This window comes from Microbacterium sp. PRC9 (genome assembly GCF_031844125.1).
Classification (GTDB): domain Bacteria; phylum Actinomycetota; class Actinomycetes; order Actinomycetales; family Microbacteriaceae; genus Microbacterium.
The window spans coordinates 56,550-114,220 of sequence record NZ_JAUZUR010000010.1 but is presented as its reverse complement, the minus strand read 5'-3'; the positions used below and the strand labels follow the sequence as shown (position 1 = coordinate 114,220).

The window sequence follows — 57,671 nt, the reverse complement described above, 5'->3', positions numbered from 1 at the left end:
CCGCACCCGCGGACTGCCCGAAGAGAGTCACTTGGCCCGGGTCTCCGCCAAACTGCTCAACATTGGCCCTGACCCACGACAGCGCGGCGATGATGTCATGGACAGCGACGGCCCCGCTCTCGGCGAACCTCGCGTCTATGGCGCGATCAAGAGCCAGGAAGCCCAGCGCGCCCAGCCGGTAGTGGACCGAGATCACGACGAGACCCTCGGCCGCAAGTCGGGAACCATCCGTTACCGGGTCGGCGTGGGACCCATATTGGTTTGCCCCGCCGTGCACGAAGACGAGTACGGGCAACCCATCAGCTCGCGATCGGGGCCGCCAGATCGAGGCGTTGAGACATGATTCCTCCGCCATCGGGGCGGAGGAGCTGAGGAGCGTGACACCTTCGACTACAGGCTGAGGTGCTGCAGGGCCAGGACGAACGCGACGCCGAATCCCGTGCCACGTCGGCGCGGTTCGCGGCGGACGAAACCGGACAGGCACTCCGAAAGGGACGTCGAAGAACACTTCGACACCGGGGTGTCTGGCAGGCACTGATCCGATCTGCCCCTGGCGAAGTGCCACCACTCCGTCAGTCATCGTGCACCCCACTTCTGTGCCGTCGGCAACACGTCCATGCTGCCACCCCTGGTCCGTCGACAGGCTTATTGCGCAACGGGGACCCGGCGCCCTAGAAGCTGGAAGTGAATGCTCTCCGGATCATCGGATCGGATCTCCGCGCGAACGATTCGCCCATCGATAGCCCGAGCTAATTTCGAAGTCGCAAGCCAGCTGTTTTTGACGGTGTCAGGTTCTGGCGCTTCAGGCTGTGAGCCGCATTGCCCAGTTGCCGAATCAACGGCGACGCGCGCGCAGTCGTGGGTGCGCCGTCGTGATGGCACTCGAACTGAGCGGGTCAGATCAACGCGCTGATCTCGCCTTGCCGGCGACGGCGACGTGTACGAGCGCTCCGCTCGTGTGAGCCACAGCCGCGATTCCTCGCTTGAGATCGTCGTTGTCCCACCGTGCGGGTCAGAAGCTGGCACCCGAGCGACTTGCGCAATATTTGGCAAGCGTGAGTGAGCGGCCGCCCGTCCTGGGTAGCGTGGCGGCAGCAGAGTCCTGTCAGGCTGGAGCCACCCCATGACCGTCACGCCCTTCAACGATGATTGGACCGTCCGCCCGAAAATCAGCGGCTTCGTCAATCTGATGGGCGGATCGGAATCGACCGACGTCACGCTCCCGCACGACGCGATGATCACGCTCCCGCGCTCGGAGCACGCGTCGGGCGGCGCACCCTCGGCATTCTTCCCCGGAGGGGAGGTTGAATACTCGAAGCGGTTCTACGTGCCCACGGAGTGGCGGGCGAGGCGGGTGGCACTCCAGTTCGATGGCGTGTACCGCGATGCGATGGTCTACGTGAACGATGAGTTCGCCGGGCAGTGGCGGTACGGCTACAGCGTGTTCCGCCTCCCGGTGGATGCCCATCTGCGCTACGGCACGGTGAACACAGTCCGTGTCGAGGCGCGCGCTCACCGCGACTCCCGCTGGTACACGGGGCTCGGCATCTATCGGGACGTGCATCTGGTTGTCACGCCGCTCGCCCACATCATCGACAATGCCGTGCGGGTGACGACGCCCGACGTCGACGCCGAACGCGCTGTGGTCGAGTCGGCTGTGCAGGTAACGAACGAGGACGTCATCACCCGCCGGCTCACTCTTGCTGTCGAGATTCGCGATGCGTCGGGGGCGGTCGTCGCAGATGATCGGACCCCGGTCACTCTTCGCCCCGGCGCCGCCACCACGGTGAGGAGTCGGCTGTACGTAGACGAGCCTCATCGCTGGGGAGTGGATGACCCCTACCTCTACTCCTTCACCGCTCGCATGCTCGACGAGGAAGATCCGGCCACCGAACACGAACTGGTCGTGTCGTTCGGTGCGAGGACGCTTCGGATCGATCCACGGCGTGGGCTTCGCATCAATGACGAGACAGTCAAGCTCCGCGGCGCGTGCATCCATCACGACAACGGGCCGCTGGGGGCGGCCACGATCCGCCGCGCCGAGGAGCGGCGGATCGAGATTCTGAAGGAAGCCGGATTCAACGCGGTGCGCAGTTCGCACTATCCGATCAGCCCCGCGATGCTCGACGCGTGCGACCGGCTCGGCATGCTGGTGTTCGACGAAGCGTTCGACGCGTGGACCGAGATGAACCAGCCGTTCGACTACACGCTGGACTTTCCCGAGTGGTGGGAGCGCGACATCGACGCGATGGTGCGCAAGGACTTCAATCACCCCAGCGTCATCCTCTACAGCATCGGGAACGAGATCCACGAGTACGGATCAGGCGCCGGCGGCATCCTCTCGCGCGAGATTGCGGAGCGCATCCGTGCGAATGACGAGACTCGCTTCATCACGACGGCGGTCAGCAGCTTCTGGGCAGTCGCGGGTGAGGTCATCGGCGAACTCAAGGATCGGCTCGACACTGCCGTTGCCCGCGGCGTCAACGACGTGATGAACGAGATGACGGAGTTCTTCGATGCCGTCACCGTCTCGGACGTCGTAACGGTCCGCACAGCGGAGTCGCACGCGGCCGCCGACATCGCGGGACTCAACTACGCCGAGGCACGCTATGCCCCCGACGCCGCCCGATTCCCGAATCGCGTCGTGCTGGGGACGGAGACCAACCCTCGTGTGACCGCGATGTCCTGGCGGGAGACCTTGGCACACGACCATGTGATCGGCGGATTCACCTGGACCGGTTGGGACTATCTCGGCGAAGTGGGACTGGGCAGAACCGACTACACCGACGATCTCGAGGTCCGCGGCGGCGGGGACCCGGCGTTCCCGTGGCTCACGGCCTGGGCCGGTGACATCGACATCACCGGGATGCGTCGACCACAGTCCTTCTACCGCGAGATCGTGTACGGCCTCCGCCGAGACCCCTACATCGCAGTCCTCAGACCCGAGCACTACGGGCGACGGCGGCTGGAGATGCAATGGGCCTGGAGCGATGCGATCTCGAGCTGGACATGGGACGTTCCCGTCGGTTCGCGCGCCGAGATCGAGGTGTACTGCGATGCGGATGAGGTCGAACTCATCCTGAACGGCGAGTCACTGGGGCGACGGCCCGCAGGCGCGGACAACGACTTCACTGCTCGGTTCGACATCGAGTACCACCCGGGCGACCTGGTTGCGGTGGCGTACCGCGACCAGGTTGCCAGTGAGCGCAGCACCCTTACCACCGCGCAGGGTCGCGTGCTCACGGCTCATGCGGACCGCGAGCAGATCCGGAACGACTCCGGCGATCTGGCCTTCGTGACGATCGAGTTCGCGGACCCCGCGGGCGTGCCGAACCCGTCGCGCGACAGCTCGATCGAGGTGCGAGTAGATGGACCTGGCCGCCTGCAGGCACTCGGCACCGCTCGGCCGGCGACCGCTGAGCGCTTCGACGCGACGAGCTGCACCACATTCGATGGTCGCGCACTCGCGATCGTGCGGCCCACCGGGCCGGGAGAGATCATCGTCACGGTGGGCGCTGAAGGAGAGACGGTCAGGACCGCTATCACCGTTCTGGAGACGTGAGTCGGCCGCCCGCTGCGGTCGACTCACGATCGGTTCACTCTCCGGCGACCCCTGGGCGCTCCCCCCTCAGCTCGCCCAGAACGCTCGCGCACGTCCATCGATGACAGCATCCGTGTGCACGACGATGTCCGTGCGGAGCCGAATATCGGCTGAAGATGCGCCGACGAGGATCTCGACCTCGCCGGGCTCGATCCGCCATTGCATCAGCTCGTCGAGAAAGGCGAACTGGCTCGCAGCCAGACGGAACGTGACCATCGTGGATTCACCGGGATCCAGGCTCACTCGCCGGAACCCCGCGAGCTCTTGCGCAGGTCGAGTCATCGAGGCGTAGAGATCGCGGACGTAGAGCTGGACGACTTCGACGCCCGGCCTCTCCCCGACATTCGCGAGGGTGAAGGAGACCTGGAAGCCCTCACCGTCGATATCGTCGACTCGTTCCACACCCAGTTCGGAGTAGTCGAACTTGGTGTACGAGAGCCCGTGTCCGAACGGATACCGGGGGGTATGAGGATTGTCGACGTAGTCCGGGAACCCGATGCTTCCTCCCTGGTGCCAGTTCGATCCGTTGCTGTGGTTGTACGGCACCGGCACCTGCCCAGCGTTGCGCGCCACGCTGACCGGCAGCCGACCGGAGGGCCCTACTGCCCCGGTGAGGATGTCGACGATGGCCTCGGCTCCTGCCTCCGACGGGCTCCACGCCTCGATGATCGCGCTCAACGACCGATCTGCGGCGTCGCTCGAGATCGGACGACCATCGAGATGGACTCCGACGAGCGGAACTCCGAGTGCGCCCAGCTTGTCGATGAGCTCCTCCTGACACGCCGGCAGGTTGATGTCGGTGGCATCGATCCCCTCCCCCATCGAGGCGATCGACGACATGCCGTACTTTCCGCCCAGCGTGAGCAGCACGACGTCCGCGGTCTGAGCGAGCTCGATCGCCTCCGCGTGCCCCGATGTATCGTGTCCGGCGATGGGGTAGCCGCGCGTCCAGAGGACCTCGGTGTCCGGCATGCGCATTCGCACCTCTTCGAGCAGACTCCGAACACCTGGCTTCTGGTGCTGCAAGAGCAGCTCATACTCTTCGCCATCGGATGCTTCGATCTTGGTCCCAGGAATGGTGACGATGCCCGCGTCGCTCGGACCGGTGACGAGTCCGGCCATCGAGGAGCGAGTCGCAAGCTTGGCTTCCGCCATCGAGTAGTGCGTATACCCTCCGAAGAAGAAGCGAGCGCTCGCGGCGTGACAGCCGACGACCACGATCCGGCGCGGTCGCCCCAGGGGAAGCACACCGTCGTTGGTCAGAAGAACCAGCGATTCACGTGCCGACTGCAAGGTGGCCGCCCGATCCGCATCCGTTTCCAGCTCGGCGACAGCATCCGACGCGGCGTCTGCATACGGGGCCTCGAACAGGCCCATTCGGAACTTGGCCGCCAGGACGTTCAGCACCGCCCGATCCAGCACAGACACATCCGCACGACCGGTGGCGAACAGGTCGCGAAGTTCGGCGCCGAAGCCGGCCGGCCAGTGCTGCTCGACATCCATTCCCGCCCGCAGCGCAAGGAGACCGGCGAGCGCGTTGGAAGAAGCGACACGTTGCATCGAATGGAGGTTTGTGACCGCCCCGTAGTCCGACACCACGAGTCCGTCGAAGCCCATCTGCTCGCGCAGGACCGATGTGAGCAGCCAATGCGAAGCCGACACGGGCTGCCCACCTACGGAGTTGTACGCGGGCATGATTCCGCGTAGCCCGGCATGGGTGATCGCGGCCTGGAACGGCTTCGCGTACTGCTCCAGGATCAAACGGACCGGTGCATTCACATCCGTCCCGTGAATGCCGCCGTCGACGTGGTGCGACCCGACGAAATGTTTGGCGACAGCCTCGGAGCGCAGCGCACCTGTCGAACCGGATTGAATCCCCTGCGCGTAGGCGACTCCGAGTGCGCTGACCAATACCGGGTCCTCGCCGTAGCTCTCTCCGTGCCGCCCGAGGCGGGGATCGCGGGACACATCGAGCACCGGGGCGAAGGTGTGGGTAACGCCGACAGCTCGCTCCTGGCGCGCGACGATCTCACCGATCCGCCGTTCAAGAACGGGGTTCCAGCCGGCACCCCGTGCCAGGCCGCTCGGAAAACCGGTCGCCCCCGGGAGAAAGCCGCCGCAGATACCCTCCATATGGAAGATCGCCGGGATGCTGTGACCAGACCGGGACATCGCACTCCGCTGCACCCGGTTCTGGAACTCGATCACGTCGCGAAGCGTTTCGGCGGACCGCGTCTCGAGTGTGGACACGACACCGACGCCGTGCGGGTGCCGATTCACGAAGTCATCGGTCTCGGCGATGTCCTGGGGAAAGTAGCACGTGATCTGTGCCATCTTCTCGTCGATCGATAGTTCGGAGAGCAGGAGCGCTGCCCGCCCCATCGGGTCGAGCGCCGCGTCACGCCATGGGGCCTCGGGGTCCGTTGACGTCCGGGCGGACGGTTCGGTCGGGCGAGCTGATTCAGGGGACATACAAGTCCTCCTTTGCGATGGGTGAGGGAGGCGAGGATGTCGCCGCCCGGGGTGCGCGCGGCAGCGACAGCAGCAGAACAGAGATGCCGACGGCCGAGAGCAGCGCAGCAGCCCAGGGCAGAACGGCGAGATCCCACGCGCCGATGACGAGCCCTCCGACGACCGCCCCGCCGCCGATCGCGATGTTGAAGGCCGTGGTCTGGAGTGCGGCTGCGGTCGAGCGGCGTTCGTGCGGAGCGATCCGCATCATGCGTGTCTGGAGCAGGATCGGGGCGACGGCGAAGCCCATCGACTGCACGAGTGCGACCGCAACCAGCGGAAGAGTGCCCCACTCGGCCATGAGGGGGAATAGCGCCATCAGCGCGGCGAGCATCACGATGGCGACGACGAGCGCCGCGTTCGGCCATCGGTCGGCGGGTCGCCCGATCAGGGAGACCGCGACGAAGGCGGCGATCCCCGTCACCAGCATGAAGATAGGGATGGACGGCTCGGGCAGCCCGGCAACGTCGGTGAGCCAGACCACCCCGTATGTTCCGTAGGTGGTCTGACCTATGACGACCAGAAGGATGATCAGGCACACGAGGAGGATTCCGCTCAGCCCAGCTTGTGAGGAGACGGGCCGGGAGCCGGCGGAGTTCGGCGCACGGCGCGCCAGCTTCACAGGTGGAAGGAGCGTGGCGACGAGGATCGCGACACCGACCGCCACGATCGCGAAGACGCCGAATGCCGCACGCCACCCGAACAGCTGGCAGAGCGCGTTGCCGAGCGGGGCGCCGAGAATGCCGGCGACCGCGCCACCCGCGGCCGTGATCGCTGTTGCCCGGCCGAGCTGTGAGGAAGGGACGAGATCGGCAGCATAGGCGGCTGCGACCGACCAGAACAGCCCGTGCGCGATGCCGCCCGCCACGCGCGCGGCGAGGAGCAGCTCGAACGTCGGCGAGAGCGCCGCGAAGCCGGTCGCGGCCGCGATCCCGGTGAGCGCGATCAGCGCGAGCGGCTTGCGTGGCGCCCGTCGGGTCAGGATCGCGAGAGGGGTGGTGGTGACGATGACCGCCGCCGCGAACACGGTGACCAACTGGCCCGCATCTGTCACCGGGCGGTCGAACGCTTCGGCGATGTCGGGGAGTAGCCCGCCGGGGAGGAACTCGGTCGACATCGATACGAAGATCGCCGCCGCCAGCGCCAAGAGGCCGACTCGAGGGAACGGCGAGTCGCCGTCGCTGTGCCTCCGGCTGCGGGGGATGTGACGAAGGCGGAAGACTGATTGCGGCCGCGATGCACGGATGTCTCGCGACATGGGTGCGCTTTCTCATACCCTTGCGCATTGCCGGGGTGCCGGGCGCCAACGCCGCGAACGGTGGGGAACCCTCAGGATATGGAGCAGCGCGGTCCGCGAGCAAACCCCATCGCGCCATTTGCGCAATGGGCCCCCGCCTTCGTCGACGACGATCGGCTCGTCTCAGCGGCTGCGCCACCTGGCGAGGACCTCGCCATCTCACGTCCGCCGCCTTGAACGCAGCTAGTCCGTGAGCGGTCGATACGTCACGCGACGCACGATTCCCGCGGGAGACGGCGCCCCGAGCGCCAGCATGCGTCCGGTGAACCCAGCGGCGACCTCGGTCGAGAAGTAGCGACCGTCCAGGCGAGCGATCTCGATACTCGTGCCGTCGTCTGTCGCCACCGACAGGACGACGTCATCGGGACCCGCATAGCCGAAGGGCACGGGGGCCGTCTGAGGTGGTGTAGTCGCGATGCGCAGAGTCGCCGTCTTGGTCCCGAGTTCGACCACTCCGAGCTGCTGACCGATGTCGCCGATCTGCACCGACGCGCGAGCCTGCTCTTCCTCGAAGATGACGGCGCACCAGTGACGATCGTCGAGCCGTAGCCCGATGGCGCCGGATGTCTCGACCTCCGCCTCGGCTTCCCACATGAAGTCCTTCACGCGAGCGCACACGACGTCGGTCGCCTCACCCCAAGAGACGAATCGGAGACCGCCGTCAGCGACATGTTCGGTCACGGCGGCCGGCTCGTTGTCGGGAGCGACCCAGCGAGGGTCGAGGATCCCGGTCGAGAACTCGTCGACGAACCCCTCGTCATCAGGCGGTACCTCGAAGGCGCCCTCGACGAAGACCGGCCAGCCGTCGACCCAGTCGATGCCGGCAACGAAGGTCTCTCGGCCCAGGACGTGGAACCCGGGAGTCGACCCGCGCGGGCGTACGCCCAGGTAGACAGCGGCCCACTCGCCGAGGGGCGACTGGATCAAGTCGGCGTGTCCGACGTTCTGAACCGGATGCGGGGAACTGCGATGCGTGAACACCGGATTTTGTGGGCACGATTCGAACGGGCCTCGCGGACTACTCCCGCGAGCGATGGTGACGCAGTGGCCCCGCTCGGTGCCGCCTTCGGCGAGCATGAGGTACCAGAGGTCGCCGATCTTGTAGAGATGCGGCCCCTCGGCGGTCGGCAGCCCACTGCCCTGCCACACGGGGTAACCGGGCTCGAGCAGACGACCCGACTCCAGGTCGATGGGCGCCTGCCGGATGCCCTGGCCTCCGACAGTGAAGTCGAGCACGTGCCAGGTGAGGTAGCACGTCCCGTCGTCGTCCCAGCAGAGGTCGGGATCGATGCCGATCGCCTCTGGGACGAATACCGGCTCGGACCACGGCCCGGCCGGGTCAGTCGCGCAGACGATCACCTGACCCGCAGTGAAGTCACTGACGTTCGTCGTGGCGAACCAGAAACGGCCGTCGTGATGCCGCAGCGTCGAGCCGTAGATGCCAGTGGACGGTCCTGATGTGCCGGCGCGGAACTGCGAGCGTCGGTCGAGGATGTTTCCGATCTGGGTCCAGCGGACCAGGTCTCGGCTATGGAAGATGGGGGCGCCCGGGAAGTATTCGAAGCTCGAGTGTGCGAGGTAGTAGTCGTCCCCCACCCTGCAGATGGTCGGATCGGGGTGGAAGCCGGGGACGACCGGCTGGATCGCGGCGCTGATGGCCCGCGGGGCTGTCGCGAGATCAGCCATCGGTGCTCACTGCCGAGTCGGCCACGATCCTGATCGCCGTGTAGGGACGCCCCGGGAGGTCCACGCGAACCTTGCCCTCGTGTACGCCGGGAACCCGCTCGACGGTCATGTTCCACGCATCGATGACGTCGATGTGAGCGCGTACACCGTCGGGGACGGTCACGGTGCGGAACGCCGGCTGACCTGCTCCGAAGTAGATGAGCACGTACTCGCCGGCCACACCGGCGTACGCTGCATCGAAGTCCGATGGCAGTGGGTCGAGGCGCCCGGTTGGCGACGCGGCGATTATCGATCCCAGGAATGCGATTCTCGCGGGGCTCTCCCCACGCAGCGACCCGCCCTTCGCCCAGAAGATCGTGTCACCGGCGTCGTAATAGGTCTCGCCGTGGGTGCCGTATCCGCCCCCCATGGCGATCGACCACATGCGGTGCGTCTCCTCTTCGCCCGAGAGGAATCCCCACCCCTGGTCGATGTTGCCCTCGTAGCCGCACTCGTCGATGACAACGGGCTTGTTCCAGGCGCGGCGCCACTCGCGAACCTTTGAGCCGAGGAGCTCTCCGAACTGGATGCTCGCGTGGGACGCCCAGGGCGACGAGTAGTCCCAGATCGCGACCCAGTTATGGATCGACAGAGGATGGTTGTACGGGTCGTTCTCACGCACGACTCCGGCGATGCGATCCCAGTCCGCGTCATCCTTCGTGAGGAGGAGGTCGTACTCGTTCGCGAGCGACCACCAGACGTTGGGGTAGGCGGCGAGGCGGCGCGCGACGTAGGCGACATATCGGTCATCGGCGACGGCGCCCATCTTCGCGAAGCCCCAGTTGTCGTAGGGGTGAAACAAGATCAGGTCCGCCTGGATGCCGAGTTCGTCGAGCTGCACGATCCGCTCCTCGAGGCTTCGGAAGAATTCGAGGTCGAAGCGAGTCGTGTCGAAACCGTTTGCATCGCGCGGAAAGACGAAGCGCTCAGGCTCGTTCTCGTTGTAGAGGAAGTGCTTCGGGAACAAGCCCATGCGGAGCTTGTTGAACGAGGTCTTCCCGAGCGCGGCGAGCGTCGCTTCCTGAAGCTCCCGATCCTGGTGCGTCCAGGCGTATGCCGTAGTGCCCAGCGGAACGAAGGGCGTCCCGTCGTCGTACGAGAAATGCATCCCGTCAGCGTGGACCGCGCCGTGGGCGTCGCCATCGGCGATGTCGACGAGCCCGCCGATTCCGTCGAGTGATCGCGCGTTCGACGTCGTCAGGAACGACCATCTGCCCGCCCTCGGCGGCAGGAAACGGACCAGGTACCGACCGTCGCCATCGTAGAATCCGCCGACGCGGAGTTCCTGATCTTCCAAGGAGAAGATCGCCGTGAGATCGACGTCGACGAAGGGATTGCCGTGTCTCGGACCGGTGATCTCGATCTCTGCCATACGGCGCACCTGGGCGCTATCCGGCACCACGACCGGCGCACTTCCGCGCTGGACAGTGTCGGCCTCGTAGTCGGCAGGCGGCACGATCGGCTCACCGATCGGCAGGCGTGGGGCGCGGTCCTCGATCTTGCTGAGCGCATCGAGAAGCTGTTCGTTGCGCGGATCGCCCGGCGCGATCAACTCGAGCATCGCCGCGAGCGGGAATGAGGCGTCGGCGGTTGCGAGCGGGGAGGCGAGCACCTCCGGGAGAAATCCTCTGACCACCTCTCGTGCGTCATCCTGCGAGACGACGTCGGCGATGTTTGAACGGGCGTGGAATGTCGGCATGCTTGCTTCCTGTCAATCTGAAATCTTCGCGATGGCGGCCTTCGCCGTTGCGGACGGCCATATGCGTGTCCACACCGCCTCGCCCAGCTCAGCGGCCGGGTGGTCGTACATCGGCTCGAGGAGGCGCGCTATCCGAGCGTCGGAATCGATGACGCCCATCCGGGACGACACCTCCACGAGCCTCAGCCAGCGCGTCTCGTCATCGACGATGTCGCGAATGGTCTTGGGCGCGGTGCGCTCGGCTGTCGGCTCCACGACCCGCCACTCGTGGAGGCCGTGACCGACGGATGCCGACCCGCCCCAGGGCAACTGGACCTCGGCGGTGACGCCGACGGGAACCTCGACCTCCAGCATCCACTCGCCGCCTTCGCGGGACCATGCGACGCTGGCGATGCCGTACGGGGTGCGGTGGCTGGCCGCAGCGCGGGTGAGCCCCTTGGGCGGCACTGGGCGCACAGCGATGGTCCGATATCCGGCGCTGGAGGCGGCGAGTCCGGCGACACGACGGTGCAGCCAGTCGATCACGCTGCCGAGCGCGTAGTGATTGAACGATGTCATGCCACTGCCGTTGACGGTGCTGTCTGGCAGCATGCTGTCCCAGCGCTCCCAGATCGTGGTCGCCCCCATCGTCACGGGATAGAGCCACGACGGGACCTGGGTCTGCAGCAAGAGGCGGTGCGCGATGTCGGCGTAGCCGTTGTCGGTGAGCGCGTCGCAGACGATGGGGGTTCCGACGAACCCTGTTGCAATCCGGAATCCGGAAGATCGGACCAGATCTGCCAGCCGAGCCGCGGCCCGCGCGCGCAGGGCGGGATCTTCGATCAGGCCCCAATGGAGCGAGAGCGCGTAGACGGTCTGCGCGTCCGAGAAGACGAGACCGGAAGCGGTGACGAACTCGCGCACGAATGCTGCTCGGACGCTTGCGGCGAGTGTTGCATACTCCACCGCGAGAGACGAATCGCCCACGACGTCAGCCGCCCATGCGACGATCTGTGCCGAACGTGCGAAGTGAGCGGTCGCGATGACGTCCGGATCGGCTTTGGCCCGGGATGGGTCGTCCTCTGGGGCCGTCGGGTCGAGCCAATCTCCGTACTGCGATCCGCCACGCCAGACGAGGTCGTCGCTCGCCTCGATCCTGAGGCAGTCCACCCAGGCCTTCATGCTCGGCAGCTGGCGTTCGAGGATTCCCCGGTCGCCGGTGCGTTCCCACAGCGTCCAGGGCACGATGACCGCTGCGTCTCCCCATGCGGCGGCCGGGCTCGACGTGAGTTCGGTGCGAAGGATGTCGGGGATCACATGCGGCACACGCCCGCGTTCATCCTGCTCGGCGGCGAGATCGGCCAGCCATGACGTCAGTAAACCGGCCGAGTCGTAGAGGAAGTTCGCGGTCGGGGCGAAGATCTGGATGTCGCCCGTCCAGCCGAGGCGTTCGTCTCTCTGTGGGCAGTCGGTGGGTACGTCGACGAAGTTGCCGCGCATACCCCAGACGACGTTCTGATGGAACTGATCGAGCATCCCGTGGGACGAGCTGAACCATCCGATCCGTTCCAGGTCGCTTCCGATCACGACTGCCTCGACGTCTTCGACGCGGAGCTCGGCGAGTCCCGTCACGTCCATATAGCGGAAGCCGTGGAACGTGAATGACGGAGCCAAGTTCTCGGCGCGCGCACCGCTGAGGAAGTACGTGTCGGTGGCCCTGGCGCTTCGCAGCGGCTCGATCGCGAGCTCACCGCTCTCGAGCACCTCGGCGTGGCGGATCACGACCTCATCGCCGGCGCGCCCACCACGGGCAACCAGCCGCACCCAGCCGACCAGGTTCTGTCCGAAGTCGACGATGGTGCGACCGCTCGGCGATGTCGAGACCGACACCGCAGGGACGACCTCGGTGACACGCATCGGCGGGCCGTCTTCACCGATCAGGATCCCGAGATCCGCCTCGACCGTTTCGACGGGTCGATCGAACGGCGTATCCGCGGAGAAACGCAGATCGGTGGTCTGTCCGTCGTAGATATCGTCGGAAAGGATGCCGGTCGAACGCGCCCGCCACGTCTCGTCGGTTCCCAGAACGTGAACGGCACCGTCCGCGGTCGTCACCTCGAGCTGAGCGAGCGCTGCGAGGCGGTCTCCGTAGAGCGCGCGCTCACCGAGGAAGCCGAACCGCCCTCGCCACCAGCCGTTCCCGAGCGTGACGTCGAGCGTGTTCTCCCCCGAAAGGACAAGCTCGGTCACGTCGTAGACCCGCGTGCGCAATCGACTCTCATAGGCGGTCCAACCCGGGGCGAAGACTGTGTCGTCGACCGCTACACCGTTGATTCGGGCCGTATAGATGCCGTGCGCCGTTGCATACAGGCGAGCGTTGACCACCCGTGCATCTATCTGCAGCGTGCCTCGAACCTCGGGTGCCGCTTGCCGGAGCCCGCCGATCCCGACAGGGCTGATGAATCGGGCACTCCAATCCTCCGGCGCAAGTAGCCCCATCTCAACGATGCCCGGCTCGCTCCACGGGCTCCACCCGGTTCCACGTACGCGCACGCGCACGACGGCTACGTCACGGGAGGCGAGTGGGGCGTCTGGCCACGCGACCAGAATCTGCTCGGATGACTCGACCACCCAGCGACTGGTGGCCCCGCCGCGGGCGATCTCGACCTCGTATGCCGTCTGTACATAGCCCTCGGGGGCGCTGGCAACCGACCAGCTCAGGCGCGGAGAGGCTGTGGTGACCCCTCTTACCGGGCCCCGGTCGGTGCGGTGCTCGAATCGGGGCGCGGATGGTGCCGCGAGCTCAGCCATGAGAATCTCCTTCGAAGCGAGGCTTCGACACGCGAGCCTAGGCGGGCCCAGGATGCCTCGACAACGAGCTCGCCCCTTATTGCGCAACATCGAAGGCGCGGGCTTCTGCATTGCCGCTACTCTTCGTGCGAGGCTATTTGCGCAACAGTGGAGGGATCATGGTCGATCCGCAGACGAAACCCACAGTCACGCTGAAAGACGTCGCCGACGCCGCAGGGGTGTCGGTGGCGACGGCCTCCAGGGTGCTCGCCGGTCGTGGCGACCTTGCGCTCGCCACTAGGGAGCGGGTCGCCGAAGCGGCCGCAGCACTCGGCTACGAACGGGCGCCGGGAACGCGAGGTCGGCCTAGTACCCTCGACCCGAGGCTGATCGAATTCGTCCTGGGTGGCTTCGACGACGCCTGGACCGATGCGATGACGACCGGCGCACGCGAGGCGGCGTTCCGCCTCGGATTCGACCTCGTGCTCACCCTCGAACGCCCTGATCCACAGGACGACTGGCCGACCCGTGTCGCCACGCGGCGCCCGTCGGGGGTTGTCATCGGCATCATCAAGCCGACGGCCCGACAGCTCGACGAGATCCGCGGACTGCGCATACCGATCGTGCTGCTCGACCCGATATCGGACCCTGACGGCGTACTTCCGAGTGTGGGCACCACCGACTGGCAGGGGGGATATGACGCCGGGACGCATCTCGCGAGCTGCGGAGTGGACCGCTTCGCCGTGGTGTCGGGCGTTCCGCCCTTTCGATTCGGTCGAGCGCGCGAGGAGGGCTTCCGGCGCGCGATCGAAGAGAACCGCCCCGGGGCTCAAGTGGTTCGAATCGACTCGCGCTGGACGGATGCCCCGCTGACGGCCGAACTCATGAATCTCGTCGCCAGCGACAAGTCACCGGTCGGAGTGTTCGCCTGCAACGATGAGATGGCGCTCGCCGTGTATCGCGCGGCCTCGCGCGCCGGCAAACGCATCCCCGCCGACGTCAACGTTGTCGGCTTCAACGACGAGCCCCGGGCGGCCAAAGCGCACCCGCCCTTGACGAGCGTGCGTCAGCCGCTGCGAGAGATGGCGACTCGTGCGATCGAACTGATCACCGAGCTTCGTCAGCACGACCGGCCGAGCTACGAACGGATCGAGCTCCCGTCGACCCTCATCGTTCGTGGATCGACGAAACCACAGTCTCATCGCGAGTGAGAGGCGGCGCTCCCGGGTGAACGGAGCCAGGGACCAAGCGACCATCGCCGCGGTCTCGGAGTTTCGCACACCTCCGACGAGGTGCCCGACGCTGCCCTGAACCCCACGAGCCCTCTTGTGGTGGGGAGATCATGCCGACCGCCCGCGGCCAGACGAAGTCTGCCTCTTTCATAACGAGCGGGCGACGCCGGGACGTTTGCGCAATAAGATCGCCGGTCGTTGCGCAGGGTGAATCCCAGATCTAGTCTGGCCGAGCGCTCAAGCGAATCCGAAACAGCGTCCCAACTAATGGAACGCCTCGATGACGGAAGAGAAGTCAAAGGTGACCATCACTACACCACCGGTGCGTATCGCACCGCGCTCCACCCGGGACAGCCTGAGGGGACGTAGGCGAAGCCGGTCCAGCACCGTCGGTCGCGGATTGTGGTGGTTTGCACTGCCCGCCATCGCGGCCTACGCCTATGTCGTCGTTGTCCCCTCTGTGGTGGGCATGCTCTCTTCGTTCACCAACTGGTCGTTCCTCAACTCCCCCCCGGACTTCGTCGGGTTCGAGAACTTCGTCAAGGCGTTTCAGGGCGAGGCCGGGCCGGCTGCCGTTCGCACCCTCTTCATCGCGATCGTCGTCGTGATCGGCCAGAACGTTCTCGGATTGGGGCTGGCGCTCCTGCTCCATGGTGCGGTATTCGGGCGCAACGTCCTGCGTACGATCATCTTCGCGCCGATGGTGGTGTCGTCACTGGTGGTCGGCTACCTGTTCAAGTACATCTTCGGCCCGCCCGGCAGTGGCGCCGCCAACGCGCTCCTTGACGCCGTAGGTCTGCCGCAAGTCGACTTCCTCGGCAACCCGACATCGGCCCTGTGGATCATCATCGTCACGGTCATCTGGCAGTTCACCGGGTCGACGATGATCATCTATCTCGCCGGCCTGCAAGGCGTTCCCCAAGAACTCGATGAGGCAGCGGCGCTCGACGGCGCCGGCTATTGGAAGCGCTTCTGGTACGTCACGAGACCGCTCCTCGCACCAGCCATCACGATCAACCTGATGATCGGCCTGATCGGCGGGCTCAAGATCTTCGATCAGATCATCTCGCTGACCAACGGCGGACCCGGCAACCAGACACAGACCATCTCGACGCTGATCTATCAGATCTTCTCCAACTTCGGTGAATACGGCCGGTCTGCGGCGCTCGCGGTCGTGTTGAGCGTCGGTGTGGCCATCCTCTCCATCATCCAGTTCCGCGTTCTGCGGAGGCAGGAGCGCAGCGCATCATGAAGACGCCACTCCGAGGGCGGATTGCCGCAAACGGCACCGCCTACCTGACGACACTGATCTTCCTGTTCCCGGTTTATATCCTCATCAACCTGGCGCTCAAGCCGGCGGACGATCTGGGGTCCGGGCTGCTTCCGAGCACGCGCCCGACGATCGACAACTTCATTCAGGCCTGGAACGGCTCGTCTCTTCCGCAGTCGATCGTCATGAGCATTCTCGTGACAGGACTCTCGTCGCTCTTCCTGCTGACTTTCGCGACGATGGCTGCATATCCGCTGGCACGGTCGACCTCGCGGTGGTCGAACGTCACGTTCTACACCTTCCTCATCGGGCTGCTTCTTCCCTTCCAGCTCGCCATGATCCCGCTCTACATCCAGATGCGCGACCTCGGGCTTCTCGGAACAGTCTGGGCACTGGTGGTGATCTACTCCGGCGTGTTCATGCCGTTCTCGATCTTCCTCTTGACGACCTTCCTCCGCTCGAGCGTCCCTCTCGAGTACGAGGAAGCCGCCCACATCGACGGCGCCAGCCACGCGCAAACCTTCTGGCACGTCGTCGTTCCGCTTCTTCGACCCGCCATCGGAACCGTGTTCATCCTCAATGGCGTCGGCATCTGGAACGACTTCTTCACGCCACTGATCTACCTGGCCGGAAGTGGACAGTCCACCATCCCTATGGCGATCTACGAGTTCGTCGGCCAGTACACAACGAATTGGCCGCTCATCTTCGCCTCGCTGATCATCTCGATGATCCCCATCCTGACGCTCTACCTGATCTTCCAGCGGTATGTCATCCGAGGATTCGCGGGCGGCCTCAAGGGCTGACCGAGATGACGCAACCCGCTCACAAGCCGCCGGCGCCCGGCCGGTTGGACCACCAAGCACTGCACTCACAGAAATGGAACTAGATCGATGAAGATCCGCAATCTGGCCGCGACAACATCCGTTGTAGCCATCACCGCTCTTGCCCTCGCCGGCTGCTCGGGCGGGAGTGCTGAGCCTGCCCCGTCGGATGGCGAGGTCAGCGGCACACTGACCGGGGTGTTCTCCTCCTTCTTCCAGGAAACGTACGAGGAGATCGCCGCAGCATTTGAAAAGGAGTACCCCGACGTCACCGTGGACTTCGACTACCAGGGCGGGGACATCGGCCAGCTCGTCATGACTCAGCTGCAAGGAGGCACCGCTCCCGACATCCTGACATCGTTCCCTGGCGGCGATCCGAAGGACAACGCGGACAACGTGGCGCCCTTGGCCGCGAACGGACTGATCCTTCCCCTGGACGTGACCTGGGCGGAGGACCTCCCAGAGGCATGGGCGGCCGACTTCTCCTACGACGGCAAGGTCTACGCCTATCCCGGCGCACTGCAGCCCCTCGCCGCGATCTACAACCAGTCGAAGCTGGACGAGCTCGGCCTGTCCGTACCCACGACCCTCGACGAGGTTCTTCAGCTCTGCGCCGACGCGGCCGATAACGGCGTGTACGCCTATGCGCAGGGACTCGGGGAAGCCGCCGCAGGACCGCAGATGTTCCCGTTCGCGCACACCGCCACGCTGCTCGAGCAGGAGATTCCTGATTTCGACGAGCAGCTGGCGAGCGGAGACATCACTTACCAGGATTCCCCGTGGGTCGACATCTTCGAGATCCAGCAGGACCTCTGGGATGCCGGCTGCTTCGGCGAAGGTGCGCTCGGGCGGTCCCGGGAGCAGGGCGGCAATGCCGTCGCCGCCGGTCAAGCGCTGGGAATCGTCGATGTCGGCGCCGTCCTGGCGACCGTGACAGCGGCCGGACCTGACAACTCTTACGTCGTCGCGCCCATGCCGGCGAACAACGATGGCGAGACGTTCGTGACTGCCCTGCCCGGCTTCGTCAACACCATCAACGCCAAGGCCAAGAATCCGGCAGCCGCCCAGGCTTTCCTTGAGTTCATGGGCACCCCCGAGGCCTCTGCGATCTATGCAGACGGCTTCAAGTCGGTCCCGGTTCTGCCCAATGACCAGTACACCCCGCCGGCCGAGCTCGAGGAGTTCGCGGCTCTGATCGCCGACAACAAGGGCACGCCGCTTCCGACCCTGCAGACCGAGGTCCAGTCGACTCTGAATCAGCAGCTGCAGGCGATGTTCCTCGGCAACACAACCCCCGAGGGCGTGGCCGAGAGCATGCAGGCCGCGTACAAGCAGTAATCGTCATGACCGGCTCCGAGGGTGTCGCGCCAAGTGGGCCGCGACACCCTCGGAGGAATCACTATGCAGTGCTCTCAGGGACACCTTGCACGGCAGTCGCCACCACCCGAGCAGTCTGGTTTGAGCTGCGCCATCAACGAGGAAGTTGAAATCACGTGAACGACTCATTTGCCACAACCCGGAAGGATCGCGTTGGCAGGCGGACTCCGCGCCATTGGGCTGCAGCCGCAGGTACTGCTCTCGCCCTCGTCGCCACCGCACTGACCAGCTCGGCAGCAGTCGCCGATGAGCCGGTTCCTTGTTATCCGGACGCGGCCGGGGCCTGGCAGATCACTGCCGACTGCAGTGACCCGCTGTACGCGCAGCCGGTCGTCGACACCGAGATCGACGAGACCTCCCCCGTCCCCCACCACCGCGTCTCCGGCCACTTCGAAGGCACGAACATCCAGTTCAACGTCTACCTTCACCCCGGACCGGACAAGGATGAGTGGGACGGGCGATTCTTCCAGTACACCTACCCCATCACGTTCACGCCTGGGGAGAACACTTCCCAGGCTGCCGACCGCGCGATCGAATTCGGGCTGGCGAGCGGGGGCTACGTCGTCCAAGCCGGAAACGACTTCCTTTCCCTGGGATACCGGCACGCGGCCGCAGCTGCGAAGTTCGCAGAGGACCTGGCGGAGGACTATTACGGCAGCGACCGCGAGATCTTCGGCTACCTCTACGGACTGAGCGGTGGTTCCCTGCAGACAGTCGGCGCCGCTGAGAACGTCGAAGGAGTCTGGCAAGGGTTCGTGCCCGTCGTACAGGCCGTGCCGCAACCCAACAGCTACCCCACTAACGGCCGGTCCGCGGCCGAGTTGATCCTCGCCGGCAAGGCCCACGAAATCAGGGATGCGCTGATGCCCGGGGGAAGCGGCGACCCCTACGCGACCCTCGACGATGCTGAACGCGCCATGCTCACCGAGCTTCACCTGCTCGGCATCCCCTGGAAAGCGTGGGAGAACCCCGACTATCTGCTCGGAAGGGACAGCAGATTCTTCGGTACCGGGCTGGACTCCGACACGCCGCTGTCCTACGACCCGACATACGTCGACGACTTCTGGAACACCGCAGGCTACCTCGGCGCTGAAGACTCGCCGCTGGGCGTACGGGTGCGCGCCGAACTCGTCAAGATGGGCGACACCGTCGAGCACCGCTGGAATATCGCCAAGCGGTTCGCCTACCGCTACCAGCTTCCCGGAGCCGATCAGGGATGGCTCGCGTTCGATCAGTTCCGCAACCCCGATGGCACTCCGCTTTACCCGCAGCGCGCCGTGGGCGAACCTCCGCGCTTCGGCTCGGTGGCGGGAAACACCGCGTTCGACGGGTCGGTCAACGGAAAGGTCATCGTCGTGTCCAACCTCTACGACGTCGACGCTTTGCCGTTGCACACCGACTGGTACCGCCAACGCGTCGAGCAGAGCCTGGGCGCGGAGGCTGGTGAGTCCTACCGGGTCTACTTCAACGATCGTGCCGACCACCAGGGAGCAGATACGGTCGGAGAACGCGCGGCAAGTCTCGTCGACTACTACGGCATGATCGAGCAAGCGCTGCGCGACATGGCAAGCTGGGTCGAGGACGGCATCTCCGCGCCGCCGTCCACGCGGTATGAGATCCGGGACTCTCAGGTCATCGTCGGCTCCGACGCCGACACCCGCGGCGGAATTCAGCCCACCGCAGCCCTGAGCATCGGCGGCGACGATCGAGCCGACGTTGAGACCGGCCAAGCTGTGAAGCTGGACCTCACCGCGAACGTTCCCGACGGACTCGGCCAGGTCGTGAAGACTTCGTTCGACTATCTCGGAACGGGCGCCTTCGAAGACGCCCCATTCGGCACTCCAGCGAATGAGGTGTCCACCAGCGCCACGCACACCTACACAACCGTGGGTACGGTCTTCGCCGGCGCGCGCGTGGCCGCGGATCGAGAGGGCGACGTCGGGGATCCCAACGCGCAGGTTCGGAACCTCGACCGGGTCCGGGTCGTCGTGCACCAGGGCGCCGCGCCCGTCGTCACGGCCGTGCTCAAGAAGCACGCGGTGTCTCTCATCGCCACCGACGACTACTCGGGAGTCGCCGCGATCGAGTACCGCACGATCAAGAAGCCGGGGGACGCGCCATCCGCATGGCAGACGTATTCCGGACCGATCAAAGCGACAAGCTCGAAATTGGTCATCGAGTATCGCGCCACCGACAACTCCGGCAAGACGAGCGGGGTCGAATCGATCGCGGCTCGATAAGACCAACGGGGCCGCCGCACGCGGGTGCGGCGGCCCCGTTCGCCCGAACGACCCTGCCCGGGATGGGCGGGCGAGAGGAATCAGATGACGCAGGTCTCCTTCAACGACGGATGGACGGTGCGCCCGTGGGCCAGCATCTTCGCCGCGCTCGGCGGAAGTCGGCCGCAGGCCGTCCCCATCACTCTTCCCCACGACGCGGTGTTGGACCTGGACCGCGCCCCGACGAACAGACCGGAGCATGCTTATTTTCCAGGCGGCGCCTTCGAGTACTCGAAGTCGATCGATGTGCCCGTCGAATGGCGCGACAAGCGCGTGTCGCTGGTGTTCGAGGGGATTTACCGCGACGCGATGGTCTTCGTCAACTCGGCGTTCGCGGGTCAGCGGCCGTACGGGTACTCCTCGTTCACCGTCGCGCTCGACCCCTTCCTGCGGTACGGCGAGATTAATGAGATCCGCGTGGATGCGAGGGTGCACGACGACTCCCGCTGGTACAGCGGCGGAGGGATCTTCCGCGACACCCACCTGATCGTTTCGGATCTCGTTCACATTTCGCGCGACGGCGTCCTGGTGACCACACCGGACGTCGGTGAGGATGTGACCACGGTCGAGGTCGCGGTCACGATAGCCAACGAGAGCACGGCGACTGACAGCGTCCGCGTCAGCGTCCAGCTCGTCGGACCGGACGATGTCGTGTCCGCGCAGGGAACAGCACCCGTCACACTCCGCGCTGCGGAGACGGCCGTGACGCGACTGCGAATGTACGTGCACACGCCCGCACTCTGGGGAGTGGACCATCCCCACCTCTACCGAGCCGTTGTCACTGCGACGCGCGAGGATGCCGCGATCGATGAGTCGACGGTGGTGTTCGGCATCCGTCGGCTTCAGCTCGATCCGGTGCACGGTCTGCGCGTGAACGGCGAAGTCATCAAGCTGCGCGGCGCTTGCGTCCACCATGACAACGGCATCCTCGGCGCCGCCACGATCGGCCGTGCCGAGGAACGCCGGGTCGAACTGCTCAAGGCAGCGGGCTTCAACGCCATCCGAAGCTCGCACTACCCCGCCAGCTCGTCGCTACTGGACGCCTGCGACCGGCTCGGCGTGCTGGTGATCGACGAAGCGTTCGACATGTGGGCGGAGGGGAAATCAGCATTCGACTACTCGCTGGCGTTCACGGATTGGTGGGAACGCGACATCGAAGCCATGGTCGTCAAGGACCGCAACCACCCGAGCGTGATCATGTACTCGGTCGGGAACGAGATCCCCGAGACGGGTGATCCTCACGGCTCGGCCCTCGGCAGGCGCATCGCCGAGAAGGTGCGTTCGCTGGACAGCACGCGCTACGTGACGAACGGGATCAACGGCATCGTCTCCACGCTCGAGGAGGCTCTCACTGCGACCAGCCGCGAGTCGGCTGCCGGCGTGAACGACGTCCTGGCCGATGACACCGGAATCGCCAACCCGCTCAACGCGGCAGACTTCGTCACCCGACGCACGGAGGAGTCGTTCTCCGTCCTCGACGTCGCGGGCATGAACTACGGCGAAGCGCGGTACGAACGAGATCGTGACCTCTTCCCCAATCGCGTCATCGTCGGCAGCGAGACGTTCACTGCGCAGATCGCGCTCGGCTGGGACCTGGTCGAGCATCTTCCGCATGTGATCGGGGACTTCACCTGGACCGGCTTCGATTATCTCGGCGAGGTCGGCCTCGGACGTCACGCGTTCGCCGACGAAAAGGACACCTTCCTCGGCGCATATCCCTGGATCGCTGCGTGGTGCGGCGACCTCGACCTCACCGGATACCGCAGGCCGCAGTCGTACTATCGCGAGATCGTCTACGGGCTGGCAGCGGGGCCTTACATCGCCGTCCTGCGGCCCACTCAGCGGCAGCGGGCGCCGCAGGCGACACAATGGGCGTGGGAGGACTCCACAAGCAGCTGGACCTGGAACGTCGAGGCGGGGACAGCGATGTCGGTCGAGGTGTACGCCGACGCGGACGAGGTGGAGCTGATTCTCAACGGCGACGTCCTCGGGCGAAAGCCCGCCGGCCGCGATGTGGCCTTCCGGGCATCCTTCCACGTGCCCTACGCGCAGGGCGAACTGGTCGCCGTGGCATATTCCGGCGGCCAGGAGCAAGGCAGGAGCACCCTGCGATCGGCAACACTGCCCACGATTCTCCGGGCAACCCCTGATCGCCGAGAGTTGACGGCCGATCATCGGGACCTCGCCTTCGTCGCCGTCGAGTTGCGCGATGCAGCCGGAACGCTCATCACCTGCGACGACCGCGAGGTCACCGCGGAGGTGCACGGCGCAGGGGTCCTGCAGGGGTTCGGCAGCGCCCGCCCGACGACAACCGAGGGGTACCGGACGGGCCGCCACACCACGTTCGAGGGACGGGCGCTCGCGATCGTACGGCCGACGGGCGAGGGACCCATCGTCCTCACGGTGTCGAGCGAGCGGCTTGACACCGTGAAAGTTGATCTGCGCGCCGTGTCCGCACGGCCGGCCATACCAGCATGAGAGGACGCACGCCATGACGCGCGACGTATCCGTGGATCTGATCGCCGAGGACCGATTCGCGCCCGTCGTCGACGCGTTCGCGAAGACCCTCGCCGAGACGGACCGAAGCGGCGCCGCCTTGTCCGTGTGGCTGGACGGGCAGCCGGTGATCGAGGCGCGAGGCGGCACGGCCGATGAGCGCACCGGGGCGCCCTGGCAACCCGATACGCTGACCGTCGTCTTCTCGTGCACGAAAGGATTGGCGGCGATCGCCATCGGACGCCTGCTCGAGTCCGGCGCCCTGCCTTCCCTCGACGTCCCGGTCGCCGACATCTGGCCCGAGTTCGCAGCTCACGGCAAGGGCCGAGTCTCCGTCGGCGATGCGCTCGCGCACCGCGCCGGGGTCCCAGCGCCCCGGGTCGACGTCACACTCGAGCAGCTCCTCGACGGCGCCGAGTTCGCGCGCATCATCGCCGCTGAGAAGCCTTTCTGGACGCCGGGAGCGGCGCACCAGTATCACGCGGTGACGGTGGGAGCGATCACTGCCGAGATCATCGCCCGGATATCGGGCCGTTCGCTCGGCGAGTTCCTCGCCGCCGAGGTTGCCGAGCCTCTCGGGGCAGACACCTGGCTCGGCCTTCCCGGCGACCTCGAACCGCGGGTGGCCCGGCTCGTTCAAGGTCAGCCCGCTGTCGCCTGGCCGCCGCCCGGAGATGAGAATCCCGATGCGGAGTGGCTTGAGAGGGCGGTCACGCTGGGCGGTGCCCTGGAAGCCGACCTCCTTGGTCCAGCGGACGGTTTCAACCGGCGTGACCTGCACGCCGCGGAGATCGGCGGAGCCGGCGCGATTTCGAGCGCGACGGGTCTCGCACGCATCTGGTCAGCCACCGTCGCCGAGACCCGCGGTGTGCGGCTATGGACCACGGAGACTGCCGAGGCGATGGCGAGGCCTCGCAGTGCAGGGCTCCCGTTCTTCAACAGTGGTCCGGCTCCGTACCAGGCGTGGGGCGCGGGGGTGATGATCCCCACCGACTGGGACCCCTACCTCACCCCGGCGTCGTTCGGGCACGACGGCGCCGGTGGTCAGGTGGCATTCGCTGATCCCGACGCCCGCGTGGGATTCGCCTACGTGACCAATCGGATGCTGGACATGGATCGTGGGATCAGCGTGACGGCTGCCCTCCGCGACGCACTCGGATAGCGAGCTGCCCTCGCAGCTGGCAACCGAGACCAAGGCGGGCCTTCGTTTCCCCCGACGTCATGTGCAGCGCTCGCGGAGTCCGCGCCCGCTGACCTCGTGGCGCTGTACCCCCCCCCCAACCGGAGTAACGCAATGACTGACACCGATCCGTTCCGCGGCGCCGAGTGGATTTCGCGTGCGGTACCGCCGAGCCAGCGCATAACGCGTGAGAATCGGCGCGCTCGCATCGACTGGGTGGACGAAGGAGGCGAGATCGCCCAGGAGTTCGATGTGTCCGGGCCGATCACTGCGGTCACTGTCGACGTGGCGGGTCCGGGCGATGTGGATGACCCCTACTCGGCCCATACGCGCTTCACCCTCCGCCTCGAGTCCGTCGACGGCACGCTCATCACTGACCGGACCGTGCAGGGCCCGCAGTTGATCTGGGACTGGTTCGGACAGCTCGTCGAACTTCCGGTCTCGGCACCGGCTGGACACTACCGGCTGGTTCTCCGCGCCGAGCAAGGCACCACAGGATGGCATACCGCGGATGCCGCACCTCACAGCGATGACGGTGTATCCCCCAATTCAGTGCTCGGACAGGCCACACGTGACGGGCAGCCGGTGCCCGGGACCCGTCTCCTCGCCGTCGAGACGGATCCTGCCCCGAACCCATGGTTCCGCAGCACGATCACCGTCGAAGGTTCGGTCCAAGACGCGACCCTGACCGCGGTGGTTCTAGGGTGCGGAGTGGTCCGCATAAACGGGCATCGGGTCGGCAACGAAGCGATCGGTCCGGCCGTCACTGATTACGACAAGACGATTCTCTATCGCACATGGCCCGTCGGTCACCTGCTCCGCCAGGGCCGAAACGAGATTCTCATCGATGCCGGCCGAGAGCGCTACTCGGCCCGCGGTGGAGATATCTGGGGGTGGAATGTCGCGCCCTGGCACAGGGAACCGGCAGCCCTCGCCCGCCTCGACGTCGCCTATAGCGACGGCCGGTCCCTGGAGTTCATGACCGGACCGCATTGGGAGACCACGTCCGGGCCCGTGGAGAAGGACCTGCTGTTCGGTGGCGAGACATGGCGCGTGGGCGATGAAGAGATGAAGTGGTCTCCGGTCACGGTGGTCAGCGCGCCGCGCGGCGCCCTCACGGAAGCGCACCATCAGCCGATTACGGCCCATCCCCCGGTGCCGCCCGTTGTCATCGAGACCTTGGACAGCGGCGGATCCGTGCTGGACTTCGGGTCCGTCATTACCGGTCGCGTTCGCTGTGTCGTCGCGGGGAGCAGCGGCACAGTTCGTGTGGTCTCGGGGGAACAGCGGGATGATGCTGGACGGGTGATCTGCAACAACGTCCTCATCGCCGGAGACGCCCAGGTCGACGTGCTGATCATCGATGCCCCGGTGACCGCATACGAATGGGAACCGCAGTTCGGCTACCGCGGTTTCCGGTGGATGCAGGTCGATGTCACCGGCGACCTCCGAGTCGAGTACGTGCGAGCAGTGCCGATCTACACGCCTTTGCAGGAGATGGGCGAGTTCGAAGCGAGCGACCCTCTCATCAGCTGGATCGATTCCGCCTTCGGCCGCACATTCCGCAACAATCTGCACGGCATCCCCACCGATACCCCGATCTACGAGAAGAACGGCTGGACCGCCGACGCGCACCTGGCGACCGAAGCCCTCCTACACCACTTCGACCTGCGGCAGCCCTTTCGAAAGTGGATGGACGACCACGTCGATGCGCAACGGGAGGATGGAGCCGTCCCCCAGATCGTTCCGACCCCGGGCACGATGCGCGACTCCGATCCGGCTTGGGCAGCATCCGCGGTACTGGTCCCCTGGTACCTGTACCGCGAGTACGGCGACATCGCTGTGCTAGAGCGGTACGCACCGATGATCGTGCGCTTCGCAGACCAGTTGCTCAGCAGAACCGACGGTGGCCTCTGGACAGACCGGAGTTGGAGCGATTGGCTCGCGCCTGGGTACGCGATCCCCCCTGAAGGCATGGCTCCAACGGCCACCATGATGGCCGTCACCGTGCTCCAGCACACGGCGTCGATCCTCGAGGAGATGGATGACGACCGCGCGGCCAGCTACGCACGGGCGGCCCGATCCACCGTCGCGGCATACCACCACGCCTACTTCGATGAGACCCAGGGGTACTATTCCGTGGACGGCGTGGGATACCGGCAAGTGCTCAATGTTCTTCCGCTCGCCTTCAACGCCGTTCCCGCCGAACATGTCGCGTCGGTGCGCACCAGTCTGATCAACGATCTTGAGCAGCGGACAGACGGTCACCTGGATGTCGGTGCGATCGGCGTCCGACACCTTCTGCCGGTGCTCACTGCAGCCGGCCGTGATGATCTTGCGCTCACCGTCCTCACGCAACGGACCCGTCCGGGCTGGGGAGTGTGGTTCGACAACGGCGAAGCGACTCTGCTGGAGTCGTGGGATCCCGATGCCCGCTCGAGAAATCACTACTTCCTCGGCTCGGTTGCGTCATGGATTCAACAACGCGTCGGCGGGATGCGGCTCACCGCCCCCGGGTGGACGCGGTTCGAGGTGTCGCCTCTGGCTGACGAACGAGTCACGGGCGCGAGAATCCATCACCACACCCCGCGCGGGAAGGCCGCGGTGTCCTGGGAACGCGGCCAAGGTGGACTTCTCTTGCGCGTCGAGGTTCCGGTCGGATCGGTCGCGGACGTCACGGTCGCCGGAAATGAAGAGGAGCTGCGACCGGGTACGCACCAGCTGCTGCTCAAGTAGCTCCGAGGGAGGTCCGGTACGACCAGAAACCAAGGCCGCCTGCGCCGACACGCGATGGCCGCAGGTTCGCGTGCGACACGAGCCCCGGGCCCGATGGGCCGATGCCGGGACACGTGCTCTCGCGGCGCGACGAGTTCCCTACTCGGCGGCTGAGCCCCGGAGAGTTGAGATGACGGACTGTATCTCGTCTACCCGCTCGATGAGCTCCGCGAGGGGGCGGCGGAATGCGAGCGCGCTGATACTGACGGCACCGATCGCGGGGGCGTTCGTGGCGAGCTTGACAGGCAGCGCGACACAGTTGATTCCGATCTCACTTTCTTGATCGTCCACACCGTACCCGCGTTCGCGAGTGCGGACGAGATCTGACCAGAGTTCTTCCGCGGTCCTGATAGTCCGTGGGGTGCGCTGCGGGTAGTGATCGCCCAGCAGCGCTCGCAGTTCCTCTTCTGAACCCACGGCGTCAGCCAGCAGCACCTTGCCGACTCCCGTGGCGTATGCGGGATTGCGCCCACCGATCACCGACGTCAGCCGGATCGCCCCGGTCGGCGGATCCACCTTCGCCCTGTAGACCACCTCTTGACCGTCCAAGACCGCATAATGCACCGTCTCGCCGAACCTTCGTGCGAGTTCTTCGATCGCCGGCTGGATGAGCGCTCGCTCTGGCCGTGCCGCATAGCTGCTGAAGGCGAGCCGGTAGAACTCATCCCCGAGGATGTAGACACCTCGTCCAAGCTGCATCGCCATACCCGCCCGTCGCAGCGTTGCCAGCGCTCGATGAACGGTCGATTTGGTGGCGCCGACATGCTGTGCCACGTCCTCGAGGGTCGCCCCAGAAGGGTGCTCGGCAAGTGCCGCCATCACCGCCAGGACTCTGTCAGCGCCGACGAGCCGCTCGTCATCAGCCCCGGCTGTCATTTGTCTCCCCGTGACGGCTTGCGGGCGCACCGAGCTCCGAGTCGCCGCGCTCTCCTAAGTACGTGTCCAGTCAGGTTATCCGGTGTGTGCAGGCGACGTGCACAGCCCGCTGAGCGCGCGCCGGCACGGGAACCGGCTCGGCCCGCCCACCACCGGTGACTCACCACTCCCGTGTTCATACGCTTGACCACAACCCCCAATGGCGGGTGACCGCCGCCATCATCTATTCTTCTATACGGAAGAGCATTCCACTTAACGCAAGGCGAGATCTCATCATGATGACCGTTGACAGTTGCACATCGACCGGCGCAACCCTTCGACCGGCCGCTGAGGCAGGTGCCCGAGGAGATTCGCGGCGCGACGCCGCGTGTCGCGCGAGAGCCGCGGAGGTCGACGCATGACCGTCGTCGGGATCGTGGGGATGGGGACGATGGGCCTCGCTCTCGCACACCTCTTCGCGGCGAACAACTGCGAAGTCCGCGGCTTCGACTCCCGTCGAGTTTCGGTCTCCCCAGAACAGTCGTGGTCCGATCACGGCAGCTTCACGATCTCGTCCAGCATCCGGGACTGCGTCCAAGACGCCGATGTCGTGATCGAAGCAGTGGCGGAGGACCTCGATGTGAAACGCACCGTCCTCGCGGAGATGTCGACTTACGCGGACGGAATCCTCGCTTCCAACACCTCCACGTTCATGCCGAGCGTCCTCGCACCCTCGGTCAGGAATCCCGAGCGTTTCCTCGTTGCACACTTCTTCAATCCCCCGCAGCTCGTGCCTTTGGTTGAGATCGTGCCGGGGCCGGCGACCGCCGAGTCTGCGACCGCCGAGATCGTCGACCTCCTCAACCGAATGGGCCGGCATCCTGTGCTCCTGCAGCGAGAGGTTCCCGGATTCGTCGCAAATCGCCTGCAAGCCGCGCTCCTTCGTGAGGCTCTTGCCCTCGTGGAGGAGGGCATCGCCTCACCGCGCGCCATCGATGACATCGTCGCGGCCGGGCTCGCGCCGCGGTGGGCGGCCGCGGGGCCGATCGGCGTCACGGATCTCGGCGGGCTCGACATCTGGGAGAAGGTATCCGCCGGATTGTTCCCGGGCCTGAGCAACGCCAACGAGCCCAGTCCTCTTCTCGCCGCACTCGTTCGGACCGGCCACCTCGGCGCGAAGACGGGAAACGGCTTCTACCCCCATGACCCGGAGACGGACAGGAAGACCTTCCACACGATGGATCAGATCTTCCAACTCGTGCGATCGAGTGCGCGGGACTTCTGAGCCCCGCAGACCACGCCGTCTGGCCGGCTCGTTCAGACCGGCCAGACGGATGTGATCACTCGCCTATGACGTTCATCGACACATGGGTCTTGGGACCGGGTCCCGCGCCCTCGGATCGCGCGCCGGCGAGGATCGCGGGCAGCTCATCCAGAGTCACGGTAGCCGCGATCAGGGCGCGGGGATCCACCTCTCCGCCCGCGTAGGAAGCGATCGTCCCCGCGAGACCTGGCGAGGCGCTCAGGACGCCGACGGCGGTGACGTCTTTGAGCGCGAGGTCCCGGGTGTCGATGAGGCTGGGGGTGCCGGCGAGGCCCACGTAGACGACACGCTTTCCGGGCTCGACGAGGTCGAGTGCCCGTGCGGGCAGGTGCTTGGCGTTGGACGCTTCGATGACGGCGTCCCATGGCAGATGAGGCAGCTCATCCTCAGTCCACACCCCGGCGAAGCCGAGTGACCTCGCGAAGGCCAAAGAGCGCTCGCTTCGCCCGAGCAGGTGCACTTCGGCACCTGCCGCCCTCGCGAAGAGCCCGCAGAGAAGTCCGATCGTGCCCGGACCGAGGACAAGGCACCGGTCGCCCGGCTTCAGATCGGCGGCTCCAACGGAGCGGTAGGCGTTGCCGCCGGGTTCGACCATGGCGCCCATCGCATCGTCGACGGTGTCGGGCAGGCGGTGCAGGGACGTGACCGGCACGGCGACCTGCTCGGCGAGGGCGCCAGGGCGTCCGTCGCGCACCCCGAGTTCGCCACGAGATTCGCACACGTGCTGGAGCCCGTTCAGGCAGCGGCGGCAGGCACCGCAGCCGAGCATGGTGTCACCGGTCACGCGGGCGCCCAGCCACGAGGCATCCACTCCGTCGCCGATGGCCGAGACGGCCCCCATCCATTCGTGTCCGATCCGAACGGGATAGGTGGTGTGGCCCGTGGCGTAGTAGGCCATCTCGCCTGTGAACAGTTCGAGGTCGGTGCCGCAGATGCCCGCCCGCCGGACGTCGACAACAACTTCGCCGGGCGCAGCGGCGGGGGGGTCGACGTCCTGCACCTCGGCCCGGCCCGGGCCGGTGATGACGAGCGCCCTCATCGCGGTGCGAGTACCGTCTGACGCTGGGTGCCCAGTCCGTCGATGCCGAGAGACATGATGTCCCCGGGCTGGAGCCAGACCTGGGGGGTTAGGCCCATGCCAACGCCGGGAGGGGTGCCGGTGTTGATGAGGTCGCCGGGTTCGAGCACCATGAACTGGCTGATGTAGTGGACGATGAAGTACGGGTCGAAGATCATCGTCGAAGTCGACCCGTTCTGGCGGCGCACGTCGTTGACATCGAGCCACATGCCCAGGTCGGTCACGCTCTCGACCTCGTCTTGGGTGACGAGCCAGGGTCCCGCGGGGTTGAAGGTCTCGGCGGACTTGCCCTTGAGCCACTGTCCGCCGCGTTCCATCTGGAAGGCGCGCTCCGAGACGTCGTTGACGAGCACCCACCCGGCGATGTGGTCGCGGGCGTCCTGGACGGTGTCGAGGTAGCTGGCGCGCTTGCCGATCACGATGCCGAGCTCGACCTCCCAGTCGGGCTTGGTCGCGCCGCGCGGGATGCGCACATCGTCGTTGGGTCCGACGAGGGTGTTGGGCGACTTGGTGAACAGGATCGGCTCGCTGGGAACCGCCTGGCCGGTCTCGGCGGCGTGGTCGGAGTAGTTCAAGCCGACGCAGATGATCTGGTGCGGGCGGGCGATCGGGGCGCCGATGCGCTGGTCGCCGATGGGCTCGCCGCCGGTGGCGGCACGCTCGGCGATGATCGGCGCGATGCGGTCCAGCCCGCGGGCGCCGAAGAACGCCTCGTCGAAGTCGGTGACGACGTCAGATAGGTCGACGTAGTGGTTATCGCCGACCAGGGCGGCGGGCTTCTCGGCGCCGGGTGCGCCGATGCGCAGCAGCTTCATGGGGTTTCCTCCAGGTGTGGGGTGGGCTGCGGGGTTCCGGCCCACAGATTGGGGTGGATGCCGCGGTGTCCGGTCCGCACGGTGAACAGGCGTCCCGATAGGGGGTGGGCGGCGAGATCCTCGGGGCTCATGCCCTCGGTGGCGGTGGTGATGATGAGGGTGTCGAGGTCGGGGCCTGCGAACACCGGGCATGAGGTGTGCGGCGCAGGCACCTCGACTGTGCCGACGATGTCGCCTGCCGGTGAGATGCGGACGACGCGTCCCTCGCCCCACAGTGCCACCCACAGGTGGTCTTCGCTGTCGACGGTCATCCCGTCGGGATACCCTTGCGTGAACTCCACGAACACCCGGCGGACGCCGGTCGCCCCGGTGGCGGGGTCGTAGGCGCGGACGTGGATGCGGCGCCTCAGCGTGTCGATCGAGTAGAGGGTGCGTCCGTCGCCGGTCCACCCTAGACCATTCGACAGGCCCAGGTCGTCGTCGAGCACGACGCCGGTGCCGTCCGGGTCGACCTGGAGCAGGAGTTCGTCGCCGGGGCCTTTGGTGCCGACGACGAAACGGCCGGCGGGGTCGGGCTTTCCGTCGTTGAACCGCCGGTCGTCGACATCGATGAGTTCAGGGCCTGCGGTGATCCCTCCGTCGACGCCGCGCGTGTAGAGCCGACGGGTGCCGGCGACCAGCCACTCCCCTGCCGCCGACACAGCGACGGCGCCGACGGTGTCGGGAAACGGCACCTTCTCGTCGATGTCGATGGCACCGCCGTGAGCGAACCTGCCCACGTAGACGTCACCGGCCAGGATGTCGACCCACAGAATGCGGCCGCGAAACGGATCCCACACGGGGCCCTCGGCGAGGAAGTGCGAGACTGCGGTGGCCACACGCGGAGTGCCGAGCGAGGGGACGGTTGCGTAAGGGGTCATCCGGTGGTCTCCGTGAGGGTGTCGTCGAGCACCTGCAGGATGTGACGATACGGCCGGCCGGTGGCGCGGGTCATGCCCAGCTCGCAGGTGCGGTTGAGGGAGGCGTGCACGTCGGATGCCGCAGCCTCCACGTCGGCGGCTTCCGGACGGGTCGCGGCGCGGGTGAGTTCGGGATGCAGCATCCCCCTGTCGCCGGCGAAGCCGCAGCATCCCCAGTCCTCGGGCACGACCACCCGCTCGGCCGCGGCTGCGGCGACGCGGGTGAGTGCGGGGTTGATGCCGAGATGGGTGGAGGAGCACGTGGGGTGCACGGTGACGGATGCGACCTTCTCGCCCGCGGGGAGGTGCGGAAGGACGCGCTCGTCGATGAACGCGACCGCGTCGACGACGGTGACGTCGGCCTGGTCGGCCGCGTCGAGCAGCACCTGGAGACCTTCGGTGCACGATGACGCGTCGCAGACCACAGGCAGCCTGCCGCCGTCGGTGGCGCGGGCCAGGGATGAGGCGACCCGGTCCGTCATCGTGCGATAGCCATCGGACAGGCCCTTGGACTTCCATGGGGTTCCGCAGCACAGCGACGTCAGGTCATCCGGCGTCGCGACCTGCACGCCGGCGCGCTCGCACAGGCGCAGGAACGACTCGGCCGCTCCGTCGCCACCGATCGGCCCGAACATCGTGTTCGTGCACGACGAGAAGAACACCGCCACCGGCTCGGTCGCGGTGATCACGCGACGGCGCTTGCCGCCGCCGGGGAGATCTTCGGAATAGAGCGGCACGGTGTCGTCGCCCAGGATGCCGCGGCCGACCTTCGTCGCCAGCGCCGGCAGCGCGGTGGGCACCGCGTTCGCGACGCTCAGCGCGACGCCGCCGATGGTGCTGACGGCATCCCACTGTTTCGCAGCGAGGTTCCATCCCGCCTGTGCGACGGCGTTCTGGTTCTCGTTGCGGAGGCGGCGAACGAGGTCGCCGGTGTTGATGAGCACCGGGCATGCGGTCTGGCACATGCCGTCGACCGCGCAGGTCTGCACACCGTCGTACCCGTACTCGTGCTCGAGGGTGCGTGCGAGCTGGTCGTCGCCACGGTCGCGGGCGCGCTGCAGCTCGCGCCGCAGCACGATCCGCTCCCGCGGGGTGAGGGTGACATCCTTCGATGGGCACACTGGCTCGCAGTACCCGCACTCCACGCACCGGTCGACCTCGGGCTCCACCGTCGGCGCCGTCTTCAGGTGCCGGGTGTGAGCTTGTGGGTCGTCGGTGAGGAGCACCCCGGGGTTGAGTGTCATGTCCGGGTCGATGAGGCGCTTGACCTCCCACATCACCTCGTACAGCTCGTCGCCGTACTGCCGGTGCACGAACGGTGCCATGATGCGGCCGGTGCCGTGCTCGGCCTTCAGCGTCCCGCCCTGCGCGAGCACGAGAGCCACCATGTCCTCGGTGAACGCTTCATACCGTGCCAGCTTCTCGGCGTCATCGAACTGCTCATTGATGAGGAAGTGGATGTTGCCGTCCTTCGCATGACCGAAGATCACACTCCCCTGATACCCGTATCGGTCGAACATCTCGATCAGCCGCTCGCACGTCTCGCCGAGGCGTTCCACCGGCACAGCGATGTCTTCCAGCAGCGCGGTCGTGCCCGACGGGCGGGCACCGGCGACGGCGGTGAACAGGCCCTTGCGGATGTGCCACAGCTGCACCCGGGTCGCGGCATCCGTCGTCAACGTCGCCGGCTGCACGAGCGGCAGGCCCGCGAGCACGGGAGCTGCCGCGGCCGTGCGGACGCCGAGGGTGTCCGCGGACTCCTCTTGGAACTCGACCAGCAGCGCGGCGTGGTCGACGACAACGAGACCAGCAAGCTCCGCGGTCGCCTCGGGATCGTGCTGCGCGACACGCAGGGATGCGGCATCCAGCAGTTCGATCGTCGCGAATCCCGCTTCCACCAGCGCCGGGAGGGCGGCCGTCGCGTCGCTCAGGTTCGCGAACATCAGCAGCCCGGTGGCGAGGTTCGGCTTCACGGGCAGGGTGCGGAAAGTGGCCTGTGCCACGAACGCGAGCGTGCCCTCGGACCCGACGATCAGGTGGGTGAGGATGTCGAGCGGCTCTTCGTGGTCGAGGAACGAGTTCAGCCCGTAGCCCATCGTGTTCTTGATCGTATGCAGCGTCCGCAGCGTCCCGACCGACGCGGGGTCGCTACGGATGCGGTCGCGCAGGGCGATGAGTCCGGCGTGGATCTTCGGCTCAGCGGTGGCGAACCTCCCCGCGGCATCAGGGGCGCCGGTGTCGATCACCGTGCCGGACGGCAGCACGAGGACCGCGGACTCGAGGGTGCGGTACGCGTTCGCGTGGGTGCCGCACGACATCCCTGAGGAGTTGTTCGCGATCACCCCGCCGATCGTGCACGCGATCTCACTCGCCGGATCCGGCCCGAGCTTGCGTCCGTGACGGGCGAGCCGCGCGTTGACAGCACGCACCGTGGCGCCCGGCTGCGCTCGCACCCGCTCTCCGCCGTCGAGCACGTCGATGCGGCGGAAGTGGTGGCGCGTGTCGATCAGCAGCTGATCGGTGCCGGCCTGGCCCGACAGGCTCGTGCCGCCGGAGCGGAACGTCACCGGCGCGCCCACCGACCGGGCTGCGGCCATCACCCGTGCGACCTCGTTTACATCGGTCGGGGTCACCACAGCCTGCGGAGTGAGCAGGTAGTGCGACGCGTCGTGTGCGGCAGCGAGCCGATCGGTTGCGCGCGTGCCCACGGCGGCGCCGGCCGCCTCGATGGCAGCAACCAGTGCAGCATCGACCGGCGCAAGCGTCGTGGAGCCCGCGGCGCCGACGCCGTGGTCAGTGCGACTCACGCGACACCTTCGATCCCGACGAACCGACGAGGAAGTCGAGGTCGGCACCCTGATCGGCTTGCAGCACGTGATCCACGTAAAGCCGCTGCCATCCGCGGGCCGGGGCCGCGTATGCGTCCAGGGTCGCCTGGTTGGGGGTGCGGGCGGCCAGGTCGTCGGCCGGGACGTCGAGTTCGAGTCGCCCGGCACGCACATCGAGCGCGATCCAGTCCCCCGTCTGCACGAGCGCCAGGGGCCCGCCCGCGGCGGCCTCAGGGGTCACGTGCAGCACGACCGTGCCGTACGCAGTGCCGGACATACGGCCATCGCAGATGCGCACCATGTCGCGCACACCTTGTGCGAGAAGCTTCTGCGGCAAGGGCATGTTCGAGACCTCGGGCATGCCCGGGTAGCCCTTCGGCCCGCACCCGCGCAGCACCATCACGCTGTCCGCGTCGATGTCGAGGTCAGGGTCGTCGATGCGGGCGTGGAAGTCCTCCACCGAATCGAACACCACCGCCTTACCGCGGTGCTTCAGCAAGTGCGGGGATGCGGCGGCGGGCTTGATGATCGCGCCCCCCGGGGCGAGGGAGCCGCGCAGCACGGTGATGCCGGCAGCCGGCTGCAACGGGCTGTCGCGCGGGGTGATGACCTCGGCATCCCAAATCCGGGCATCCTCGAGATAGTCGACGAACGGCTTGCCTGTGACGGTCAGCGCCACGGGGTCGAGCAGGTCGCGCACCTCCCGCATCACCGCGAGGAAGCCGCCTGCCCGGTACAGGTCGTCCATGAGGTACCGGCCCGCGGGCTGCAGATTCACCAGCAACGGGACCTCGGCACCGATCCGGTCGAAGTCGTCGATCGTCAGGTCGATGCCAAGCCTCCCTGCGATGGCCAGGAGATGCACGACCGCGTTCGTGGACCCGCCGATCGCGGCGAGCGCCACGATCGCGTTGTGGAAGCTCCCCTTCGTCAGGAACGTCGACGGGCGCCGGTCCTCAGCGACCAGCTGCACCGCCAGACGACCCGTCTCGTGCGCCGCCTCCAGCAGCCGCGCATCGGGGGCGGGGGTCCCCGCGAGGCCGGGGATGATCGTGCCGAGCGCCTCCGCCACGAGCGCCATCGTCGAGGCGGTGCCCATCGTGTTGCAGTGGCCCTTCGAGCGAATCATCGACGACTCGCTGCGCAGGAACATCTCCTCGCTCAACGAGCCCGCACGCACCTCCTCGGACAGCCGCCACACATCCGTGCCGCACCCCAGCGCCTCACCGCGGAAATGACCCGTCAGCATCGGCCCACCCGGCACCACCACCGCAGGGAGATCGACGGATGCCGCCGCCATCAGCAGTGCCGGGATCGTCTTGTCGCACCCACCGAGCAACACGACACCGTCGATCGGGTTCGCGCGCAGCATCTCCTCGGTCGCCATCGCCGCCATGTTGCGCCACAGCATCGCCGTTGGGCGCACCTGCGTCTCCCCCAGCGACACCACCGGCAGCTCCAGCGGAATACCACCCGCCTCGTAGATGCCGTTCTTCACCGACTGCGCCACCTCATCGAGGTGCGAGTTACATGGCGTGAGATCCGACGCCGTATTCGCGATCGCGATCTGCGGACGCCCCTCGAACGCACTGGCGGGCACCCCACGACGCATCCACGCCCGATGGATGTACGCGTTCCGGTCATCACCCGAATACCACGCGGAGCTGCGAGGTGCGGCCATCATTCCAACTTTCGGAAAGCTAATCAAACATATGGAATGCGGGTAGTATAGCTCACATCCTCGGCGGGCTTCACGTCCATCAACCTCAACCCTCGCCGCTCGTCGGCCTCAAAGTCAGGAGTATCAATATGCGCGCAATCGTCACCGGTGGCGCCAGCGGTCTGGGCGCCGCGACGGCTGCACGGCTGCGATCAGACGACGTTCACGTGATCACGGTCGATCGGACCGGAGACGCCGACGAGATGATCGACATCACCGACGGTGCCGCAGTGTCAGATCTCGCAGCACGAGTGGGCGCGGTCGACATCTTGATCAATTCAGCCGGCGTCGTCGGGCCGAATCTGCCGCTCCTGGAGACGACCGCCGACGATTGGCGGCGCACGCTCGAAGTGAACGTGCTCGGCACGGTTGCAATGATGCAAGCGTTCGCGCCCGGCATGATCGAGCGCGGCTGGGGGCGCATCGTGAATTTCGCCAGCATGGCGGGCAAAGACGGCAATCCCAACCTGAGCGTGTATTCCGCCAGCAAAGCGGCAGTCATCGCATTGACCAAGTCCGCGGGCAAGGAGCTGGCGACCACAGGCGTCATCGTCAACGCCATCGCTCCCGCCGTCATCGCGACTCCGATGAACGATGCAACGGCCCCTGACGTGCTCGCCCACATCACCAGCCTCATCCCGATGAAGCGCGTCGGCGAGGCCTCCGAGGTCGCGGAACTGGTCGCCTGGCTCGCATCCGACAAGGTTTCTTTCTCGACGGGCGCCGTCTACGACATCAGCGGCGGGCGGGCGACCTACTGAGCGGCCTCGTAGGGCGGCAGCTGACACACGAGGGAGACGATGTGCGCAGCGCGGAACTGCCCGCAGTCGGAGAAGACGTAACGCTCGCCGAGTTGCGCGATGGCGCCCAGCTCGCGGAGAAGCTCGCCGGGCAGGAACCATTCTGGACCCCCGAGGAAGCACACAGATATCACGGCCTGATAGTGGGAGCGATCTCCCAGCAGCGGAGATCGGCGCGGCCGGCAGGATCTCGAGCGCTACGGGGCCTCGCTCGTGTCTGGTCCGCGACAGTGACTGAGACACGCGGAGTCCGGCTCTGGAACGCCGCGACCGCTGAAGCCTTCGCTCATCCTCGGGGCGTCGGCGCCCCGTTCTTCAGCATCAACCCTCCGCCCTACCGGGCGTGGGGCCCGCGAGTGGTGATTCCCTCGGGCGGGGATCCGCACCTCACCGTCGCTTCGTTCGGTCACGACGGCGCCGGCGTGCAGGTCGCCTTCGCGGACCCAGAAGTGTGCCCGGGGTTCGGCTATCTGACCATTCGGCCCGTCGACGTGGCGCGCGGGATCAGCGTGGTCAACGCCCGGCGCGCCGCACTCGGATGGCTTCGCGGCACGACGAGACGGAGGCGGTGCTGGTGAACTCACCCGACGAACACTACGGATATCTTTTCGCGCACTTTCGTGCCGACGGAGCGACGGACGTGGAGAAGATTCACTTCTCCCTCAGCTCAGGAGACACCCCGCTGCGCTGGGACCCGCTCTGGGGCGGACGGCCGGTGCTGGAATCGCACATCGGCACCAGAGGTGTCCGCGATCCGGCGATCGCGCGCGGAAGCGACGGGTCGTTTCACATTCTCGCAACCGATCTGCGAACGTCGGCGGGTGACAGGAAGATCTGGGACGAGTCGCGCCGTCAGGGCAGTCGATCGTTGATCGGGTGGCAGTCGTCCGACCTCGTGTCGTGGACAGCTGCGCGGTCGATCGAGATCGCGCCTTCGAACGCCGGGATGGCGTGGGCACCTGAGGTCACCGTGGACCCCCAGACCGGCGACTTCGTCGTCTTCTGGTCGTCGAGGCTCTATGCGGCGGACGACCCGAGCCACGGGGCGGACTCCTACAGCAGGATCATGTACTCGCGCACGCGCGATTTCTCTTCTTTCACACCTGCCGAGGTAATGATCGACACCGGCGGACGAGACGTCATCGACACCGCTCTCATTCACGAGCACGGAAAGGTGTATCGCTTCACGAAAGATGAGGCGAGATCCGGCGGCTGGGGGATCTACCTCGAGAGAGGTTCGAGCCTGTTCGACGACGACTTCACTCTCATCACCACCAACATCGCCGGAGATCGCTTCCCCGGTGGCGTCGAGGCGCCGATCGTGATCCGTGCTCGAGGTGAAGAACGGTGGTTCCTGTTCCTCGACCAATATCAGGAGATGCCGCAAGGCTACTTTGCGATGGAGTGCACCGATCTCGACTCCGGCAAGTGGAGCTATGTGCCCCTCGACGAAGTCTCGATCCCGCCCTCGACCAAACACGGAACGATCCTGCCGCTTCTCAGGCACGAGTGGGACCGACTACGCACTCTCACCGAGTTGGATTGAAGATGGAGACGACCAAGGCCGCTAGCCGGCTGACGACGCAGGGACTGAAAGGGCTCGCCGAAGCACGCGACCGGCTGGCGAGTGTGAAGCGCTCGGAGGCCGACTTCATCGCTGAAGCCGAACAAATCCGGGAGGTCTTCGAGGCAGCGAAGAAGGCGCGCGGCAGATAGCCGACGTGTGCAACTGCCGCGGATCCCGCCCGTTGGCCGGTGCCCGTTGGCCGGTCGCGCATCGTGCCGCCACACCGGGTTGGACTTCGGGGCCGTAGACACTGAAGCACATGCGCGTTTGCCCTGCCCGCGCAATATGCACGGGCAGGTCCGCTAGTCGTGCGACACCAAACGCCTATCCCTTCGGCAACGAAGGGAGGTTCTCAGCTCGGTCGGCAGGTTCGGGCATGATCCACGACATCGCCCGCCTGTTGTGACCGATGATCTCCATCACCGAGGCGGGGGTCCACTACCCCTCCGTCTCCTCGTGGGCAGACCGTGGGCACACGCAGGGTCGCGGGCTTCGAGGCTGAGCAAAGCGCGCAATGCCGCTCCTAGAGAATGAGCAGTCAGCTCTGCAGCAGCCGCTCACGACCGAATCGATCCTCTGACCAGCACTTCAACCCCTGAGCCGTGCCCACATCTGAGACGGAACTACCCGGATCGAGAAGGATCAAAACCCCGGAATCACGCCTCAGAACGACGTCAAATCGGGCGAAAAATGGCGGAGACGGAGGGATTTGAAACACGCCGCCCGGCGTCGTTCTCAGTCTTCGTCAACCGCTAACCGCATGATTTCGCGGGTTTCAGGCGGTGCGAGCTTCCGCCTGAATCGCTCTCAATCCGCAGGAATCCACCCCGGCCGTGGGCAGCAGGTGGGCACGCGCGGTCCTTGTCGAACGACCACTACAGCGACGCCGCCGCTCGCGGATGCCGCGCGGGAGGACCCCACCTTAGCAGGGTGAAATCGACGTTCTGCGCCCCGGCCAGCTTGGTCGGCGTCCTTCCGCGGAATTCCGTGTGTCGGCGGCGCTCGAGAACTGAACACTTGCGGCGGCGAAAAGTGAACACTCAACGATTGGAGAGTGATCACTTTGGAGGACTGGGCACTGATCCGCAGGTTGGCTGCGGAGGGGGTTCCGAAGGCGCGGATCGCGAATACGCGTGCCGTCGTCCCGATCCCAGTGTTCAAACCATCCAACAGAGGAGAACAACCATGAATAACTCGAATGGCTCAGCCCGCGATGTACCCAATCGCTTGTTCGCAGCCTTCCACGCCGGCGACGTCGAAGCGGTCGACCTTCTGGTCTCGGCCGACCTCCTCGACCACAATCCGCCGCCCGGATCCGCCTCTGCTGTCGAGGGGATGAAGATGATGGTTGTCGCCATCCACGACGCGTTCACCAACGCCCATCACGACGTCGTCTACCAGGCCGTGACAGACGATGGATGGGTCGTTTCGCAGTGGCGCATCACCGGGACCCACACAGGTCCCTGGTTCGGAGTACCCCCCCACCGGCAAGGACGTCTCCATCTACGGAATCGACCTCGCGCGAGTGGTCGACGGACGGATCGTCGAGATCAGGCACGTCGAGGAACTCCTGCAGCTACAGATGCAGCTCGCGGGCTGACGGAGCGGACGGGTGCGCCGACCGGCCGGAGACGGCGTGGTCGGCGCGCCATGTCACCTACCCGCGCACGCCCCTCCCCGGACTGACCGGAGATCGTCAGAGGGCATCGACAAAGGCGGACTCAGGGTCATCGACCCACAGCCCCGTCACGTGGCCTTCGGGAAGCGGCGCGATCACTGGTGCTGTCGAGGTCATCGTGTACGGCTGGTTTGCCGCTGCGGCCTGATCGATGCCGAGCAGTGCCTCCAACACGTGGAACGCGAGTTCCTTGTTCGCGCGAGGTTGCCGGCCGGTGCGGATTGCCCAGGCCATCTCGGCGACCCCCGCGCCGCGGGTGTCCGCGGACATCCCGAAAGTCGACGGCACCACGATCGGCGTCGTCTGACCCTCGCGCTGCAGCGTCACATCTCCACCGAAGTCATCGGGGTTCGCGAGCGTCAGGATGCCTGATGTACCCATCATTTCGAAGCGCGGCCTTTGGTGGACTAGTGAGTCCGAGTTGAACAGCATTGTGCCGAGGGTCCCGCATTCGAACTCGACGACCCCGGCGGTGACGGTCTTCGCCGTGACCTCGTACTCCTCGCCGAAGTGAGGGAGCGCGGGCATAAAGTGCCGACGCTTGGGCTCGTTTGTCCGGCTGTATCCGAATACCGAACGGATCGGTCCGAGCATGTACACCAATGCCGTCAGGTGGTACACGGCGACATCGATTCCGATCCCGCCGACGCCTTGAGTGACGAAAGGAAGGAGCTCGCCGATCGCGCGGAAGTTGCGCGTCAGTGAGGAGTGCACCGACGTGACAGTCCCGAGCATCCCCCGATCGACCAGCTGCCTGGCATTCTGGATCGCGCTGCCCAGGAACGTGTCGGGCGATGAGCAGAGTTCCAGGCTGGAAGCATCCGCGAGCCTCACGAGTTCGCGGGCTTCATCGAGAGTCCCCGCGAGTACCTTCTCCGTGTACACATGTTTGCCGGACTCAAGAGCGCGCCGGATGATGGAGTAGTGCGCCTCAGGCGGGGTGAGGTTGACGATGATGTCGATGCCGGGGTCGGCGAGTAACTCATCGATCGTCTTCGCTTCGATCCCGTAGCGCTCAGCCGTCTCCTGCGCGCGTTCGAAGCGTCTCGAGGCGCAGGCGCTCACATTGAGGATGCTGAACCGCTCGGTCATGTTGCGGATGAAAGTGTCGGCAATCATCCCGACGCCGATCACCCCGACGTTCATCCGCTCAGGCCGACTCACAGATTTCTCGTTGGTGCTGGTCATACTGTCCTCGTTGTGTTGTGGGCTTTGCAGCGAACCTCGGGCTCAGGCTGGCCTCAGACCCTGGATGTCAGATCGTGGATGGGTAGTCCACGTAAGCGAATCGCGTCCCGTCCGGTGACCAGCTGTTGACGTTGATCGTGCCCTGTCCCCCCAACAGGTTCGCGACGATAGGCGCCTCGGCCCAGGCGTCGTCGCCGGCGGACAGGTCGACGAGCCGCAATGTGACGGCGAGATCCGCGGGGTGCCCCTGAGTGCCCGGGGGGTAACTGAGGTACACAGCCCGGGTTCCATCACGGTTCAGATGTGGGAACCAGTTGGCCCTCTCGTCGAAGGTCAACTGTGTGAGACCAGTGCCGTCGAGCCGCACCTTTGCGATCTGGGCATGACCGGCGCTCTCGGAGAACCGCTCCGTGTTGAGGTAGAGCCAGTCGCCCGCGGGGTTGTACTCCGGTCCATCGTCGGGCCCAACCCCCGTTGTGACGGCGGCATCGTCCGCGCCGTCCACGCCGACCGTGTGCACCGTCCCGCTGGGCGACTCATCCCTGAAATCGAGGGCTACGTATGCGAGCCGAGTGCCGTCGGGGCTGACCCCATGCAGGTAATGGAAAAGACCCGGGTCACCTCGAGTGACTCGACGAGCGTGTCCACCTTCCACGGGCGCGGCGTATATGTGCCCGTCGTTGCAGGACGCAAAGACGGTCAGGCTGTCAGGCGAGAGAACGTGGTCGTTGTTGTTCTCGGGCAACCCGTGGTGTGGGATTCTCGACGGTGCCGCCGACGCGTCCACCGGCAGACGCCAGAACACACCGTCGCCGTTGAGGATGAGCTGGCCGTCGAGTGTCCAGTTCGGCGCCTCCAGGAGTACCGTGGCATCCTCGTGAACGATCTGCGACTCCCCCGTTGCGGCGTCGAAGATGTGAACGCGACAGGTCTGTCCCGCCGAAAGCGTGCGTGCCCAGCTCATTCTTGCGCTCCCATCGGATCGAAGGAATTCGTCATCGTTGGTCCCGTCTAGATGCGTCGATCACCATGATTAATACGTCGCCCGGCCGCCGCTGATGTCGTAGACGGCGCCTGTGGAGAAGCTGACCTTGTCGGAGGTGAGCCAGGCGATGAGTTCGGCGACTTCGTCGGCGCGGCCGACGCGTTTCATGGGGATGAGGCTGGTGATGTGTGCGAGCACTTCCGGGGCGGTCTCGTCGTTCATCGGGGTGGCGATCACGGCGGGTGCGATGGCGTTCACGAGCACACCCGTCGTGGCGAGTTCTTTGCCCGCCGACTTGGTGAGCGCGATCACGGCTGCCTTCGACGCGGAGTAGATCGCGAGGTTCGGGTTGCCGTCCTTGCCCGCCATGCTCGCGATGTTGACGACGCGTCCCCATCCGCGCTCGACCATTCCCGGCACGAACGCGCGCATCATCGCGACCGTCCCGATGACGTTGACGTCCAGCACGCCACGCCACTGGGCAGTCGTCGTCGTCACGAGGGGCGTGTTCGGCCCCACGATCCCGGCAGAGTTGACGAGGACGTCGATCGCGCCGAGTTCGGCGGCCGCCGCGACGACGGCGTCTTCGTCCGTGATGTCGAGGACGACGTCGCAATCCCCGGCGATGTCGACCGTGACGACTTCGATCCCGTCTTGGCGAAGGCGGGTCGCGGTTGCGGCGCCGAGGCCGCTCGCTCCACCGGTGATGAGTGCACGGGTCATATGAGTTTCCTTCAGTGGATCAGATCGAGATGTGGAACTTGGGGCCGGGTCCGGCACCCTGCGGCCGATCGCCGGCGAGGATCGCAGGGAGTTCTTCGAGCCCGACGGTGGCGGCGATGAGGGGTCTCGGGTCGACGGAGCCGGACGCGTAGGCGTCGATCGTGCCGACCAGCCCCGGTGAGGCGCTGAGCACTCCAATGGCGGTGACGTCATTCAGCGCGAGGTCTCGCGTATCGATCAGGCTCGGGCTTCCGGCGAGACCGACGTAGACCACGCGCCTGCCGGGTTCGACGAGCTCAAGCGCCTTCGCGGGCAGGTGCTGGGCGTTGGATGCCTCGATGACCGCATCCCACGCGAGGTCGGGCAGGTCGTGCTCATTCCACACGCCGTCGAAGCCGAGCGAGCGCGCGAACGCAAGAGACCGTTCGCTGCGGCCCACGAGGTGCACTTCGGCGCCGGCCGCGCGGGCGAACGTCGCGCACAGCAGCCCGATCGTGCCGGGTCCGAGGATAAGGCACCGGTCCCCCGGGCTCAGGTTCGCCGCTTGCACCGAGCGGAACGCATTCCCTCCCGGCTCCACCATCGCGCCCATCGCGTCGTCGACGCTGTCGGGGAGTCGATGCAGCGAGGTCACCGGAGCGGCGACCTGCTCTGCAAGTGCGCCGGGCTTGCCGCCGCGGATTCCGAGCTCGAACCGGAACTCGCACACGTGCTGCAGGCCGCGCCCGCAGCGACGGCACTCCCCGCAGCCGAGCATCGTGTCGCCCGTGACCCGCTGACCGACCCATGATGGGTCGACATTCGCTCCCACGGCGGCCACGGTGCCCATCCACTCGTGACCGATCCGGATGGGATACTCGGCGAGACCGGCGCCGAGGTACTGCATCTCGCCTGTGTAGAACTCGATGTCGGTGCCGCAGATCCCCGCCCGCTGCACATCTACGACAACCTCCCCCGGTGCCGGCTGCGGTGCCAGGACATCCTGCACTTCGGCGCGATGAGCCCCCGTGATGACGAGGGCTCTCATCGGGGGCCGATCACGTTCTGGCGCTGTGTCCCGAGGCCGTCGATGCCGAGTGTCATGACGTCGCCGGCCTGCAGCCAGATCTGAGGGGTGAAGCCGAGGCCGACTCCGGGAGGAGTTCCGGTGTTGATGAGGTCACCGGGCTCGAGGACCATGAACTGGCTGATGTAGTGGACGATGAAGTACGGGTCGAAGATCATCGTCGAGGTGGTGCCGGTCTGCCGACGCACGCCGTTCACGTCGAGCCACATGCCGAGGTCCAGTACGTCCGGGACCTCGTCCTGCGTGACCAGCCACGGGCCGGCGGGATTGAAGGTCTCCGCGGACTTGCCTTTGAGCCACTGACCGCCGCGCTCCATCTGAAATGCGCGCTCGCTCACGTCGTTGACGAGCACCCAGCCTGCGATGCGGTCGCGGGCCTCTTCAACGCTGTCGAGGTAGCTGGTGCGCTTGCCGATCACGATGCCGAGTTCGACCTCCCAGTCGGGCTTGGTCGCGCCGCGCGGGATCCGCACGTCGTCGTTCGGGCCGACGAGCGTGTTCGGGGATTTGGTGAACAGGATGGGCTCGTCCGGCACGGCCTGGCCGGATTCGGCGGCGTGGTCGGCATAGTTGAGGCCGACGCAGACGATCTGATGCGGGCGGCCGATGGGCGAACCGATGCGCTGCCCGGCAAGCGGGAGGACGCTTCCGGATGCTGCGCGCCTGGCGACGACGGGCGCGATGCGGTTCAGCGCGTCCGAGCCGAAGAATGCTTCGTCGAAGTTGTCGACGACGTCCGACAGGTCGACGTAACTGTCGTCTCCGACAAGCGCGGCGGGCTTCTCGGCGCCGGATGCGCCGATACGCAGGAGCTTCATCGTTATCCTTCCAGGGTGGGTGTCTGGGCGCGGCTTCGTCCGGCCCAGAGGGGTTGTTGAACGCCCTTGGCGTTGAGCGCGATGGTGAACAGTCGGCCCGAGAGCGGGTGCTCCTCGAGCTGCTGGAGTGTGAGACCTTCCGTGGCGGTTGTGATCACGAGCGTGGTCAGCTCCGGTCCGGCGAAGACGGCGCACGAGGTATGCGGGGCGGGCACGTCGACCTTCGCGACGATCTCGCCATGCGGCGAGATGCGCAGGACGCATCCTTCGCCCCAGACCGCGACCCAGAGGTGGTCGTCGCGGTCGATCGTCATGCCGTCCGGGTAGCCGTGCGCCAGTCGGGTGAACAGACTGCGCTGCCCGCCGGTTCCGGTGGCGGTGTCATAGTCGCGGACGTAGATGCTCTGCGTCATCGTGTCGATGCTGAACAGGCGAAGGCCGTCTGCACTCCAGACGAGTCCGTTAGAGAGAGTGAGGTCGTCATCGAGCACCTCGACCGATTCGTCGCGGTCGACCCGGATCAGCAGTTCACCGCCCGGACCCTTCGTGCCGACGACGAATCGACCCCGCGGGTCCGGCTTGCCGTCGTTGAAACGTCGCTCGGACCCTTCGATGAGCGGTCCGCCCGAGCTGATCTCTCCGGCGACATCCCGGTAGTGGAGCCGGTGGGTGCCGGCCACGACGAGCTCGCCGGCAGCCGAGACGGCGACCGCCCCGGCAGTGTCGGGGAAGTCGTAGCGTTCCTCGGCTTCGACGGCTCCGCCGTGCACGAACCGGCCGGAATGGACCGCGCCGGCCATGATGTCGACCCACAGGATACGGCCGCGTACGGGATCCCAGATCGGTCCCTCACCGAGGAAGTACGAGGTGCCCGTGGCGACGCGGGCGGTGCCGAGCGTCGGGATGGACTCGTAACTGTTCATGCGGCGGCTCCCGGGATGTCGTCCGCGAGGGCGTCGAAGAGGCACCACGCGAGTGCTTCCACCCCGGAAGGGTTCACGCGATAGAGGCGCGCGGGGCGGAAACTCCCACGCACCTTCTGTGTGACATGGGTGATGGCGCCGAGCCGCTCGAGGATGTCGAGGTGACTCTGCATCCCATATCGGGTCCGGCCGACAGCGGACGCGATCTGCGAGATCGTGGCCGGTTGCGAACGAAGGAACTTCACGATCTCGATGCGAACGATCGGAACGCCGAGCGAAACAGCGACCGTGATCGGGTCTTCGAGCGACGTCTGTTCCGCAGACCGGGTGTCGATGCTGCTCACGGCATCGCCTCTCTCACGGCGTCGTCGAGTACCTGGAGGATGTGGCGGTATGGCTGGCCGGTGGCGCGGGTCATTCCCATCTCGCAAGTGCGGTTCAGGGACGCGTGAACGTCGGAGGCCGCCGCAGCGACGTTGTCGGACCCCGGCGCGGTGGCCGACGCGGTGAGTTCGGGATGCAGCATCCCTCTGTCTCCGGCGAAGGCGCAGCATCCCCAGTCCTCGGGGATGACGACGGTGTCGGCGGCCGCCGCAGCGACACGGCTCAGCGCGGGGTTGATGCCGAGGTGGGCCGACGAGCACGTGGGGTGCAGTGTGAGGGACGCGACCCTCTCCCCCGCGGGCAGGTGGGGAAGGACGTGCTCGTCGACGAAGGCGACGGCGTCGATGACGCGGATGTCGTGCTGGCCCGCGGCCTCGAGCAGGATCTCCAAGCCTTCGGTGCAGGAGGAGGCGTCGCACACGACGGGTAGGCGCCCGTTCTCGGTGGCCAGGACGAGGGAGGCGGCGACCTTCGCCTTCATGACGGCGTACCCGTCGGTAAGCCCCTTCGACTTCCAGGGCGTGCCGCAGCACAGCCCTGGCAGATCGTCCGGGGTGCGCAGGTTGACTCCGGCGCGTTCGCACAGCCGCAGGAACGACTCGGCGACGCCGTCCTGCCCGACCGGGCCGAACATCGTGGTCGTGCAGGACGAGAAGTAGACGGCGACCGCTTCAGGCTGCGCGAAGACCTTGCGCCGCTTCCCGCCGCCGGGGAGGTCCGCGGTGTACAGCGGCAGCGTGTCGGGGCCGAGGAGGCCGCGACCGATCTTCGTCGCGAGGTTCGGCAGTGCGACCGGCATCGCGTCGGCGAGCGACAGTGCGACGCCGCCGACGCTGCTGACGGCATCCCACTGCTTCGCCGCAGCCTTCCAGCCGGCCCGCATCACCGTCTTCTGGTTCTCGGCGCGCAGCCGGCGGACCAGGTCGCCGGTGTTGATCAGCACCGGGCACGCGGTCTGACACATGCCGTCCACGGCACAGGTCTGCACCCCGTCGTAGCCGTATTCCTTCTCGAGGATCTTGGCGAGCTTCTCGTCGCCGCGGTCACGTGCGCGCTGCAGCTCGCGGCGCATCACGATCCGCTCGCGTGGGGTCAGGGTCAGGTCGCGGGAGGGGCACACCGGCTCGCAGTAGCCGCATTCGACGCATCGGTCGACCTCGGCTTCGACGGTCGGGGCGGTCTTGAGGTTCTTGGTGTGTGCGAGCGGGTCGTCGGTGAGCAGCACGCCCGGGTTGAGCAGCATCCCCGGGTCGAGCAGCCGCTTGACCTCCCACATCACCTCGTAGAGCTCGTCGCCGTACTGTCGCCGTACGAACGGCGCCATGATGCGGCCGGTGCCGTGCTCAGCCTTCAGCGTGCCCCCGTGCGCGAGGACGAGGGACACCATCTCCTCGGTGAACGCCTGATAGCGCGCGAACTTGTCCGCATCGTCGAAGCGCTCGTTGATGAGGAAGTGGATGTTGCCGTCCTTCGCGTGCCCGAAGATCACCGACCCCTCGTACGCGTAAGTGTCGAACAGGCCGATCAGCTGTGTGCACGTCTCGTTGAGACGCTCCACCGGCACCGCGATGTCTTCGAGCAGCGCGGTCGTGCCCGACGGGCGCGCGCCGGCGACGGCGGCGAACAGGCCCTTCCGGATGTGCCACAGGTGCGCGCGGGTCGCGGCATCCGTCGTCAGCACCGCGGGTGTCACAAGTGGGAGCGCTGTGAGGAGACCGGATGCCGCGGCGACGCGCGCATCGAGCGACTCGAGGGTGTCTTCCTGGAACTCCACGAGCAGCGCGGCGTGGTCGACGACGACCAGTCCGGTCAGGTCAGCGGTCGCTTCGGGGTCCCGCTGCGCGACCCGCAGGGAGGCGGCATCCATCAGCTCGATGGTCGCGAACCCGGCTTCGACCAGCGCGGGGAGGGATGCTGTCGCGTCGGCGAGGCTTGCGAAGATCAGCAGACCCGTGGCGAGATGCGGCTTCACCGGGAGTGTGCGGAAGGTCGCCTCGGCGACAAACGCGAGTGTGCCCTCGGAGCCGATCACGAGGTGCTCGAGGATGTCGACCGGGTTCGTGTGATCGAGGAACGAGTTCAGGCCGTACCCCATCGTGTTCTTGATCGCGTGCAGCCTGCGCAGGGTGGCGACCGAGTCGGAGTTCTCCCGCACGCGGTCACGGAGGCGTTCCAGGCCGGCATAGATCTCGGGCTCGCGTTCGCGGAGGATCTCGGCGGCGTCCGGGGCTCCCGTGTCGAGCACCGTTCCAGAGGCGAGCACCAGGACGGCGGATTCGAGGGTCTGGTAGGTGTTCGCGTGCGTGCCGCACGACATCCCCGAGGAGTTGTTGGCGACGACCCCGCCGATCGTGCACGCGATCTCCGAGGCCGGGTCGGGCCCGAGCTTGGTGCCGTGCCGTGCGAGTCGCGCGTTGACGGCGCGCATGGTCGCACCGGGTTGGACGCGGGCGCGGCGGCCGTCGTCGAAAACGTCGATGCGGCGGAAGTTCTTCCGCGTGTCGATCAGGATGCCGTCGGTCCCGGCCTGGCCGGAGAGGCTCGTCCCACCCGAACGGAACGTCACCGGCAGGCCTCGGTCCCGCGCGGTCGCGAGCAGCCGGCCGACCTCCGCCGCATCACGGGCGGTCGCCACGGCCCGCGGCGTGAGCTGATAGTGCGAGGCGTCATGCGATCCGGCGAGACGATCCGTCGCGCGCGCGCCGATGGTGCTGCACGCCTCGCTGAGGGCGGCGAGCAGCCCGGCGTCGACCGGCGCGAGCGTGTCAGTGGGACTCACGCGACACCTTCGATCCGGATGCTCCGACGAGGAAGTCCAGGTCGGCGCCCTGGTCGGCCTGCAGAACATGGTCGATGTAGAGCCGCTCCCATCCGCGGCGCGGCCGCGCGAACGCGTCGACGGTCGCCTGATTCGGCGTGCGGGCGGCGAGCTCGTCGGCGGGAACGTCGAGGTCGAGGCGGCCGGCGCGGACGTCGAGGCTGATCCAGTCCCCTGTCTGCACGAGCGCGAGCGGCCCTCCCGCGGCGGCTTCGGGAGTGACGTGCAGGATGACGGTGCCGTACGCGGTGCCCGACATCCGTCCATCGCAGACACGGACGATGTCGCGCACGCCGCGCTCGAGCAGCTTCTTCGGCAGCGGCATGTTCGACACCTCCGGCATCCCCGGGTACCCCTTGGGCCCGCAGCCGCGCAGCACCATCACGGAGTTCTCGTCGATGTCGAGGTCGGGGTCGTCGATCCGGGCGTGGAAGTCCTCGATCGAGTCGAACACGACAGCCTGCCCGCGGTGCTGCAGCAGGTGCGGCGACGCCGCCGCCGGCTTGATGATGGCTCCGCCGGGCGCGAGCGAGCCGCGCAGCACCGAGATGCCCGCGGCGGGAAGCAGCGGGTTGTCTCGGGATGTGATCACCTCGGGGTCCCAGATGTGCGCGTCCTCCAGATAGTCCACGAACGGCCGGCCAGTGATGGTGAGCGCGTCGGGGTTGAGCAGGTCCCGTACCTCGCGCATGACGGCGAGGAACCCGCCTGCGCGGTACAGGTCGTCCATCAGGTAGCGGCCCGCGGGCTGCAGGTTCACCAGGAGCGGCACCTCCGCGCCGATCCGGTCGAAGTCATCGATGGTCAGGTCGATCCCGAGCCGGCCGGCGATCGCGAGCAGGTGCACGACGGCGTTCGTCGACCCGCCGATCGCCGCCAGCGCAACGATCGCGTTGTGGAAACTGCCCTTCGTCAGGAACGTCGACGGGCGCCGGTCGTCCGCGACCAGCTGCACCGCCAGCATCCCGGTCTGATGCGCCGCTTCGAGCAGCCGGGCATCGGGCGCGGGCGTGCCCGCGAGCCCGGGCACGATGGTGCCCATCGCCTCGGCGACGAGCGCCATCGTCGAGGCCGTGCCCATCGTGTTGCAGTGCCCCTTCGACCGGATCATCGACGACTCGCTCTTCAGGAACGCCGCCTCGCTCAGCGTCCCGGCACGCACCTCCTCCGACAGCCGCCACACGTCCGTGCCGCAGCCGAGCGCCTCGTTGCGGAAATGCCCCGTCAGCATCGGCCCGCCCGGCACCACGACGGCCGGGAGGTCGACGGATGCCGCGGCCATCAGCAGCGACGGGATCGTCTTGTCGCAGCCGCCGAGCAGCACGACCCCGTCGATCGGGTTCGCCCGGAGCATCTCCTCGGTCGCCATCGCGGCCATGTTGCGCCACAGCATCGCCGTCGGTCGCACCTGCGTCTCCCCCAGCGACACCACCGGCAGCTCCAGCGGGATGCCGCCGGCCTCGTAGATGCCGTTCTTCACCGACTGCGCTACCTCGTCCAAGTGACTGTTGCAGGGCGTGAGGTCGGACGCCGTGTTCGCAATCGCGATCTGCGGACGCCCCTCGAACGCGCTCCCGGGCACACCACGGCGCATCCACGCGCGATGGATGTACGCGTTCCGGTCATCACCCGAATACCACTCGGAACTTCTGAGATCAGGCACCATCGTCATCTCTTCCTGAAGCATCGGAATCCTGCCGTCGTGTGTGCTTTGCCGCAAACGGCTCTCGAGGGCGCATCCCGGCGGCCCAGTAGGTCTCATCGATCGTCCGCATCGTCCGGATGGCGGCCGTCGCGTCGGTGCGGTTGGCGCCGCCGTGTTCGACGGCGTCACGGAACGCCTCGAGTTGGTAGTCGTAGCTCGAGCGACGCTCGGTCTTCTCGCGGACACGGATGCCCGGACCGTCGATGATCAGCGCGCCGCCCTGTTGGGGATGGTATGGCCAGCGCACCCGCATTCGCGCGTGCTCGCCACGCACCTCGAGTTGAGCGGACAGCAGTCGCCGGGACCAGATCGAGCTGATCACGGTGACGGGGGTGCTGCCGTAGGTGAGCTGTGCGATCATCAGGCGGTCGATGTCGCCTCGCACGGCGGCGCGTGCCGAGTCGACGGTGGGGTCGGCTCCGAGGATGTCGCGCAGCATTCGGAGTGGATAGCAGCCGACGTCCATGAGCCCGCCGCCGCCGAGTGCGAAGTTCCATCGGATGTCGCGGCCTGGAGGGAGGGGGACGCAGAAGGTCGCGGTCGCGGATTGGATCGGTCCGAGCGTGCCTGTGGAAATGACGTCGGCGATGCGGGTGGTGAACGGGTGGTGCGTCGGGTGGTGCGCCTCCATCACGACGAGTCCGCTCGCGGCGGCCGCAGCCGCGACCTCTTCGGCCTCGGCTGCGTTGGCAGTGAAGGGCTTCTCGACGAGCACGTGCTTGCCGGCACTGAGGGCCGCTCGTGTCCAGGTGCCGTGAAGGGCAGCGGGAAGAGGGACGTATACCGCGTCGAGGGAGTCGTCGGCGAGGAGCTGCGCGTACGTGTCGTGCACGCGTGGGATGCCGTGTCGGTGGGCGGCGGCTCGTGCTCTCTCGGGTTCGCGAGCGGCAATGGCTGCGACGGTCACCCCCGGCACGCGGGATGCAGGAGCGATCAGGGCACCGTGGGTGATGCGGGCAGCACCGAGCACACCGATCCGCATCAGGCGCCCCTTCGTGCCGACAGCTGCATCTCGCGCGCCGTGAGTTGCACTTCCGCCGTGCCATGCCGCTGACTGCTGGCGCGCACGGTGATCCAGCCGGGAGTGCCATCGCTTCGCAGGATGGCGAGAGCACGGCCGTAGTGAGTGGAATGCTGTGTGGACGAGAACGACTCGGTCGTCGCGGGCGCAGCGCTGCCGAAGGCGGCGAGCGTCGCGGGTCCCTCGACTTCGACGGTGACGATGTCATCGTGAAGCATCTCCACCACTCCGTCTTCGTCGGCGATCTCTATATGGACGAACGCCAGTTCCTGGCGGTCAGCGCTCAGTCGGAACGTCTCGGGCGAGAGTTGCAGACGCGGATTCCGGGCGGTTCGCAGAACACTGCGCGAGACGGCGGCACCACGGCGGTATCCGATGGCAGTGATCTCGCCTGGCTCGTACGTCGTCCGGTAGCGGGTGACGTAGCGGGCCTTGGCTCCCGCTCGCTTGCGACCGAGGGACCGCCCGTTGATGAAGACTTCCACTTCGTCGTCGCCGGAGTAGATCTCCAGGTGGGCCTCGCGCCCCTCGGCACCCGCCCATGACCAGCTGCTCACCGCGTCGGTGCTCCGCCAGGCGGTGCGCCGAAGCCGTTCATCGGCTCGATCGAGTGGGCGCACAGTGATCGCCGGCTCAGCGAGCAGCCCCCATACGGCGCGACTGAGCAGCGCTTGCGCCCCGGCGATGCCGGTGATGTCTATCGCCCCTGGTCCTGCGGCCAGGTGCGGGTAGGGCTTGGAGAGCCCCGCGGTGAGCGAGTCCTCTCCGTACGCCCAGGTGCCGACGCCCGCTTCTCCGAGGTAGTCCCACGAGGTCCAGGCGAAGTCGCCGATCACGTTGGGCAGCTTCTCGACGATCGGCCACAGCCGTGCGATGTCTCCGGGGAGCGATTCAGAACCGACGATCACGCGTTCTGGGTGGCGTTTCGCGTCGCCCTTGTACCTCCCCCAGGCGTAGTTGTAGGAGGCGACATCCAGGGTCGCGATGACGTCCCGCGTGGCCTTGTCGGTGCCCGGGGCGCGAGCGACGAGCTGCATGATGCTGTTGAGCCGGTCGGCAAGGATGTTCGCGGCTGTGCTGGTCACAGCCGAGGGCCGCTTGTTCGGGGTTGCGGTGGGCGCCGGGGCGGCTGACGGCGCGCCACCCTTGCCGCCGGCGATGAGATTCAAGAGGAAGTTCACGGCCGCCGTGACGGGCCGATCCGGGTCGAGAGAGCGGACGAAGGCCCGCATCTCGCGCGCCGTCTCCACGCCCTTCGGCGTCCGGGTCTCGGTGTTCTCGTTGCCGATCGAGTACATGATGACCGAGGGATGGTTGCGATCCTTCGCCACCATGGCGCGCGCGTCATCCGGCCAGATCGCGTCGAAGCTCGGCGCGAGATCGAACTCGGTCTTCGGGTTGTACCAGACGTCGGTCAGCTCATCCAAGACGTACAGGCCCAGCTCGTCGCACGCGTCGAGCAGATCGCGGGACATCGAAGTGTGTGCGCTGCGGATGGCATTGAAGCCGTTTGCCTTCAGAATCCGGGCCCGGCGATACTCCGCCCCGCGGAAAGTAGCCGCCCCGAGCGGGCCGCTGTCGTGGTGGACGCACCCACCGCGAAGGATGGTGCTCTCGCCGTTGATCAGCAGGCCCCGATGTGGGTCCAGCTCGATAGTTCGGAGGCCGACCCGGAACTGCTGCTCATCGACGACGGCGCCGTCGACGACAAGGCCGACCACAGCGGTGTAGAGGTGCGGGGAGTGATCCGACCAGAGTCTTGGGGCGGGCACGTCGAGGGTGACGGTCGTTCGCGTGTGGGTGACGACAGCGCTCACTTGCGAGACGGTGACGCTGTCGTCGTCCAGACGGACCGTGACTTCGGCGCCCGCGGCGGCAGGTACGAGATCGATGATCACTTCGACGGTGGCAGGGTCGCCCAGAGCGACTGTGCGGAAGCCCACCCCGCCGTACGGCAGGTGGATGGCGGTGACGTCCTCGAGCCAGACTCTGCGATAGATGCCTGATCCGGAGTACCAGCGGCTGTTCGGCTGCGTGGAGTTGTCGACATCCACCTCGATCAGGTTGTCGGCGCCGGCGATCACTCGCTCGAGGGGGACGGTGAACTCGCGGTACCCGCTCACGTTGCGACCGACCTCTTCGCCGTTGAGTCGGATGGTGGCGTCGCCGTACACGCCCTCGAAGAAGAGGCGCCATTGCCGTTCGCCGGCGTCCGACGGTGCGGCCCACGTCTTGCTGTAGAGGTATGTCCCGCCGGGGAAGTATGCGCCGTGGGCGCCGGATGGAGCATCCGGCGTCCGTGTCTCGCCGATCATGGCGTCGTGCGGGAGGGTGACAGGAAGCGGCGGTTCCCCGCGCTTGGCGACGGTCCACCCGTCGGTGAAGAGGAGGGATGTCACTTCTTCACCGCCGGTGCGGGGTGGCGGGAAATGGCTGACACTGCACCCGGTGTGATGCCGTTCTCGTTGAACGCGTCGACGGCGACCCAGTACGCCTCGCCCGCGTTCAGGGAGCTGAGGTTCAAGGATGCTCGGTCGTGCACGAGCCAGCTGTGGTAGAGCTTCTCGGGGTGACGGCCGTACCGGACGTTGTACCCGTCCGCGCCCTCGACCGGTCGCCAGGAGAGCGCCGCAGTGAGTGGGTCGATGCGGGTGGCGGTGACGTCCGTCGTCGGGGCGGGAGTGGGCCCGGTGCCGAGGCCGAACACGCGGACACCGCTGAGTGCGAGCGGGGCGTTGAAGGGGGTCTTGTGCCCGGTGACGCGGACATAGCGGGCGGCGATGCCCTGCTCGACCACAGTCATCTTGTGCGGCGCGTCGACTCCGGTCCCCCGTCCGTCCCAGAGCGGGGTCCAGGTCTCGCCGTCGACAGACGATTCGAGCACGTACTCGGTGGGATGGTTGGTGGCGTCGATGAGTCGCTTGTGACCTTCCAGCGCCCGCAGTGCCGAGCGCGGGACTGCGGCGGTCCGGTGCAGGTCGTGGTCGGCGAGGTTGACCTGCACGGCATGCACAGAGAGGACGCCGCCGAGATCGACGGTGAGGTGCTCGCCGGGTTCGTTGGTGGCAGCGACCCACCAGTCGCGGACGCTCTCGTTGACGGCGAGGCGGGCTTCGTGGCCCGGGAGCGAGGAACTCGCGGCGACGGGTTTGCGGTAGGACAGCAGCATCCATCCGGCGAATGTCTCGTGCCATGGGTCGAAGGGGTGGTCCGGGACGATCATCGGATAGTCCGCGAAGTTCTGGTTGGAGAAGAGGGTGCCGTCGTCGTCGAACCCGGCGGGGAAGAGCCCGACGCGGCGCTCGTAGGTCTGGTTGACCGACACGCGCACGGTCGCGGTGTGCCACCAGTTGCCGTGCGTGTCCTGGAAGGTGCTGCCGTGGCCGGCCCCGGTGACGAAGCCACCCGGCTTGGCGGAGAACGGGCTGTCCGGCGCGTACGTGAACGGGCCGAGCGGGCCGGGGCCGGTGTAATAGCCGTCGGCGTAGGTGTTGAGTTCCGTCGCGGGGGCAGCGTACTGCAGATAGTAAGTGTCGCCGTGCTTGGTCATCCACGCGCCCTCGATCATCGGCTTGCCGCCGAAGATGACCTTGGAGAGCAGGCTGTTCTGCCTCGGGTCGTGGTCCTCGCCGTTGCGCTCCCAGCCGCGTGCCTCCGTGCTGCTCGCGATGAGCGCATCGGGTGTCCCGATCGGTTCGTACGTCGTGCGGTCGAGTTCGATCCCCTGGATCGGAACCCGCGCGTCGCATCCCCAATACAGGTAGATCCGGCCGTCGTCGTCCTGGAACAGGTTGGGATCCCAGAACGGGAAGGTGCCCGGGCTGATCTCGACGAAGTCGTCCGCGAGGGGGTCGGTTGTGCGGTAGAAGGGCGAGGGCTTGCCGCGGCGGGATGCCGAGATGATCAGCGCGCCGTCGACCTCTCGCACGTCGGGCGCGTAGTCGTAGGCCGGGAACTTCTCACTGCGCTTGAGGTGCCAGGTGACCAGATCATCCGAGTAGAAGAAGCCCGGTGTCATCGACGCGAACAGGAAGTAGGTCCCGCGAAACAGCACGATCGAAGGGTCCGCGGCTTCGCGGGACAGTGACCTCTTCCCCGTGAGGCTCCGCACGTGCGAGTACGCGTATGGCAGATCCAGCGGGTTGCAGACGATCCGGGATGCCGTCATCGCGGGCCTCCCCCAGCGTGGCGCGCGCTCGCCGAATCGGTCACCTCGAGCACGGTGGCGAGGTCAGCCGTCGAGCTGGAGCCCACCCAGATGTCGAGGGTGGTGGCGTCCTGGACGAAGCCGCCGGTCACCGCGCTCCAGTAGCGCAGCTGATCCGGGCCCAGCGCGAGACGCACGGTGCGGGTCTCACCGGCCGCGATGGTCACGCGCTCGAATGCCTTCAGCTCGCGAACGGGACGCGACGAGGTGCCGTATCGCTGGTGGATGTAGAGCTGGACGACCTCGTCGGCCTGTCGCGGCGAAGTGTTCGTCACGTCTACCGAGACCGCGACGGACTCGCCCACGTCGATCCTGTCGCGGTCGAGTGTCAGGTTCGAGTACCCGAAGGCAGCGTAAGAGAGCCCGTGTCCGAACGGATACAGAGGGGTGCTCTCCTCCTCCCAGTACCGAGCACCCTGATCCTGAGGGGCGAAGGTGCGATTGTGCGCGTACACCATGGGCAGCTGGCCGACGTGCCGGGGCCAGGTGAAAGGCAGTCGCCCCGCCGGGGAGGCGTCTCCCAGCAGTACGGATGCCACAGCGTCTCCGCCTCTGGTTCCCGGGTACCAGACCTGCAGGATCGCCGGGACGTTGGCGTCGGCCCATCGAAGATCGAGGGGCCGCCCCGACATCACGATCAGCACGACGGGCGTCCCGGTCTCGACGATCTGTCGCAGCTGCTCCTCCTGTGCACCTGGGAGGGTCAGGGTGGAGGTCGACGCGTTCTCGCCGATCTGGTTCTGCCGCTGTCCGACGACCACGATCGCGACATCCGCGGCGGCCGCGATCTCGACCGCGCTGCGGGTTTCTGCGGCGTCGTCGTAGTCCTCCGGCGTCGCGACGACCGTGGCATCCATCTGGTCGAACATCGACGGGAACATGCGACGCGGGATGCCGGCGCCCGGAGCGAAGTCGATTTTCGCCGTGTCGCCGAGCCGGGAGCGCAGCCCGTCGAGGATCGTCACGGTCTCGTCGGTGTCGTGGTCGAACACCCACGGGCCGAGTGTGTCGCGCTTGCTGTCGGCGAGTTGACCGATGACGGCGATAGAGGTGAGGCTGGCTGCTGACAGCGGCAGTGCCGCATCCTCGTTCTTCAGAAGGACGAAGGACGCCTCGGCCGCCGCCTGCGCCTGATCGCGACTGCTCGACGATGAGAGCACTTCAGCCGCGGCCCGCT

General features: G+C 66.7%; 40 protein-coding genes and 1 pseudogene (2 of these 41 cut by a window edge). 15 read left to right on the top strand and 26 right to left on the bottom strand.

What is annotated here, in order from left to right; all coding sequences use genetic code 11:
- Window positions 1-580: the 5' portion of a carboxylesterase family protein gene (locus Q9R33_RS19080; protein ID WP_311294764.1), read on the bottom strand. 926 nt of this gene lie to the left of the window's left edge; only the first 580 of its 1,506 coding nucleotides appear in the window; the start codon lies at window positions 578-580; its stop codon lies beyond the left edge, outside the window.
- Window positions 581-1,123: 543 nt separating this feature from the next.
- Between Q9R33_RS19080 and Q9R33_RS19075 the strand changes: the two genes are divergently transcribed.
- Window positions 1,124-3,562: a glycoside hydrolase family 2 TIM barrel-domain containing protein gene (locus tag Q9R33_RS19075; protein ID WP_311294763.1), complete on the top strand. Its 2,439-nt coding sequence runs from the start codon at window positions 1,124-1,126 to the stop codon at window positions 3,560-3,562.
- 66 nt (window positions 3,563-3,628) lie between these two features.
- Here the strand turns inward: Q9R33_RS19075 and Q9R33_RS19070 are convergent, their stop codons facing one another.
- The 5 genes from Q9R33_RS19070 to Q9R33_RS19050 all read right to left on the bottom strand — a co-directional run bounded on the left by Q9R33_RS19070 (window position 3,629) and on the right by Q9R33_RS19050 (window position 13,623).
- On the bottom strand, window positions 3,629-6,073 hold the full coding sequence (locus tag Q9R33_RS19070; RefSeq protein ID WP_311294762.1) for a glycoside hydrolase family 3 N-terminal domain-containing protein: 2,445 nt from the start codon (window positions 6,071-6,073) through the stop codon (window positions 3,629-3,631).
- Window positions 6,063-7,370 (bottom strand): MFS transporter, encoded by a 1,308-nt coding sequence (locus tag Q9R33_RS19065; RefSeq protein ID WP_311294761.1) that lies wholly within the window; start codon window positions 7,368-7,370, stop codon window positions 6,063-6,065. The genes Q9R33_RS19070 and Q9R33_RS19065 overlap by 11 nt, the downstream gene beginning before the upstream one ends.
- A gap of 222 nt (window positions 7,371-7,592) precedes the next feature.
- Window positions 7,593-9,095 (bottom strand): family 43 glycosylhydrolase, encoded by a 1,503-nt coding sequence (locus tag Q9R33_RS19060; protein WP_311294760.1) that lies wholly within the window; start codon window positions 9,093-9,095, stop codon window positions 7,593-7,595.
- On the bottom strand, window positions 9,088-10,833 hold the full coding sequence (locus Q9R33_RS19055; protein ID WP_311294759.1) for a DUF5605 domain-containing protein: 1,746 nt from the start codon (window positions 10,831-10,833) through the stop codon (window positions 9,088-9,090). Before Q9R33_RS19055 ends, Q9R33_RS19060 begins: the two co-directional genes overlap by 8 nt.
- A gap of 12 nt (window positions 10,834-10,845) precedes the next feature.
- Window positions 10,846-13,623 carry a family 78 glycoside hydrolase catalytic domain gene (locus Q9R33_RS19050; RefSeq protein WP_311294758.1) on the bottom strand — a complete coding sequence of 926 codons (2,778 nt, stop codon included), beginning with the start codon at window positions 13,621-13,623 and terminating at the stop codon, window positions 10,846-10,848.
- A 158-nt stretch (window positions 13,624-13,781) separates the two neighbouring features.
- Here Q9R33_RS19050 and Q9R33_RS19045 point away from each other — a divergent pair, with 158 nt between their 5' ends.
- From Q9R33_RS19045 to Q9R33_RS19010, 8 genes are all read left to right on the top strand, one after another.
- Window positions 13,782-14,813 (top strand): LacI family DNA-binding transcriptional regulator, encoded by a 1,032-nt coding sequence (locus tag Q9R33_RS19045; RefSeq protein ID WP_056368535.1) that lies wholly within the window; start codon window positions 13,782-13,784, stop codon window positions 14,811-14,813.
- Between the two features lie 301 nt (window positions 14,814-15,114).
- A complete protein-coding gene (locus Q9R33_RS19040; RefSeq protein ID WP_082496981.1) occupies window positions 15,115-16,086 on the top strand; it encodes a carbohydrate ABC transporter permease in 972 nt (323 codons plus the stop codon).
- Window positions 16,083-16,907, top strand: coding sequence for a carbohydrate ABC transporter permease (locus Q9R33_RS19035; RefSeq protein WP_056368533.1), 825 nt, complete (start codon window positions 16,083-16,085; stop codon window positions 16,905-16,907). Before Q9R33_RS19040 ends, Q9R33_RS19035 begins: the two co-directional genes overlap by 4 nt.
- 87 nt (window positions 16,908-16,994) lie before the next feature.
- Window positions 16,995-18,263 (top strand): extracellular solute-binding protein, encoded by a 1,269-nt coding sequence (locus tag Q9R33_RS19030; RefSeq protein ID WP_311294756.1) that lies wholly within the window; start codon window positions 16,995-16,997, stop codon window positions 18,261-18,263.
- Between the two features lie 155 nt (window positions 18,264-18,418).
- Window positions 18,419-20,542 carry a hypothetical protein gene (locus tag Q9R33_RS19025; RefSeq protein WP_311294754.1) on the top strand — a complete coding sequence of 708 codons (2,124 nt, stop codon included), beginning with the start codon at window positions 18,419-18,421 and terminating at the stop codon, window positions 20,540-20,542.
- Window positions 20,543-20,626: 84 nt separating this feature from the next.
- The gene (locus Q9R33_RS19020) at window positions 20,627-23,059 is read left to right on the top strand and encodes a glycoside hydrolase family 2 TIM barrel-domain containing protein (protein WP_311294753.1); all 2,433 of its coding nucleotides are present in this window, start codon (window positions 20,627-20,629) and stop codon (window positions 23,057-23,059) included.
- A gap of 13 nt (window positions 23,060-23,072) precedes the next feature.
- Window positions 23,073-24,239 (top strand): serine hydrolase domain-containing protein, encoded by a 1,167-nt coding sequence (locus Q9R33_RS19015; RefSeq protein ID WP_311294752.1) that lies wholly within the window; start codon window positions 23,073-23,075, stop codon window positions 24,237-24,239.
- A gap of 132 nt (window positions 24,240-24,371) precedes the next feature.
- The gene (locus Q9R33_RS19010; RefSeq protein WP_311294751.1) at window positions 24,372-26,993 is read left to right on the top strand and encodes a family 78 glycoside hydrolase catalytic domain; all 2,622 of its coding nucleotides are present in this window, start codon (window positions 24,372-24,374) and stop codon (window positions 26,991-26,993) included.
- A gap of 138 nt (window positions 26,994-27,131) precedes the next feature.
- On the opposite strand, the gene Q9R33_RS19005 is transcribed toward Q9R33_RS19010, so the two are convergent.
- Window positions 27,132-27,908 (bottom strand): IclR family transcriptional regulator, encoded by a 777-nt coding sequence (locus tag Q9R33_RS19005; RefSeq protein ID WP_311294750.1) that lies wholly within the window; start codon window positions 27,906-27,908, stop codon window positions 27,132-27,134.
- Between the two features lie 397 nt (window positions 27,909-28,305).
- Between Q9R33_RS19005 and Q9R33_RS19000 the strand changes: the two genes are divergently transcribed.
- Window positions 28,306-29,172: a 3-hydroxyacyl-CoA dehydrogenase NAD-binding domain-containing protein gene (locus Q9R33_RS19000; RefSeq protein ID WP_311294749.1), complete on the top strand. Its 867-nt coding sequence runs from the start codon at window positions 28,306-28,308 to the stop codon at window positions 29,170-29,172.
- Window positions 29,173-29,227: 55 nt separating this feature from the next.
- Here Q9R33_RS19000 and Q9R33_RS18995 read toward each other — a convergent pair whose 3' ends face one another.
- From Q9R33_RS18995 to Q9R33_RS18975, 5 genes are read right to left on the bottom strand one after another with little or no spacing between them, the layout of a single operon-like run.
- Window positions 29,228-30,250, bottom strand: a complete 1,023-nt coding sequence (locus tag Q9R33_RS18995) for an alcohol dehydrogenase catalytic domain-containing protein (protein WP_311294748.1) — start codon at window positions 30,248-30,250, stop codon at window positions 29,228-29,230.
- A complete protein-coding gene (locus Q9R33_RS18990; protein WP_311294747.1) occupies window positions 30,247-31,104 on the bottom strand; it encodes a fumarylacetoacetate hydrolase family protein in 858 nt (285 codons plus the stop codon). Before Q9R33_RS18990 ends, Q9R33_RS18995 begins: the two co-directional genes overlap by 4 nt.
- Window positions 31,101-32,024 (bottom strand): SMP-30/gluconolactonase/LRE family protein, encoded by a 924-nt coding sequence (locus Q9R33_RS18985; protein WP_311294746.1) that lies wholly within the window; start codon window positions 32,022-32,024, stop codon window positions 31,101-31,103. The genes Q9R33_RS18990 and Q9R33_RS18985 overlap by 4 nt, the downstream gene beginning before the upstream one ends.
- Window positions 32,021-34,870, bottom strand: coding sequence for an FAD-binding and (Fe-S)-binding domain-containing protein (locus tag Q9R33_RS18980; RefSeq protein ID WP_311294745.1), 2,850 nt, complete (start codon window positions 34,868-34,870; stop codon window positions 32,021-32,023). The genes Q9R33_RS18985 and Q9R33_RS18980 overlap by 4 nt, the downstream gene beginning before the upstream one ends.
- Window positions 34,857-36,572 (bottom strand): IlvD/Edd family dehydratase, encoded by a 1,716-nt coding sequence (locus Q9R33_RS18975; RefSeq protein WP_311294744.1) that lies wholly within the window; start codon window positions 36,570-36,572, stop codon window positions 34,857-34,859. The genes Q9R33_RS18980 and Q9R33_RS18975 overlap by 14 nt, the downstream gene beginning before the upstream one ends.
- 128 nt (window positions 36,573-36,700) lie before the next feature.
- Between Q9R33_RS18975 and Q9R33_RS18970 the strand changes: the two genes are divergently transcribed.
- Window positions 36,701-37,372, top strand: coding sequence for an SDR family NAD(P)-dependent oxidoreductase (locus tag Q9R33_RS18970; RefSeq protein ID WP_311294743.1), 672 nt, complete (start codon window positions 36,701-36,703; stop codon window positions 37,370-37,372).
- Here the strand turns inward: Q9R33_RS18970 and Q9R33_RS18965 are convergent.
- Window positions 37,366-37,545, bottom strand: a complete 180-nt coding sequence (locus Q9R33_RS18965) for a hypothetical protein (protein ID WP_311294742.1) — start codon at window positions 37,543-37,545, stop codon at window positions 37,366-37,368. The genes Q9R33_RS18970 and Q9R33_RS18965 overlap by 7 nt on opposite strands.
- A 440-nt stretch (window positions 37,546-37,985) precedes the next feature.
- Between Q9R33_RS18965 and Q9R33_RS18960 the strand changes: the two genes are divergently transcribed.
- The 4 genes and pseudogenes from Q9R33_RS18960 to Q9R33_RS20485 all read left to right on the top strand — a co-directional run bounded on the left by Q9R33_RS18960 (window position 37,986) and on the right by Q9R33_RS20485 (window position 40,578).
- A complete protein-coding gene (locus Q9R33_RS18960; RefSeq protein WP_311294741.1) occupies window positions 37,986-38,957 on the top strand; it encodes a glycoside hydrolase family 43 protein in 972 nt (323 codons plus the stop codon).
- 2 nt (window positions 38,958-38,959) lie between these two features.
- Window positions 38,960-39,127: a hypothetical protein gene (locus Q9R33_RS18955; protein WP_311294740.1), complete on the top strand. Its 168-nt coding sequence runs from the start codon at window positions 38,960-38,962 to the stop codon at window positions 39,125-39,127.
- A gap of 1,036 nt (window positions 39,128-40,163) precedes the next feature.
- Window positions 40,164-40,406, top strand: a pseudogene (locus Q9R33_RS20490) (hypothetical protein); the annotation flags it as partial.
- Window positions 40,393-40,578 (top strand): ester cyclase, encoded by a 186-nt coding sequence (locus Q9R33_RS20485; protein ID WP_396654133.1) that lies wholly within the window; start codon window positions 40,393-40,395, stop codon window positions 40,576-40,578. The pseudogene Q9R33_RS20490 and the gene Q9R33_RS20485, both read left to right, overlap by 14 nt.
- A gap of 96 nt (window positions 40,579-40,674) precedes the next feature.
- Here Q9R33_RS20485 and Q9R33_RS18945 read toward each other — a convergent pair whose 3' ends face one another.
- The 13 genes from Q9R33_RS18945 to Q9R33_RS18885 all read right to left on the bottom strand — a co-directional run.
- Entirely contained in the window at window positions 40,675-41,844 is a 1,170-nt protein-coding gene (locus Q9R33_RS18945) for a Gfo/Idh/MocA family oxidoreductase (RefSeq protein ID WP_311294738.1), read from the bottom strand.
- A gap of 67 nt (window positions 41,845-41,911) precedes the next feature.
- The gene (locus Q9R33_RS18940; protein WP_311294737.1) at window positions 41,912-42,808 is read right to left on the bottom strand and encodes a hypothetical protein; all 897 of its coding nucleotides are present in this window, start codon (window positions 42,806-42,808) and stop codon (window positions 41,912-41,914) included.
- Between the two features lie 69 nt (window positions 42,809-42,877).
- Complete coding sequence (locus Q9R33_RS18935; protein ID WP_311294736.1) at window positions 42,878-43,552, bottom strand: SDR family NAD(P)-dependent oxidoreductase; 675 nt, start codon at window positions 43,550-43,552, stop codon at window positions 42,878-42,880.
- Window positions 43,553-43,571: 19 nt separating this feature from the next.
- Window positions 43,572-44,579, bottom strand: coding sequence for an alcohol dehydrogenase catalytic domain-containing protein (locus tag Q9R33_RS18930; protein ID WP_311294735.1), 1,008 nt, complete (start codon window positions 44,577-44,579; stop codon window positions 43,572-43,574).
- Window positions 44,576-45,436 carry a fumarylacetoacetate hydrolase family protein gene (locus tag Q9R33_RS18925; protein WP_311294734.1) on the bottom strand — a complete coding sequence of 287 codons (861 nt, stop codon included), beginning with the start codon at window positions 45,434-45,436 and terminating at the stop codon, window positions 44,576-44,578. Before Q9R33_RS18925 ends, Q9R33_RS18930 begins: the two co-directional genes overlap by 4 nt.
- 2 nt (window positions 45,437-45,438) lie before the next feature.
- Window positions 45,439-46,359 carry an SMP-30/gluconolactonase/LRE family protein gene (locus tag Q9R33_RS18920; protein ID WP_311294733.1) on the bottom strand — a complete coding sequence of 307 codons (921 nt, stop codon included), beginning with the start codon at window positions 46,357-46,359 and terminating at the stop codon, window positions 45,439-45,441.
- On the bottom strand, window positions 46,356-46,703 hold the full coding sequence (locus Q9R33_RS18915; RefSeq protein ID WP_311294732.1) for a winged helix-turn-helix domain-containing protein: 348 nt from the start codon (window positions 46,701-46,703) through the stop codon (window positions 46,356-46,358). The genes Q9R33_RS18920 and Q9R33_RS18915 overlap by 4 nt, the downstream gene beginning before the upstream one ends.
- Window positions 46,700-49,522 (bottom strand): FAD-binding and (Fe-S)-binding domain-containing protein, encoded by a 2,823-nt coding sequence (locus Q9R33_RS18910; RefSeq protein ID WP_311294731.1) that lies wholly within the window; start codon window positions 49,520-49,522, stop codon window positions 46,700-46,702. Before Q9R33_RS18910 ends, Q9R33_RS18915 begins: the two co-directional genes overlap by 4 nt.
- Window positions 49,509-51,227 (bottom strand): IlvD/Edd family dehydratase, encoded by a 1,719-nt coding sequence (locus Q9R33_RS18905; RefSeq protein WP_311294767.1) that lies wholly within the window; start codon window positions 51,225-51,227, stop codon window positions 49,509-49,511. Before Q9R33_RS18905 ends, Q9R33_RS18910 begins: the two co-directional genes overlap by 14 nt.
- Window positions 51,217-52,248, bottom strand: coding sequence for a Gfo/Idh/MocA family oxidoreductase (locus tag Q9R33_RS18900; protein WP_311294730.1), 1,032 nt, complete (start codon window positions 52,246-52,248; stop codon window positions 51,217-51,219). The genes Q9R33_RS18905 and Q9R33_RS18900 overlap by 11 nt, the downstream gene beginning before the upstream one ends.
- Window positions 52,248-54,686 (bottom strand): glycoside hydrolase family 2 TIM barrel-domain containing protein, encoded by a 2,439-nt coding sequence (locus Q9R33_RS18895; protein WP_311294729.1) that lies wholly within the window; start codon window positions 54,684-54,686, stop codon window positions 52,248-52,250. The genes Q9R33_RS18900 and Q9R33_RS18895 overlap by 1 nt, the downstream gene beginning before the upstream one ends.
- On the bottom strand, window positions 54,683-56,455 hold the full coding sequence (locus Q9R33_RS18890) for a family 43 glycosylhydrolase (protein WP_311294728.1): 1,773 nt from the start codon (window positions 56,453-56,455) through the stop codon (window positions 54,683-54,685). The genes Q9R33_RS18895 and Q9R33_RS18890 overlap by 4 nt, the downstream gene beginning before the upstream one ends.
- A protein-coding gene (locus Q9R33_RS18885; RefSeq protein ID WP_311294727.1) for a glycoside hydrolase family 3 N-terminal domain-containing protein crosses the window boundary here: on the bottom strand, window positions 56,452-57,671 show its 3' portion. Its footprint extends 1,084 nt past the window's final position; 1,220 of the gene's 2,304 nt are visible here — the last part of the coding sequence; its start codon lies beyond the right edge, outside the window; the stop codon is at window positions 56,452-56,454. Before Q9R33_RS18885 ends, Q9R33_RS18890 begins: the two co-directional genes overlap by 4 nt.

Coding starts and splice junctions, on each gene's coding strand:
- Q9R33_RS18925 (WP_311294734.1), bottom strand. CDS start 45,436: ATGAAGCTCCTGCGTATCGGCGCATCCGGCGCCGAGAAGCCCGCCGCG.
- Q9R33_RS18970 (WP_311294743.1), top strand. CDS start 36,701: ATGCGCGCAATCGTCACCGGTGGCGCCAGCGGTCTGGGCGCCGCGACG.
- Q9R33_RS18920 (WP_311294733.1), bottom strand. CDS start 46,359: ATGAACAGTTACGAGTCCATCCCGACGCTCGGCACCGCCCGCGTCGCC.
- Q9R33_RS18990 (WP_311294747.1), bottom strand. CDS start 31,104: ATGAAGCTGCTGCGCATCGGCGCACCCGGCGCCGAGAAGCCCGCCGCC.
- Q9R33_RS18930 (WP_311294735.1), bottom strand. CDS start 44,579: ATGAGAGCCCTCGTCATCACGGGGGCTCATCGCGCCGAAGTGCAGGAT.
- Q9R33_RS18945 (WP_311294738.1), bottom strand. CDS start 41,844: ATGACCAGCACCAACGAGAAATCTGTGAGTCGGCCTGAGCGGATGAAC.
- Q9R33_RS18900 (WP_311294730.1), bottom strand. CDS start 52,248: ATGCGGATCGGTGTGCTCGGTGCTGCCCGCATCACCCACGGTGCCCTG.
- Q9R33_RS18935 (WP_311294736.1), bottom strand. CDS start 43,552: ATGACCCGTGCACTCATCACCGGTGGAGCGAGCGGCCTCGGCGCCGCA.
- Q9R33_RS19015 (WP_311294752.1), top strand. CDS start 23,073: ATGACGCGCGACGTATCCGTGGATCTGATCGCCGAGGACCGATTCGCG.
- Q9R33_RS18955 (WP_311294740.1), top strand. CDS start 38,960: ATGGAGACGACCAAGGCCGCTAGCCGGCTGACGACGCAGGGACTGAAA.
- Q9R33_RS19020 (WP_311294753.1), top strand. CDS start 20,627: ATGACGCAGGTCTCCTTCAACGACGGATGGACGGTGCGCCCGTGGGCC.
- Q9R33_RS19050 (WP_311294758.1), bottom strand. CDS start 13,623: ATGGCTGAGCTCGCGGCACCATCCGCGCCCCGATTCGAGCACCGCACC.
- Q9R33_RS18985 (WP_311294746.1), bottom strand. CDS start 32,024: ATGACCCCTTACGCAACCGTCCCCTCGCTCGGCACTCCGCGTGTGGCC.
- Q9R33_RS19070 (WP_311294762.1), bottom strand. CDS start 6,073: ATGTCCCCTGAATCAGCTCGCCCGACCGAACCGTCCGCCCGGACGTCA.
- Q9R33_RS19010 (WP_311294751.1), top strand. CDS start 24,372: ATGACTGACACCGATCCGTTCCGCGGCGCCGAGTGGATTTCGCGTGCG.
- Q9R33_RS19045 (WP_056368535.1), top strand. CDS start 13,782: ATGGTCGATCCGCAGACGAAACCCACAGTCACGCTGAAAGACGTCGCC.
- Q9R33_RS19055 (WP_311294759.1), bottom strand. CDS start 10,833: ATGCCGACATTCCACGCCCGTTCAAACATCGCCGACGTCGTCTCGCAG.
- Q9R33_RS18940 (WP_311294737.1), bottom strand. CDS start 42,808: ATGAGCTGGGCACGCACGCTTTCGGCGGGACAGACCTGTCGCGTTCAC.
- Q9R33_RS19035 (WP_056368533.1), top strand. CDS start 16,083: ATGAAGACGCCACTCCGAGGGCGGATTGCCGCAAACGGCACCGCCTAC.
- Q9R33_RS19005 (WP_311294750.1), bottom strand. CDS start 27,908: ATGACAGCCGGGGCTGATGACGAGCGGCTCGTCGGCGCTGACAGAGTC.
- Q9R33_RS19075 (WP_311294763.1), top strand. CDS start 1,124: ATGACCGTCACGCCCTTCAACGATGATTGGACCGTCCGCCCGAAAATC.
- Q9R33_RS18890 (WP_311294728.1), bottom strand. CDS start 56,455: ATGACGGCATCCCGGATCGTCTGCAACCCGCTGGATCTGCCATACGCG.
- Q9R33_RS19000 (WP_311294749.1), top strand. CDS start 28,306: ATGACCGTCGTCGGGATCGTGGGGATGGGGACGATGGGCCTCGCTCTC.
- Q9R33_RS19065 (WP_311294761.1), bottom strand. CDS start 7,370: ATGTCGCGAGACATCCGTGCATCGCGGCCGCAATCAGTCTTCCGCCTT.
- Q9R33_RS19060 (WP_311294760.1), bottom strand. CDS start 9,095: ATGGCTGATCTCGCGACAGCCCCGCGGGCCATCAGCGCCGCGATCCAG.
- Q9R33_RS19040 (WP_082496981.1), top strand. CDS start 15,115: ATGACGGAAGAGAAGTCAAAGGTGACCATCACTACACCACCGGTGCGT.
- Q9R33_RS19030 (WP_311294756.1), top strand. CDS start 16,995: ATGAAGATCCGCAATCTGGCCGCGACAACATCCGTTGTAGCCATCACC.
- Q9R33_RS18995 (WP_311294748.1), bottom strand. CDS start 30,250: ATGAGGGCGCTCGTCATCACCGGCCCGGGCCGGGCCGAGGTGCAGGAC.
- Q9R33_RS20485 (WP_396654133.1), top strand. CDS start 40,393: ATGGATGGGTCGTTTCGCAGTGGCGCATCACCGGGACCCACACAGGTC.
- Q9R33_RS18905 (WP_311294767.1), bottom strand. CDS start 51,227: ATGGTGCCTGATCTCAGAAGTTCCGAGTGGTATTCGGGTGATGACCGG.
- Q9R33_RS18975 (WP_311294744.1), bottom strand. CDS start 36,572: ATGGCCGCACCTCGCAGCTCCGCGTGGTATTCGGGTGATGACCGGAAC.